Source organism: Janthinobacterium sp. ROICE36 (assembly GCF_002869965.1).
In the GTDB taxonomy this organism is placed as follows: domain Bacteria; phylum Pseudomonadota; class Gammaproteobacteria; order Burkholderiales; family Burkholderiaceae_D; genus Janthinobacterium.
Map to the genome: position 1 here is coordinate 1 of NZ_PEBS01000038.1, position 55063 is coordinate 55063.

The 55063-nt window shown below is 63.5% G+C and carries 50 protein-coding genes, 1 tRNA gene and 1 pseudogene; 19 read left to right on the forward strand and 33 right to left on the reverse strand.

The annotated features are described in order from the left end of the window. Positions 1 to 118: 118 nt before the first annotated feature. The 8 genes and pseudogenes from ccoS to CSZ94_RS16165 form a co-directional block, all read right to left on the reverse strand. Positions 119 to 265, reverse strand: a pseudogene (gene ccoS, locus CSZ94_RS16130) (cbb3-type cytochrome oxidase assembly protein CcoS); the annotation flags it as partial. Positions 266 to 267: 2 nt separating this feature from the next. After that, positions 268 to 2709: a heavy metal translocating P-type ATPase gene (locus CSZ94_RS16135; protein ID WP_102122439.1), complete on the reverse strand. Its 2442-nt coding sequence runs from the start codon at positions 2707 to 2709 to the stop codon at positions 268 to 270. A gap of 10 nt (positions 2710 to 2719) precedes the next feature. Next, complete coding sequence (locus tag CSZ94_RS16140; RefSeq protein WP_102122440.1) at positions 2720 to 3490, reverse strand: sulfite exporter TauE/SafE family protein; 771 nt, start codon at positions 3488 to 3490, stop codon at positions 2720 to 2722. A gap of 9 nt (positions 3491 to 3499) precedes the next feature. Next, the gene (gene hemN / locus CSZ94_RS16145; protein ID WP_102122441.1) at positions 3500 to 4948 is read right to left on the reverse strand and encodes an oxygen-independent coproporphyrinogen III oxidase; all 1449 of its coding nucleotides are present in this window, start codon (positions 4946 to 4948) and stop codon (positions 3500 to 3502) included. A 24-nt stretch (positions 4949 to 4972) separates the two neighbouring features. Then, positions 4973 to 6634, reverse strand: coding sequence for a methyl-accepting chemotaxis protein (locus CSZ94_RS16150; protein ID WP_102122442.1), 1662 nt, complete (start codon positions 6632 to 6634; stop codon positions 4973 to 4975). A gap of 195 nt (positions 6635 to 6829) precedes the next feature. Next, positions 6830 to 8938, reverse strand: coding sequence for an EAL domain-containing protein (locus CSZ94_RS16155; RefSeq protein ID WP_102122443.1), 2109 nt, complete (start codon positions 8936 to 8938; stop codon positions 6830 to 6832). A gap of 45 nt (positions 8939 to 8983) precedes the next feature. Further along, positions 8984 to 9415, reverse strand: a complete 432-nt coding sequence (gene yiaA, locus CSZ94_RS16160) for an inner membrane protein YiaA (protein ID WP_102122444.1) — start codon at positions 9413 to 9415, stop codon at positions 8984 to 8986. An 85-nt stretch (positions 9416 to 9500) separates the two neighbouring features. Next, complete coding sequence (locus CSZ94_RS16165) at positions 9501 to 10448, reverse strand: DUF808 domain-containing protein (protein WP_102122445.1); 948 nt, start codon at positions 10446 to 10448, stop codon at positions 9501 to 9503. 202 nt (positions 10449 to 10650) lie between these two features. On the opposite strand from CSZ94_RS16165, the gene CSZ94_RS16170 reads away from it, so the two are divergent. From CSZ94_RS16170 to CSZ94_RS16185, 4 genes are all read left to right on the forward strand, one after another. After that, positions 10651 to 11292: a LysE family transporter gene (locus CSZ94_RS16170; RefSeq protein ID WP_102122446.1), complete on the forward strand. Its 642-nt coding sequence runs from the start codon at positions 10651 to 10653 to the stop codon at positions 11290 to 11292. Positions 11293 to 11395: 103 nt separating this feature from the next. Beyond that, a complete protein-coding gene (locus CSZ94_RS16175; protein WP_146009814.1) occupies positions 11396 to 12670 on the forward strand; it encodes a FecR domain-containing protein in 1275 nt (424 codons plus the stop codon). Next, the gene (locus CSZ94_RS16180; RefSeq protein WP_146009815.1) at positions 12667 to 12882 is read left to right on the forward strand and encodes a hypothetical protein; all 216 of its coding nucleotides are present in this window, start codon (positions 12667 to 12669) and stop codon (positions 12880 to 12882) included. Before CSZ94_RS16175 ends, CSZ94_RS16180 begins: the two co-directional genes overlap by 4 nt. 324 nt (positions 12883 to 13206) lie before the next feature. Further along, positions 13207 to 13503, forward strand: a complete 297-nt coding sequence (locus tag CSZ94_RS16185; protein WP_102122449.1) for a DUF493 family protein — start codon at positions 13207 to 13209, stop codon at positions 13501 to 13503. Here CSZ94_RS16185 and CSZ94_RS16190 read toward each other — a convergent pair. Beyond that, positions 13496 to 14695, reverse strand: a complete 1200-nt coding sequence (locus CSZ94_RS16190) for a multidrug effflux MFS transporter (protein ID WP_102122450.1) — start codon at positions 14693 to 14695, stop codon at positions 13496 to 13498. The two genes, CSZ94_RS16185 and CSZ94_RS16190, sit on opposite strands and share 8 nt — an antisense overlap. A gap of 137 nt (positions 14696 to 14832) precedes the next feature. Here CSZ94_RS16190 and pdxR point away from each other — a divergent pair, with 137 nt between their 5' ends. Genes pdxR through lipA form a run of 3 tightly spaced genes read left to right on the forward strand, consistent with a single transcriptional unit; the run spans position 14833 to position 18108 of the window. Then, complete coding sequence (gene pdxR / locus CSZ94_RS16195) at positions 14833 to 16305, forward strand: MocR-like pyridoxine biosynthesis transcription factor PdxR (protein ID WP_102122451.1); 1473 nt, start codon at positions 14833 to 14835, stop codon at positions 16303 to 16305. Positions 16306 to 16358: 53 nt separating this feature from the next. Then, complete coding sequence (gene lipB, locus CSZ94_RS16200) at positions 16359 to 17063, forward strand: lipoyl(octanoyl) transferase LipB (RefSeq protein WP_102122452.1); 705 nt, start codon at positions 16359 to 16361, stop codon at positions 17061 to 17063. A gap of 37 nt (positions 17064 to 17100) precedes the next feature. Further along, positions 17101 to 18108, forward strand: a complete 1008-nt coding sequence (lipA, locus tag CSZ94_RS16205; RefSeq protein ID WP_102122453.1) for a lipoyl synthase — start codon at positions 17101 to 17103, stop codon at positions 18106 to 18108. A gap of 152 nt (positions 18109 to 18260) precedes the next feature. On the opposite strand, the gene CSZ94_RS16210 is transcribed toward lipA, so the two are convergent. From CSZ94_RS16210 to CSZ94_RS29190, 3 genes are all read right to left on the reverse strand, one after another. Beyond that, positions 18261 to 20420 carry a TonB-dependent receptor gene (locus CSZ94_RS16210; protein WP_102122454.1) on the reverse strand — a complete coding sequence of 720 codons (2160 nt, stop codon included), beginning with the start codon at positions 20418 to 20420 and terminating at the stop codon, positions 18261 to 18263. Between the two features lie 91 nt (positions 20421 to 20511). After that, on the reverse strand, positions 20512 to 20856 hold the full coding sequence (locus CSZ94_RS16215) for a hypothetical protein (protein WP_102122455.1): 345 nt from the start codon (positions 20854 to 20856) through the stop codon (positions 20512 to 20514). Positions 20857 to 20923: 67 nt separating this feature from the next. Beyond that, entirely contained in the window at positions 20924 to 21739 is an 816-nt protein-coding gene (locus tag CSZ94_RS29190) for a YbhB/YbcL family Raf kinase inhibitor-like protein (RefSeq protein WP_102122456.1), read from the reverse strand. 196 nt (positions 21740 to 21935) lie between these two features. Here CSZ94_RS29190 and CSZ94_RS16225 point away from each other — a divergent pair, with 196 nt between their 5' ends. Together CSZ94_RS16225 and CSZ94_RS16230 are read left to right on the forward strand one after the other, a co-directional pair. Continuing rightward, positions 21936 to 23093 (forward strand): PepSY-associated TM helix domain-containing protein, encoded by a 1158-nt coding sequence (locus tag CSZ94_RS16225; RefSeq protein ID WP_102122457.1) that lies wholly within the window; start codon positions 21936 to 21938, stop codon positions 23091 to 23093. 90 nt (positions 23094 to 23183) lie between these two features. After that, positions 23184 to 23606, forward strand: a complete 423-nt coding sequence (locus tag CSZ94_RS16230; RefSeq protein ID WP_102122458.1) for a PaaI family thioesterase — start codon at positions 23184 to 23186, stop codon at positions 23604 to 23606. A gap of 2 nt (positions 23607 to 23608) precedes the next feature. Here the strand turns inward: CSZ94_RS16230 and CSZ94_RS16235 are convergent, their stop codons facing one another. The 7 genes from CSZ94_RS16235 to CSZ94_RS16265 all read right to left on the reverse strand — a co-directional run bounded on the left by CSZ94_RS16235 (position 23609) and on the right by CSZ94_RS16265 (position 28576). Continuing rightward, a complete protein-coding gene (locus CSZ94_RS16235; RefSeq protein WP_102122459.1) occupies positions 23609 to 24304 on the reverse strand; it encodes an anti-sigma factor in 696 nt (231 codons plus the stop codon). After that, positions 24301 to 24891, reverse strand: coding sequence for a sigma-70 family RNA polymerase sigma factor (locus CSZ94_RS16240; RefSeq protein ID WP_102122460.1), 591 nt, complete (start codon positions 24889 to 24891; stop codon positions 24301 to 24303). The genes CSZ94_RS16235 and CSZ94_RS16240 overlap by 4 nt, the downstream gene beginning before the upstream one ends. Before the next feature lie 98 nt (positions 24892 to 24989). Beyond that, a complete protein-coding gene (locus CSZ94_RS16245) occupies positions 24990 to 25505 on the reverse strand; it encodes a TlpA disulfide reductase family protein (RefSeq protein WP_102122461.1) in 516 nt (171 codons plus the stop codon). 70 nt (positions 25506 to 25575) lie between these two features. Next, the gene (locus tag CSZ94_RS16250; protein WP_102122462.1) at positions 25576 to 26250 is read right to left on the reverse strand and encodes a BON domain-containing protein; all 675 of its coding nucleotides are present in this window, start codon (positions 26248 to 26250) and stop codon (positions 25576 to 25578) included. Next, the gene (locus CSZ94_RS16255; RefSeq protein ID WP_102122463.1) at positions 26243 to 26839 is read right to left on the reverse strand and encodes a phosphoheptose isomerase; all 597 of its coding nucleotides are present in this window, start codon (positions 26837 to 26839) and stop codon (positions 26243 to 26245) included. The genes CSZ94_RS16250 and CSZ94_RS16255 overlap by 8 nt, the downstream gene beginning before the upstream one ends. A 57-nt stretch (positions 26840 to 26896) precedes the next feature. Beyond that, complete coding sequence (locus CSZ94_RS16260; RefSeq protein ID WP_102122464.1) at positions 26897 to 27256, reverse strand: YraN family protein; 360 nt, start codon at positions 27254 to 27256, stop codon at positions 26897 to 26899. 9 nt (positions 27257 to 27265) lie between these two features. Then, complete coding sequence (locus CSZ94_RS16265) at positions 27266 to 28576, reverse strand: penicillin-binding protein activator (RefSeq protein WP_258001028.1); 1311 nt, start codon at positions 28574 to 28576, stop codon at positions 27266 to 27268. 60 nt (positions 28577 to 28636) lie between these two features. On the opposite strand from CSZ94_RS16265, the gene rsmI reads away from it, so the two are divergent. Beyond that, positions 28637 to 29545: a 16S rRNA (cytidine(1402)-2'-O)-methyltransferase gene (rsmI, locus tag CSZ94_RS16270; protein WP_102122466.1), complete on the forward strand. Its 909-nt coding sequence runs from the start codon at positions 28637 to 28639 to the stop codon at positions 29543 to 29545. A 39-nt stretch (positions 29546 to 29584) separates the two neighbouring features. Here rsmI and CSZ94_RS16275 read toward each other — a convergent pair whose 3' ends face one another. Next, positions 29585 to 30226, reverse strand: coding sequence for a hypothetical protein (locus CSZ94_RS16275; RefSeq protein ID WP_102122467.1), 642 nt, complete (start codon positions 30224 to 30226; stop codon positions 29585 to 29587). A 165-nt stretch (positions 30227 to 30391) separates the two neighbouring features. Here CSZ94_RS16275 and CSZ94_RS16280 point away from each other — a divergent pair. Further along, positions 30392 to 30468, forward strand: a tRNA-Pro gene (locus CSZ94_RS16280). Positions 30469 to 30576: 108 nt separating this feature from the next. Here the strand turns inward: CSZ94_RS16280 and CSZ94_RS16285 are convergent. The 12 genes from CSZ94_RS16285 to CSZ94_RS16340 all read right to left on the reverse strand — a co-directional run bounded on the left by CSZ94_RS16285 (position 30577) and on the right by CSZ94_RS16340 (position 44674). Then, positions 30577 to 31497: a hydroxymethylglutaryl-CoA lyase gene (locus CSZ94_RS16285; protein WP_102122468.1), complete on the reverse strand. Its 921-nt coding sequence runs from the start codon at positions 31495 to 31497 to the stop codon at positions 30577 to 30579. A gap of 1 nt (position 31498) precedes the next feature. Further along, positions 31499 to 32431, reverse strand: a complete 933-nt coding sequence (locus tag CSZ94_RS16290) for a 2-hydroxyacid dehydrogenase (RefSeq protein WP_102122469.1) — start codon at positions 32429 to 32431, stop codon at positions 31499 to 31501. A gap of 11 nt (positions 32432 to 32442) precedes the next feature. Continuing rightward, complete coding sequence (locus CSZ94_RS29295; RefSeq protein ID WP_102122470.1) at positions 32443 to 34470, reverse strand: acetyl/propionyl/methylcrotonyl-CoA carboxylase subunit alpha; 2028 nt, start codon at positions 34468 to 34470, stop codon at positions 32443 to 32445. A gap of 94 nt (positions 34471 to 34564) precedes the next feature. After that, positions 34565 to 35611, reverse strand: a complete 1047-nt coding sequence (gene bioB, locus CSZ94_RS16300) for a biotin synthase BioB (protein WP_102122471.1) — start codon at positions 35609 to 35611, stop codon at positions 34565 to 34567. Between the two features lie 44 nt (positions 35612 to 35655). Then, positions 35656 to 36441 carry a dethiobiotin synthase gene (gene bioD, locus CSZ94_RS16305; RefSeq protein ID WP_102122472.1) on the reverse strand — a complete coding sequence of 262 codons (786 nt, stop codon included), beginning with the start codon at positions 36439 to 36441 and terminating at the stop codon, positions 35656 to 35658. Continuing rightward, a complete protein-coding gene (gene bioF, locus CSZ94_RS16310) occupies positions 36431 to 37627 on the reverse strand; it encodes an 8-amino-7-oxononanoate synthase (protein ID WP_102122473.1) in 1197 nt (398 codons plus the stop codon). Before bioF ends, bioD begins: the two co-directional genes overlap by 11 nt. Before the next feature lies 1 nt (position 37628). After that, on the reverse strand, positions 37629 to 38969 hold the full coding sequence (gene bioA, locus CSZ94_RS16315; RefSeq protein WP_102122474.1) for an adenosylmethionine--8-amino-7-oxononanoate transaminase: 1341 nt from the start codon (positions 38967 to 38969) through the stop codon (positions 37629 to 37631). A 19-nt stretch (positions 38970 to 38988) separates the two neighbouring features. Further along, the gene (locus CSZ94_RS16320; RefSeq protein ID WP_102122475.1) at positions 38989 to 39777 is read right to left on the reverse strand and encodes an enoyl-CoA hydratase/isomerase family protein; all 789 of its coding nucleotides are present in this window, start codon (positions 39775 to 39777) and stop codon (positions 38989 to 38991) included. A 21-nt stretch (positions 39778 to 39798) separates the two neighbouring features. After that, positions 39799 to 41421, reverse strand: coding sequence for a carboxyl transferase domain-containing protein (locus CSZ94_RS16325; RefSeq protein ID WP_102122476.1), 1623 nt, complete (start codon positions 41419 to 41421; stop codon positions 39799 to 39801). A gap of 40 nt (positions 41422 to 41461) precedes the next feature. Next, positions 41462 to 41911, reverse strand: a complete 450-nt coding sequence (locus tag CSZ94_RS16330; RefSeq protein ID WP_102122477.1) for a YchJ family protein — start codon at positions 41909 to 41911, stop codon at positions 41462 to 41464. Between the two features lie 77 nt (positions 41912 to 41988). Further along, complete coding sequence (locus CSZ94_RS16335) at positions 41989 to 43275, reverse strand: D-amino acid dehydrogenase (RefSeq protein WP_102122478.1); 1287 nt, start codon at positions 43273 to 43275, stop codon at positions 41989 to 41991. 91 nt (positions 43276 to 43366) lie between these two features. Next, positions 43367 to 44674, reverse strand: a complete 1308-nt coding sequence (locus CSZ94_RS16340) for a serine hydrolase domain-containing protein (protein ID WP_102122486.1) — start codon at positions 44672 to 44674, stop codon at positions 43367 to 43369. A 238-nt stretch (positions 44675 to 44912) separates the two neighbouring features. Here CSZ94_RS16340 and CSZ94_RS16345 point away from each other — a divergent pair, with 238 nt between their 5' ends. The 8 genes from CSZ94_RS16345 to CSZ94_RS16380 all read left to right on the forward strand — a co-directional run bounded on the left by CSZ94_RS16345 (position 44913) and on the right by CSZ94_RS16380 (position 53219). Next, a complete protein-coding gene (locus tag CSZ94_RS16345) occupies positions 44913 to 45662 on the forward strand; it encodes a GntR family transcriptional regulator (RefSeq protein ID WP_071080135.1) in 750 nt (249 codons plus the stop codon). Between the two features lie 99 nt (positions 45663 to 45761). Then, a complete protein-coding gene (locus CSZ94_RS16350) occupies positions 45762 to 46643 on the forward strand; it encodes an N-acetylmuramic acid 6-phosphate etherase (RefSeq protein ID WP_102122479.1) in 882 nt (293 codons plus the stop codon). Positions 46644 to 46688: 45 nt separating this feature from the next. Next, positions 46689 to 47987, forward strand: coding sequence for an MFS transporter (locus tag CSZ94_RS16355; RefSeq protein ID WP_102122480.1), 1299 nt, complete (start codon positions 46689 to 46691; stop codon positions 47985 to 47987). 91 nt (positions 47988 to 48078) lie between these two features. Next, on the forward strand, positions 48079 to 49731 hold the full coding sequence (locus CSZ94_RS16360; protein WP_102122481.1) for a glycoside hydrolase family 10 protein: 1653 nt from the start codon (positions 48079 to 48081) through the stop codon (positions 49729 to 49731). 94 nt (positions 49732 to 49825) lie between these two features. Continuing rightward, positions 49826 to 50773, forward strand: coding sequence for a BadF/BadG/BcrA/BcrD ATPase family protein (locus CSZ94_RS16365; protein WP_258001029.1), 948 nt, complete (start codon positions 49826 to 49828; stop codon positions 50771 to 50773). A 30-nt stretch (positions 50774 to 50803) separates the two neighbouring features. Continuing rightward, positions 50804 to 51619, forward strand: a complete 816-nt coding sequence (locus CSZ94_RS16370; protein ID WP_102122483.1) for an N-acetylmuramoyl-L-alanine amidase — start codon at positions 50804 to 50806, stop codon at positions 51617 to 51619. An 83-nt stretch (positions 51620 to 51702) separates the two neighbouring features. After that, a complete protein-coding gene (locus tag CSZ94_RS16375; protein ID WP_099408255.1) occupies positions 51703 to 52605 on the forward strand; it encodes a LysR family transcriptional regulator in 903 nt (300 codons plus the stop codon). Further along, positions 52605 to 53219: a M15 family metallopeptidase gene (locus CSZ94_RS16380; RefSeq protein ID WP_102122484.1), complete on the forward strand. Its 615-nt coding sequence runs from the start codon at positions 52605 to 52607 to the stop codon at positions 53217 to 53219. Before CSZ94_RS16375 ends, CSZ94_RS16380 begins: the two co-directional genes overlap by 1 nt. Here CSZ94_RS16380 and CSZ94_RS16385 read toward each other — a convergent pair whose 3' ends face one another. Further along, positions 53220 to 54599, reverse strand: a complete 1380-nt coding sequence (locus CSZ94_RS16385) for a sodium-dependent transporter (protein ID WP_102122485.1) — start codon at positions 54597 to 54599, stop codon at positions 53220 to 53222. Positions 54600 to 55063 lie beyond the last annotated feature (464 nt).

Below are 55063 nucleotides of genomic sequence, written 5' to 3' on the forward strand. Positions count from 1 at the left end.
CCGCCGGCGGCGGCGTGGGTGTGTGCGCGGGGGGGTGGGGGGGCGGTGGGGGGGCGGGTGGGGCGTCGAGGAGCTGTCGAGGTTGGGGGGGGGGGGGGGGGGGGGGGGGCGCTTCGGGCGGCGGCGTATCGTCGTCCTGCAGCACGCGCAGGCCCGGTCCGACGAGGTCGTCGAACTGGCCGCTGTCGGAGGCGGTGAAATACACCCACAGCGCGATGAAGACGACCACCACGCTTAAGGGGATGAGGAGGTAGAGTGCTTCCATGTTCAGGCTTTCCGCAGGCGCAGGGCGTTGGCGATGACGACCGCCGAGCTGGCAGCCATGCCGACGCCGGACAGCCAGGGGTTTAAAAAGCCCAGCGCGGCGGCCGGGATGGCCGTCAGATTGTACAGGGTGGCCCAGCCCAGGTTTTCGCGGATGATGCGCATGCTGCGCGCGGCCGTTTGCGCCGTATCGAGCACGGAGCGCAGCTGCGACGACAATAGCACCGTGTCCGCATGCGCCTGCGCCAGTGCTGCGCCGGAACCCATGGCGAACGAGACGTCGGCCGCGCTCAGCACGGCGGCGTCGTTGATGCCGTCGCCGACCATCGCCACCACGGCACCCGTCGCCTGCAATTGCTGCACGAAATCGAGCTTTTCATCGGGCAGGCATTCGCCGCAGGCCGTATTGATGCCCAGCTGCGCCGCCACGCTTTGCGTCAGCGCTTCCTGGTCGCCGCTCAGCAGCACGACTTGCTTGCCGCGCCGGTGGAAATAGTCGACCACTTCGCGCGCTTCCGGGCGCAGCGCATCGCTGAGCAAAAAGCGCGTGAGCCAGTGCCCCTGCGTGCCCAGGTACAGCGGCGTCATGCCTTGCATGCCGACGGCCGTGTCACCCAGCGGTGGCCCGGCGATGGCGGCGACAAAGGCCGCGTTGCCCAGGCGGTAGCGCACGCCATTGACCACGCCTTCGAGTCCCTGGCCCTGCACTTCCTGCAATTGTTCCGCATGCGCGCGCGCCTGCTGTCCTGGCACCCCTTCGGCGGCAGCCAGGATCGCCTGCGCCAGCGGATGGGCGCTGCCCGCTTCCAGCGCGGCCGCCAGTTGCAAACAAGCGTCTTCCGTCAGGTTGCCCAGGCCCTCGATTTGCTGCAGCACAGGCCGGCCCAGGGTCAAGGTCCCCGTCTTGTCGAAGACGATATGGGTGGCGCGGTGCAGCGTTTCCAGCACATGCGGCTGGACGATCAGCACGCCGCGCCGCAGCAGGCTGTCGGTGGCGGCCGCCAGCGCCGTCGGCGTGGCCAGGGATAATGCGCACGGGCACGACACGACCAGCACGGCGATGGCCACGGGCCAGGCCCGCGACGCATCGTGCCAGCTCCAGAAGGCGAACACGGCGACGGCAAACAGCAGCAGGCCCAGCACGAACCAGGCGGCCACTTTATCGGCCCACTGCGCGATCTGCGGCTTGCCGCTGCCGGCCCGTTCGATGAGTTTTAACAGGTCCGACAGGGTGCTTTCACGTGCCGGTTTCAGTACGCGCAATGTCAGGACGGCACTCGCGTTGATGGCCCCGCCTGGCACCTGCTCCCCGGTTTTGCGCCGCTGCGCCGCGCTCTCGCCCGTCAGCAGAGATAAATCGAGCGCGCTGGTGCCTTCGATGATGACGCTGTCGGCAGCGATTGCCTCGCCCGGTTTCACGAGGATGATGTCGCCCACATCCAGCGTGCCGGCCGGCACCAGGGTGGTAGCGCGGTTGTCGGGAAAGCCCGCCATCAGCGCGGCCGAGGCGGGCAAGGCGTGCTGCAGCCGTTCCAGCGCCGAGGCTGCCTTGCGGCGCGCCTGCAACTCGTAATAGCGGCTGCACAGCAGCAGGAAGATGAACATTGTGGCCGAGTCGTAATACACCTCGCCGCGGCCCGTAAAGGTCGCCACCACGCTGCCGAAGAAGGCCGCCAGAATGCCCAGCGCCACGGGCACGTCCATGCCCAAGGTGCGTGCGCGCAGGCTGGCCCAGGCACCCTGGAAGAAGGGCATGGCCGAATAGCAGATGGCCGGCAAGGTCAGCAGCAGGCTGGCCCAGCGCATCAGGCTGGCCATACTATCGTCCAGGGTGCCGTCCTCGGCGGCCAGGTAGGCGGGCGCCACATACATCATCACCTGCATCATCGACAGGCCCGCCACGAACAGCTGGCGGCCCAGAGTCTTGCTGGCCTTTTGCAGGCGCTCGCCATGGCGCACGGCGTCATACGGATAAGCCGTGTAGCCGACTTGCCGCACGGCTTGCAGGATGTCGCCCGGCTCGCACTGCGCGCGGTTCCAGCGCACGTACAGGCGCTCCGTGGCGACGTTCAGGCTGGCTGCCTGCACGCCGGGCAGGCGTGTCAGCTGGCGTTCGATCAGCCAGACGCAGGCGGCGCAACGGATGCCTTCGACGGACAGGGTCGCTTCGCAGCTGCTGGCGTCGCGCGCGAATTGCGCGTCGTCATTGCTGTACAGGCGCAGTTCGGGCGGCATCAGGGTGGCATCAAACGCGTTGACAGCATATTCGTCGCGGTCGCGGTAGTACGCGCTCTGGCCGATGTCGACGATGGTTTGCGCCACCGCTTCGCAGCCGGGGCAGCACATGGCGCGCGGCACGTCGTCGATGCTGACGTTCCAGCTGGAACCGCTGGGGACGGGCAAGCCGCAATGGAAGCAGGCGGAGGGTTTTAACACAGCATTCATACGATTCTTTTCATGGATGGCCCGTGACGCACAGGGCGTCGAGCCAGCCCAGCGACACGCCATTCGCGGCGCGCAGCAAGCCCAGCAAGCCAAAGCCCAGCACCAGCAAGCCGCTGGCGATGCGCACGGGACGGCGTTGCATCTGCGTGCGCAGGCGCGTGCCCAGCAAACCCATGCCCAGCAGCATGGGCAGGGTGCCCAGGCCGAAGGCGGCCATGCTGGCCGCGCCGTTCAGGGCCGAACCTTGCAGCATGGCCGTCAGCAGGGCGCTGTAGACCATGCCGCACGGCACCCAGCCCCACAGGCCGCCCACGGCCAGCGCCTTGAATGGCGTATCCATCGGCATCAACGGTTTCAGCAGGGGGCGCACGCGGCGCCAGACGACATTGCCGGCCGCTTCCAGGTGGGCCAGGCCGCGCCAGGCATCCATCAGGTACAGGCCCAGGGCGACGAGCATCAGGTTGGCCAGCCAGTAGCCGGCCACCTGCAGTGACGCCATGTGCAGCATGCCCGCGCCGGCCAGGCTGCCGGCCAGGGCGCCGGCCAGCATGTAGCTGACTATGCGCCCGCCGTTGTAGGCCAGCACGCGCAGCACGTTCGTTTGCAAGCTTGTCTGCAATGCTGGGCGCGCCACGGCGATGGCGATGACCGGGCGGGCAGGCACCGCCGGCGCACCGCCGCTGATCGACAGCGCGCCGACGATGCCGCCGCACATGCCGATGCAGTGCACGCTGCCGGCCAGGCCGAGCATGAACATGGGCACGAGGCTGAGGGCGTTCATCGGGCGGTATTACACCGTTTTCGAGTAGCGCAATGGCTGCACCGCGTCCGGCGCCGCATTGGCGCGGGCCTGCGTCAGGTAGCGGTCGAAGACCATGCAGATATTGCGGATCAGCAAGCGCCCTTTCGGCGTCACCGTCAGCCAGTCTTCCTCGATGACGAGCAAGCCGTCACGCGCCAGTTCGCGCAGCTTTTCCAGCTCGGCGGCGAAATAGCTGCGGAACTTCACGGGGTGGGCTTGCTCGATGGTGGCGATCGACAATTCGAAGTTGCACATCAGCATCTGGATGATGATACGGCGCAATAAATCATCGGTATCGAGCTTGATGCCGCGCGCGATCGGCAACACGCCTTCGTCGAGTTTTTCGTAATACGCATCGAGCGTCTTTTCATTCTGGCTGTAGACGGCGCCGACGGAACTGATGGCCGACACGCCGCAGGCGATCAGGTCCGCTTCCGCGCGCGTGGAGTAGCCCTGGAAGTTGCGGTGCAAGCGGCCCTGGCGCTGGGCCACGGCCAGGTCGTCCGTCGGCTTGGCGAAATGGTCCATGCCGATGTACACATAGCCGGCGGCCGTCAGGCGCGCGATGCACAGGCCCAGCATGGCCAGCTTGGTGGTGCTGTCGGGCATGTCGGCGTCGAGGATGCGGCGCTGCGGCTTGAACAAATGCGGCATGTGCGCGTAGTGGTACAGGGCGATGCGGTCGGGGCTGGCGGAAATGACCTTGCGCAGGGTTTCCGTCATCGTTTCCAGGTTTTGCTTGGGCAAACCGTAGATCAGGTCGATGCTGATCGAGCGGAAACCGGCATCGCGCGCCGCCTGCATGATGGCCACCGTTTCCGCTTCCGGCTGGATGCGGTTGACGGCCTTCTGCACGTCGGCGTCGAAATCCTGCACGCCCAGGCTGATGCGGTTGAAACCTTGCGCGCGCAGCGAAAACACGCGTTCGCGCGACACGGTGCGCGGGTCGATTTCGATCGAATACTCGCCGTCTTCATCGGAAGCGAACTCGAAATGCTGACGCAAATGCAGCATCAGCTCTTCCATCTGCTTTTCGCTCAGGTAAGTGGGCGTGCCGCCGCCGAAATGCAGCTGCTCGATCTGGTTCATGCCGGCAAACAGCTTGCCCTGCATGGCGATTTCCTGTTTCAAATAGCTGAGATAGGTGGCGGCCTTGCTGCGGTCTTTGGTGATGATCTTGTTGCAGGCGCAGTAGTAGCACAGGGTGTCGCAGAACGGCACGTGCACGTACAACGACAGCGGACGGCGGCCGCCGCGCATGCGCAGCGCGGCCAGCGCTTCGAGGAAATTGCCATAGCCGAAGTCGGCATGGAAACGGTCGGCGGTCGGATAGGACGTGTAGCGGGGGCCGGACTGGCTCATCTTGCCGATGATGATCGGGTCGAATTCGACGACGGCGTCCAGGTCGGCGGAAGCACTGCTGAGTAAGGTAGGCATGGTGTGTGTAAGGTCTTAAAAGGTTTAGGCGGCCAGGCGTTTCAGCGCGGCGGGTTTGCCGGTGTTCGCGGCGCCGCCCTTGCCGCCGGGCATGGCGACGCGGCGCGGTGGCGGCATCTTGCCGAAATTGAACAGGCTCACGGCTTGCGACAGGCTGGCCGCTTCTACCGCCAGGCGGGTGGCGGCGGCGGCGGCTTCTTCCACCAGGGCCGCGTTTTGCTGCGTCACCTGGTCCATGTGGGCGATGGCCTGGTTGACCTGGTCGACGCCGATGCTCTGTTCGCGCGAGGCGATGGAAATTTCCTGCATGATGACGGTTACCTGCTTGACGGAGCTGACCACCTGTTCCATGGTGGCGCCGGCACGGTTCACCTGCAGCATGCCGGCGCCCACCTTGCCGACGGAAATTTCAATCAGTTGTTTGATGTCTTTGGCCGCCACGGACGAGCGCTGCGCCAGGTTGCGCACTTCGCCCGCCACCACGGCGAAACCCCTGCCTTGCTCGCCGGCGCGGGCCGCTTCCACGGCCGCGTTCAGGGCCAGGATATTCGTCTGGAAAGCGATGCCTTCGATCAGGGCGATGATGTCGACGATTTTCTTCGATGAAGTGTTGATCTCGTCCATGGTGGTGATCACTTCGGCAACGATCTCGCCGCCCTGCACGGCCACTTTCGAGGCGGCCACGGCCAGCTCGTTCGCCTGCACCGAGTTGTCCGCGTTCTGTTTCACCGTCGACGAGAATTCCTCGATGCTCGAGGCTGTTTCTTCCAGGCTGGCCGCCTGCGATTCCGTGCGGCCCGAGAGGTCCATATTGCCGGCGGCGATTTGCTTGGTGGCCACGGCCATGGTTTCCACGTTGATGCGCACGTCGCGGATGGTGGCGATCAGGTTGCTGTTCATCTGTTGCAGCGCGCGCAGCAATTGCCCCACTTCATCCGTGCTGTCCGTTTCAAAACTGCCCGACAGGTCGCCGGCGGCAATTGCCCGCGCGCCGTTCAGGGCCTTGCCCAGCGGCTTGAGCACGGACGTGCGCAGGGTGTACCAGAGGAAAACGTTGATCAGGAAGCCGAACAGGGTGGCGCCGAAGATGGCGTAATTGGTGATCTTGCCGCCGCTGGCGAACAGGCTGATGACGCATACCAGTAACTGCAGGCAGTTGACGATGGAGGTGGCGGCCCAGATGCGCAGGTTGAGCGACATGTGCGTCAGCTTGTGCAGCAGGTGCGCCAGGCCCGGGCGCACGATTTGCCCGTTCTTGATGACAATATTGCCGCCTTCCTTGTTGCGGATGGCCGCGTAGGCTTCCTCGGTCGCCTTGACCTGATCCTTGTTGGCCTTCACGCGCACCGACATGTAGCCGATGGTCTTGCCCGCTTCGCGGATGGGCGTGACGTTGGCGCGCACCCAGTAAAAGTCGCCGTTCTTGCAACGGTTCTTGACCAGGCCCGTCCATGGCGTGCCGGCCTGGACCGAAGCCCACAGGTCGGCAAACGCTTCGGCCGGCATGTCCGGGTGGCGCACGATGTTTTGCGGCGAACCGATCAGCTCTGCTTCGCTGAAGCCGCTGACCTGGCTGAAGTACGGATTCACATACACGATATTGCCGTTCATATCCGTTTTCGACACGATGGCCTGATCGTCCAAGACGAGGACTTCACGGTTAGTCACTGGCAAATTTTGGCGCATGGTCGCGGCTTCCTGATCAGTTAAAGAGCTAATTGGTGAGTAAGACTTGCACGATTGCAAGAATGGAGATCAGTGTAAGGAGTCGGTTGCGCAAATTTATTGATGTAGATCAAAATCCTCCAGATTGGTCGTGCTCGCACGCATTTAGCGATAGCAATGCGGCATTGTTTTAAAGTTACTGCTTGCCGGCGGTGGCTAATCGACGCCTGCCGTCAGCGGTCGCGGGCTGCCCACGGCGTAGCCTTGCGCGTAGTCGATGCCCAGCTCGCGGATGATGGCCAGGGTTACCGCGTTTTCCACGTATTCGGCCACCGTTTTCAAGCCCATCACGTGGCCCACTTCATTGATGGCCTTGACCATGGCGCGGTTGATGGCATTGGTGGCGATGCCGCGCACGAAGACGCCGTCGATTTTCAGGTAGTCGACGGGCAGCGCTTTCAGGTAGCCGAACGAGGAAAAGCCACTGCCGAAGTCGTCGAGCGAGAAGCGGCAACCCAAGGCCTTGAGCTGGCGCATGAACACTTGCGCTTTTGGTAAGTTGGCGATCACGGCCGTTTCCGTGATTTCAAAGCAGATTTGTTCAGGCGCAATGGCGTAGTGCACGAATTGTCCGGTGATGTAGTCTTGCAGGCCCGTGTCGGCCAGCGACATGCCCGACAGGTTGACGGAATACAGGGCCGGTGCGCGGCGCCGGCTTTCCGCCAGGGCGGCCAAAGGCGACAGGCTGTCGCGCACGCTCTGGATATGCTGGCAGACGGCGCGGATGACCCAGCGGTCGATGGACAGCATCATGTCGTAGCGTTCGGCGGCGGGAATGAAGGCGCCGGGCAGTATCAGGTCGCCCTGGCTGTTGCGGATGCGGATCAGCACTTCGTCATGTTGTTCCGGGCTGTCGCGCAGGTGCACGATGGGCATGGCGTACAGGCGGAAATAATCGTGTGCGAACGCTTCGTTCAGGCGTGAAATCCACAGCATTTCACCATGCCGCTGCGCCAGCATGACGTCGGACTCCTGGTACACGTGCAGGCGGTTGCGGCCCTGCTCCTTGGCCAGGTAGCAAGCCTGGTCGGCGGCGCTCAGCAGCTCGCTCATGGACTTGCTGTCCTGGTTGATTTCCGCGATGCCGATGCTCACGCCCAGTTCGAAGCTGTGTTCGTCCCAGGCGAAGGGGAATTCGCGCACGGACTGACGCAGCTGTTCGCCGATCAGGCGCGCATGTTCGAGCGGACAGTGGGGCAGCAGCACGCCCAGTTCGTCGCCACCGAGGCGCGCCAGGATGTCGCTGTCGCGCATCTGTCCCTGCAGCATCTTGGCCAGCAACTGCAGCAGCACGTCGCCGGCGCCATGGCCGCAAGTGTCGTTAATGATCTTGAACTGGTCCAGGTCCAGGTACAGCAGCGCATGCGCGTGGCCGCTTTCTTTGGCCGTATGCAGGGCGCCCGCCACCAGGTGTTCGAATTCGCGCCGGTTGATCAAGCCCGTCAGGGCGTCGTGCGTGGCTTGCCACGACAATTGCTGGCTCAGCTTGCGTTCGTGGCTGACGTCGCGAAACACGACGACGGCGCCGAGGATATCACCATCGCGCGACCAGATGGGCGCGGCGGACTCTTCGATGGCGATGCGCCGGCCTTCGCGCGTGATCAGTTGCGAGCGGGGGGAAATACCGATGGCTTGGCGCTGTTGCAGGCAGCGCCTGGCCACGTGCTCGCGTGCCTCGCCTGTGCGTTCATCGGCCAGCGGCAAGGTCAGTCCGATGTCCAGGCCCTGTGCCATGTCGTTGGTCCAGCCCGTCAATTGCTCGGCCACGCGGTTCAGGTAGCGCGTCTTGCCCTGCGGATCGGTGGTGATGACGCCGTCGCCGATGGAGCTGAGCGTCACTTCGGCCAAATCCTTGCGCTCGGCGATCATGAGTTCGCGCAGTATGTGCTCGGTGACATCCCAGATGACGCCCAGGGTGCGCTCGGGATGGCCGCCGCCATCCATGAAGACCTGCGCCTTGGCCGCCAGCCAGTGTTCGCTGCCATCGGGCCAGACGACGCGGTATTGCAGGGCGTAGCCGCCGCGCCGCCGCACGCCGTCCTGCAGCACGCCGACCACCTTGTCGCGGTCCTCGGCATGCACGCAGTCGAGGAAAGCGGGGAAGGAATGGGTCAGGGCGCGCTCCTCCAGGCCCAGCAGGGCCGCCCCCCTGGCCGACCAGATGACCGTGCCGTCGATGACCTGGCCAGCGACGATGCGCGAATCCCAGATCGCCATGTGCGCCGCCTCCAGCGCCATTTGTAAACGTTTCTGCTGGTCGCTCATCGTCCTCTCCCGTTATGGATATAGAAATAGACGCGCCGCTGCTGCTTAAGTTCCCGGCGCGTCGGCTGGCATGACGGCCGGGGCGCGCGCCACGTCGCGCACATTCTTTTGCACGGCCACGGCGGCAAACAAGCTGAGCAGGAATGCCATGGCATAAAAGCCCTTTTCGCTGTTTTGCAGGCTGGCATTCCACAGGCCGACGGTGAGCAGCAGCAAGGCCAGCAGCACGGAAATCCAGCACAGGCCGAAATACATGCCCGTCACGGCGACGCCCTCGCTACGGTCGCGCACGGACTTTTGCAGCGAGATGGCGGCGAACAGCCCATACATGAGGAGCGTAAAGTAATAGCCCTTCTCGTTGAGGGCCATCGTGGCGTTCCACAGGCCGGACACATAGGTAATGGCGCCGATCAGCAGGGCCGCCCAGGAGGCGCCGATGAAGGCGTTGCTGGGGCGTTGGATGGGGGAAGGCTGCATAAGGTCTCCATGGGCAGGCAGGCGCCGCCGGCATGGCCGGGGCGGCAGGCACGGATGTGCCTGCCGCCCCATCAGACCAGAAAGCTTATTTGTTTGATTTGAGCATGCGCAACAAAGCCGACACGGCGGTGACGCCGGCCAGCACCAGGCCACCGGCGATGACGCCGGCCACGGCGTTGATCAGGCTGGGCGTGACGGCTGCCAGCACGGGGCCGATGCCGGCCACGCTGCCGACGGCTTCTTCCGCGTGGTGCAGCATGGCGCTGGCCCACGGCCAGCCGTGCATCAAAATGCCGCCGCCCACCATGAACATGGCCAGCGTGCCCACCACGGCGAGAAATTTCATCAGTTTCGGCGCCGCCGACACGAGCATGCGGCCAAAGCCGCGCACGCCATTCATCAGCGCGCCCGCGCCCTTGCGCGCCGCCAGATAAAAGCCCGCGTCATCGAGCTTGACGATGCAGGCCACCAGGCCATACACGCCCGCCGTCATGATGATGGCGATACCGACGACGACGGCCACCTGCTCGGCGAAGGTGGCCGCAGCCACCGTGCCCAGGGCGATGACGATGATTTCCGCCGACAAAATGAAGTCGGTGCGGATGGCGCCCTTGATCTTGTCTTTTTCCAGCGCCACCAGGTCCACCTGCGGGTCGCGCAGCGCCTGTGCCAGCTCGGCCTTGTGGCTGTCGTCCGGGTGCAGGTATTTGTGGGCGATCTTTTCGAAACCCTCGAAGCACAGGTAGGCGCCGCCCACCATCAAGAGCGGCGTGATGGCCCACGGCGCAAACGCGCTGATGGCCAGCGCGGCCGGCACGAGGATGGCCTTGTTCTTCAGCGAACCGACGGCGACGGCCCAGACGACGGGCAGTTCCCGCTCGGCGCGCACGCCGGCCACCTGCTGCGCGTTCAGGGCCAGGTCGTCACCGAGCACGCCGGCCGTCTTCTTGGCGGCCACCTTGGTCATCAGGGAAACGTCGTCGAGGATGCTGGCGATGTCGTCGAGCAGGGCCAGCAAGCTGGAGCCGGCCATCTCAGCGCGCTCCCGCAGTGGTGGCAGGAAATCGTGGAGCGAGGGAAGTGTTGTTTTTCATGATGTTATTCTTGGTTGTACGGCAAGGGAAGGCGTAGCGAAGGTGTAGATAAGGCATGCCTACGATCTTACCTCAGGCACGGCCGGCAGGGCCGCACTGGCCGGGTTAAAATTGCTCCTCGTCAGCATTTTTGGATACCGCATGCACTTTGCCACTTGGATCACTTTTGTCATCGCCGCCTCCATCATCGCCGTCTCGCCCGGCTCGGGCGCCGTGCTGTCGATGTCGCATGGCCTGTCGTACGGGGTGAAAAAGGCCAGCGCCACCATTCTCGGCTTGCAGCCGGGGCTGTTGGTGGTGCTGGGCATCGCCGGCGCCGGCGTGGGCTCTTTGCTGCTGGCCTCCGAAGTGGCTTTTAATATCGTCAAGACGGTGGGCGCGCTGTACCTGATCTACCTGGGCCTGTCGCAGTGGCGCGCCAGGGTGGCGGTCACGGGCGACTTGCATGCGGCGGCCGTGCTGCCGACGGGCCGCCGGCGCGTGCTGACGGGTTTTCTGACCAATGTGACGAATCCGAAAGGCATCATCTTCATGGTGGCGATATTGCCGCAATTTATCAGCTCCACGGCGCCGCTGCTGCCGCAACTGCTGATCCTGGCCGTCACCATGTGCACGATCGACCTGATCGTCATGCACAGCTACGCTTTCCTGGCCTCGTCGATGCAGCGTTTTTTCCGCGACGCGCGCGCCGTGAAAAAGCAGAACCGCTTCTTTGGCGGCCTGTTGATGGCCGTCGGCGCCGCCTTGTTCTTCGTCAAGCGGGGCAGCCAGGCGGCATCCTGAACCAGATCAAGATGCAAACATTTGTAAGCCCGCTTGCGATGCCCGCGCTATGCGGATGTAATCGATAGCAATCGTCCTTGTAAGTCCTGCCTGGAGCGCTATCATGCGTCCTATCCTGTCTCTCCCCCTCTTGAAAACCGTGTGCGCCGTGTTGTTGTCGTCGGCGTGCACCTTCGCCTTGGCGCAGGATCCGCCCGCCCGCGTGGGCCGCATTTCCACCGTCGAAGGGCAGGTGCTGGTGCGCGCCGGCGATGGCGAGGCGCAAAACGCCCTGCTGAACTGGCCCGTCACGACGGATAACCGGCTCAGCACCATGCGCGGCGCGCTGGCGGAATTGCGCGTGGGCGCGGCCGCCGTGCGCCTCGATGGCGATTCCGAGCTGGAAGTAAGCGCGCTCGATGACGACCATTTCACACTGCACCTCCGCTATGGCACAGTCAGCGTGCGCGTGCGCAATCCCGATGCGCTGCGCGGCTTCGAACTGACCACCGCCCAGGCGCGCGTGACTCTCACCCAGCCGGGTTGGGTACGCATCGATGCGGGGCGCCAGCCCGGCACCAGCGTCGTCAGCGTGCTCGAAGGGGCGGCCGACGTGGATGGCGCGACGGGCAGCGTGACCTTGCGTGCCGGCAAGCGCGCCGAGCTGACGGACGAGCAATTGCGCACGGGCGCCTTGCAGAGGATCGCCTTCGACCACTGGCCCGAAACCTTGCCCGCCGCCGCGCAGGCCTTGCGCTATGTCACGGACGATACCACCGGCTATGAAGAGCTGGACCGCTACGGCGCCTGGCAGGACGATGCGCAATATGGCCCCTTGTGGCTGCCCAGCACGGTGCCGGTCGGCTGGGCGCCTTACAGCGACGGGCGCTGGACGTGGATCGCGCCGTGGGGCTGGACCTGGGTCGACAAGGCGCCGTGGGGCTATGCGCCCTCGCATTACGGCCGCTGGGTGCTGCTGGGCCACCGCTGGGGCTGGGCGCCGGGGCGCGAGCGCGGCCGCGTGCCTTGGGCGCCGGCCCTGGTGGGCTGGGGGGGGGGGGCCACGGGCCGCAGCAGGGCCCGCGTCCTGGCGCGGGCTGGTTTCCCCTGTCGCCGCATGACCGCTACGTGCCCGGCTACCGCGCCAGCGCAGACTATGAACGCCGCATCAACCGCGCCGCCGAGGGGCGCCGTTCCGTGGCGGGCCAGCGCTTTGGCGCGCAGCGCACGCTCGACGCGCCGCGCGGCGACAGCGGTTTCCGGCGCGACGGGGTCAACCGCCCTGGCCGCTTGCAGACGGATGATGGCCAGACGCACATGGCGCCGCGTCCCATGCAGCCGGACCGGCCGCCCGTGCCGGCCCAGCCGCAACAGCCGCCGACACCGGCCCAGCCCGTGATGCCGGCGATGCCGGGCTTGCCACCCGTGCAAGACCATGTGGGCCGCCCAGGGTGGCGTGGCGAGCAGCAGCCCCGCGCCGAGCGGCCGCAGCCGCGCCCGGACGGCAACCGCGGCGAACGCAACGGGCCGCCACGTGAACGCAGCAATGACAGGGGCAATGAGCGCGGCGGTCCCGGCCGCAATGGCCGGATGCAGGAAGCGGAGCGTTGACCGAGCTTGCCACCGCCTGTCGCGCCGTATCGACGTTCAAGCCGCAAAATGCGCAGTTCGTCACATGCCCGAGGTAAAGCCGTCGTGGTTCGTCTACAGTACGACCACTGCTTATCCTCCAAGTGACAGCACCGACTTTTCCGGCTATTTTGTCCAAACGAAATAGTTTTCGCCAGCTGACAAAGCTGGCTTTTTTTTTCCGCCACGCCGGCGCCATGGCAACGGGCGCATGCGCCCCGAAAGTTGGCTACAATACGTCTTTACGCAGTCGCCGCGCGATATATGCTGCGCCGCCTGTTCTGACCGGCACTGATAGGATTTCCCATGCAAACCACCCCACCCACCGAAGTCACGATTCCCCCCAGCGAATCGCTGATCGAATATCCGAGCGATTTCCCCATCAAGATCATGGGCCCGACGCATGTGGACTTTGCGCCGACCATGCTGGAATTGGTCATCAGTCACGATCCGACCTTCCACGTGGGCCGCATGGAAGAGCGCCCATCGCCCAAAGGTAATTACACGGGCCTGACCGTCACCGTGCGCGCCATCAGCCGCGAGCAGCTCGACGCCCTGTACATGGCGCTGTCGGGCCACCCGATGGTGAAGATCGTCATGTAAGACATGCTGCTGCCCGGGCCGGCTGGCGTTTCGTCAGCCGCCACACCAGGGCAAAGGCCGTGCTGGCCGCCGCCGTCACCCACAGCAGGGGCTTTTCGCTGCCGTCGGTGATGGCGGCGATCACGGCGCCGCAGGCGGCCGTGATGAGCATCTGGATGAAGAAGAACAGGCCCGAGGCGCTGCCCGCCTGGGCCCCATACGGCTGCAGCACGGCCAGCTGGCAGGCCGGGATGGCCATGCCCACCGAGACCATCACCAGCAGCATGGGCGCGATCAGCGATGCCAGGTGTTGCGGCGCCAGGCTGCCTGCCAGCAACAAGCTGGCCGCACCCGCCACATTGATCAGCACCGCCACGCCCAGCAGGTAATCGGCGCCCAGGCGCGGTCCCAGGGCGCGAAACAGGCTCGACCCCGCCACATAGCCGCTGACCGTCAGCGCGAACACCAGCGCATACGCGTGCGGCGACAGATGCATCCCCCTTTGCAACAACACGGACGATTCCGCGATGAAGGGGAAATACGTGCAATACACACAAGCGATGGCCAGCGCATAGCGCAGGAAATATCTGTCGCCCAGCAGGCGGCGGTACAGCGCCAGGGTATTGCCCCGTGGTACGGCATCGGCCGGCTTGGTTTCCGGCACGTAGGCGGCGATCAGCCACAGCGATAGCGCGCCCAGCAGGCACAGCACGCCAAACACGGCGCGCCAGCCGAACGCTGCATCGAGCACGCTGCCAGCCAGCGGCGCCACGATGGGCGACAAGCCCATCACCATCGATATTCTCCCCAGCATGCGCGCCTGCGTGGCGGGGTCGAAGCGGTCGCGCACCATGACACGCCCGATGATGGTGCCGCTACAGCCGCCGAAAGCCTGCAGCACGCGCGCGGCGATCAGCACGTGCACATCGGAGGTCACGCTGCAGACGATGCTGGCGAGCACATAAATGCCCATGCCTGTCAGCAGCACGGGACGGCGTCCGTAACGGTCGGCCAGCGGCCCGCAGGCCAGCATCGACGCGGCCGAGCCGGCCATGAACAGGCTCAGGGTCAATTGCAGCTGGGCATCGCTGGCATGCAGGGCATCGGCCATGGCCGGCAGCGAAGGTAAATAGATGTCGATGCTGATGCGCGACAGGCAGACCAGCAGCAGCACGATGCCGCCCAAGGCCCATACAGCGAGTTGTTTCTGCATAGTTTTACACGATCCTCTCATGTGTCCGTTCATGCGTGCGCCCCGCTGGCGCACCAGAACGGTGAGAGTAGAATGTTTGTGGTGTAATGCGAAGTGCCAGTCATCAGAAAATTCATTGGACCACTTGGACGACTATTATGCCGCGAGGAAAATCACCGCACGCCCTGGACTTGCCTCGTCCCACCAGCTGGCTAGCCAAGGCGGGCGTCAACAAGCAGGATGGCGCGTATGAAGCACTGCGCTCGGCCATCCTGACGAAGATGCTGCCGGCGGGCAGCCGTTTGCCGTCCAGCCGCACCTTGGCCGAACGGTGGGAGTTGTCGCGCGGCACCATCGAAACCGTGTTCGACCGCCTGCACGCGGAAGCCTACGTGACGCGCGTGCCCGGTTCCGGCACGCGCGTGTGCGCCGTGGTGCCGGAACGTTTTTTGATGGCAGGTTTAGGCGATGCCGCCCCGGCCGCACCGGCCGCCGCGCCCGCGCCCGCTTCGGACACGGGCGTGCGCGACGGCTTGCCCTTCGTGGCGCGGCGCGCCGACGCCAGCCTGTTTCCCATGGCCGCCTGGTCCAAGTGCGCCACGCGGGCGCTGGCGGCCGCCACGCCGGAGCAGTTGTGCAGCGCCGATCCGGCCGGCTTGCCCCAGCTGCGCCAGCAGATCGCCGACTTCCTCGCCAAGTACCGGGGCATCCGCTGCGATCCGCAAGACATCGTTGTTACCACCGGCATCCGCCACGCGATCGACTTGCTGGCGCGCGGCATCGTGCGCGATGGCGACAAGGTTTGCCTGGAAGAGCCCGGTTATCCGGCCGCGCGCGCCCTGTTCGCCCTGGCGGGCGCCGTGTCCGTGGATATTGCCGTCGACGCCGAGGGCATCGATTGCGCCGCACTGGCCGCGCACGCCGATGCCTGCCTCGCGTATGTGACGCCGGCGCACCAGTCGCCGCTGGGCGTGACCATGTCCGTCACGCGCCGCCTGGCCTTGCTGGAGTGGGCGAATGACAGCGGCGCCTGGGTGGTGGAAGACGATTACGACAGCGAATTCAATTACCACAGCGCGCCGCTGGCGGCCCTGAAGGCGCTGGACCAGTACCAGCGCGTGATCTACTGTGGCAGTTTTAACAAGATCCTGTTTGCCGGCCTGCGCGTGGGCTTCATGGTGCTGCCGCCTGCCTTGCGCCCGCAACTGCTGCGCATCGTGCAGTTGACGGGCCGCTCCGTGGGCGTGACGGAGCAGCTGGCGCTGGCCGCCTGGATGGAGGAAGGCGCTTTTGTGCGCCATTTGCGCCAGGCGCGCCTGGCCTACAAGGAGCGGCGCGACTTGCTGCTGGCCTGCCTCGAACAGATCGCTCCTGGTCGTTACACGATTTCCGGCCAGCAGGCGGGCTTTCATTGCGTGCTGTGGCTGCCACCGGATGGCGACGAACGGGCGTTTTGCGCGCGCGCCGCGCAGGAGGGGCTGGCGCTGCAGCCGCTCGGTGATTTTTGCCGTAGCGCCAGGCTGGCGCCGGCCGTGTTGCTGGGCTACACGGCGCTGAGCCTGGCCCAGGTGCGCCACGCTGCGCAAAAATTGGGCAGCTTGCTGCTGTTGCCGGCGCCCGGGGCTGAATGAAATGGCGGCCTGGCTTATAATCACGGCTTCGCCGCTTGAGCACTGAATCTGTCATGACCACCACCCGAACCGAAGCGGCGCTGATCCGCGAGCTGGGCCGCGTCGATTACGAGCCGACCTTTGCCGCCATGCGCGCCTTTACCGACGCGCGCACGACGGACACGCGCGACGAACTGTGGATCGTCGAGCATCCGCCCGTGTTCACCCTGGGCCTGGCGGCCGACCGCGGCCATTTACTGGCGGGCGCAGAGAATGTGCCCGTGGTGCAGACCGACCGTGGCGGCGAAGTGACGTTCCACGGCCCCGGCCAGGTGGTGATTTACCTGCTGATGGACTTGCGCCGCAACAAGCCGGGCGGCAAGTTGTATGCGCGCCAGTTCGTGCATAAAATCGAGCAAGCCATCATCAACGTGCTGGCGGCGTATAATCTTGCAGGCGAGCGCATCGATGGCGCGCCTGGCATCTATATCGCCGGCGGGCCGGACAAGGGTGCGAAGATCGCCGCGCTGGGCTTGAAAGTGCGCGGCAACGGCTGCACCTACCATGGCGTATCGCTCAACGTGGCGATGGACCTGACGCCGTTTTCCTGGATTAACCCTTGCGGTTATTCCGGCCTGAAGACGGTGGACATGCGCAGCATGGGCGTCGTGGCGCCGCTGGCCGAGGTGCAGCGGGCCCTGGCCCATGCATTGACCGTATTACTCGATGTAAGCGAAGTAAACAGCGCCGCAGGCGCGCCTCAGGCAGCAGATGCCTGAGCAAACAAACCAACTCGCCCGACAAGGGCTTGCAGCCATGACTTCTGAGACCATTTCCAGCACCGCCCCCGCCGCTCCCGCCTACAACCCGAGCGAAAAGCAAAAAGGCGCCAGCAAGACGTCGCGCATCCCGATCAAGATCATTCCGATCGAGCAAGTCGAGCGCCTGAAAAAGCCGGACTGGATCCGCGTCAAGGCCGCCTCGGCATCGACACGCTTCTATGAAATCAAGGACATCCTGCGCGAAAACAAGCTCGTGACGGTGTGCGAGGAAGCCAGCTGCCCGAACATCGGCGAATGCTTCGGCAAGGGTACGGCCACCTTCATGATCATGGGCGACAAGTGCACGCGCCGCTGCCCGTTCTGCGACGTCGGCCATGGCCGTCCTGATCCGCTGGACAAGGAAGAGCCTGCCAACCTGTCGAAAACCATCGCCAAGCTGCGTTTGAACTACGTCGTCATCACTTCCGTCGACCGCGATGACTTGCGCGACGGCGGTGCGGGCCATTTCGTCGAGTGCATCCAGCAAACGCGCGCCCTGTCGCCGAATACCCGCATCGAAGTGCTGGTGCCGGACTTCCGTGGCCGCCTGGAAAAAGCCTTGAACCTGTTCAAGGATGGCTTGCCTGACGTCATGAACCACAACCTGGAAACGGCGCCGCGCCTGTACAAGGAAGCGCGTCCCGGCTCCGACTACATGCACTCGTTGAAACTGCTGAAAGATTTCAAGGCCATGTACCCGGACGTGAAAACCAAGTCCGGCATCATGGTGGGCCTGGGCGAGACGGACGAGGAAATCCTGCAAGTCATGCGCGACATGCGCCAGCACGACATCGACATGCTGACCATCGGCCAGTATCTGGCGCCATCGAACAGCCACTTGCCCGTGCGCCGCTACGTGCACCCGGACGTGTTCAAAATGTTCGAAGAAGAAGCTTATAAAATGGGCTTCACGCACGCCGCGGTGGGCGCCATGGTGCGCAGTTCGTACCATGCGGATGAACAGGCGCACAGCGCCGGCGTGGAATCGGCGCTGAATTTTTAAGCTACTTGCAGCAGATCGAAGCCGCCCGCTGCAGAGCCGGGCGGCTTTTTTTTGCTTCATCGCGCCTAGCGGGACGATAGCTGATAGCTGATGTCTGACGGCAACCGACAGCGGCAGGCGTTGCACCCTGCCGCTGTCTTCGCGCGTAACTTTTAAAAGCTTGTGGACAGACTTGCGTACAGGCCGCGGCGGGCGCCGTACTGCGGCGCCCCCACGCCCACGCCGGAGCCGTCGCGCAGCAGATAGGACTTATCGAACAGGTTGATCAGGGCCAACCGTCCTTCCACCTTGCCGACGGGCGTGTTTTTCCACGTGTGCGTGAGCGCCGTGTTGACGGTGAAGTAACTGGGCAGATGGCCGGAATTCGGTGCCCCGCCGTCCGGCGTCATGCGCAGGCCGCTGCCGTACAGGAAGTCAGCGCTCACTTGGGAATCGCCGAAGTGATAATGAGCGCCGCCCGACAGCGTGTATTTCTGGTCATGATCGAGGTAGACATAATGCTTGCTGATGGTGCTCAACTCATCAGCACCAAACAGGGCCTGTCCCGAATTGATGTTGCGCCCCTGCGCCTTTTGCGTGCTCGCATTGAAGAACAGGCCCCAGTTTTTCTCGCTGTAGATGGCCGACAATTCCAGGCCCTTGGCGTAGCCGTCCGCATAGTTGAATGGCGTCAGGATCAGCGCCTGGCCGAACTGGCCTTCGTCCAGCAGGTTGCTGATCTTTTTATAGTACACATCGGCCGTCACGGTCAGTTTCGAACTCAGCTGGTGGCTGATGCCCACGTCGTAGTAATGCGTGCGCTCGGCCTTGACGTTGTCCGACTGGCCGATTTCCGGCGCATTCGTCGTGTTCGCGTACAGGTCGATGCTGCCCTGGGCCGCCAGTTCCTGCGGCGGCGGCGTGAAGTAGCGCGAATAGCCGGCGTGCAGGGCCGTGCCCGGTGCGATCTGATACGCCAGGTTGACGCGCGGGCTCCATTGCTGCTCGCTCGTGTAGGCCGAGACCTTGTCGAAGCGGGCGCCATAGTTCAGGGTCAGGGGCTTGCTGATATGCCATTCATCCTGCAGGTAAAAGCTGGCCAGTGTGCCTGTCTTGCCGCTGTTGTCGAGAATGCTGATCGGCGTGCTGGAGGTTTGCGCGCCGTCAATACTCGGGAAGACGGCTACCGTGTTGTCGCTGCTCGTCTTCTGGCGCGTGTAGGCCAGGCCCGCGCGCACGGTATGGTCCGGGTGCAATTTGTAGCTGATGTCGAACTGGGCACCGGAGGCGCTGTTCGCGCGGCGCGCATCCGAGGCCACGCCGTTGTAGATCAGGTCGCCAATGGCATCGGGCGTGAAGTGCAATTCCGAATACTGGTGGAAGGCGGACACCTGGTAATTGACGTCGCCCAGGCTCTTTTGCAGCGAGAGCACGAGGAAGCGGTTCACCTCGCGCTGATTTTCATTCAATTGCGATGACGGCAAGGTCGATGTGCCCGTCTGCGCATCGCTGTGGCCATCGAGCGAGAAGGCGGGCGCCTGGTTGGGGTTGTTCGGAATCTGGAAGCGGCCGTTATACGTGTCGAACATGGCGCCCAGGCGCGTATTGTCATCAAGGAAATACGACAGGCTGCCGAACGATTTGTTCTGGCGCGTCTTGTCGTGCAGGGCGCTGCGCGTGTCTTGCGGGTTTTCCACGGCCAGGGAATTGCCCAGGTAGCTGCCGGACAGGTAGTAATTGAACTTGCCCACGCTGCCGAAAAATTCGGCACTCGGCTCCACATGGTCGTGGCTGCCGACCATGATGCCGATGCGCCCGCCAGGCGTCATGCCGCCCTCCTTCGTTTCAATATCGACGATGCCCGCCGTGCGCAGGCCGAACTGGGCCGGCAAGGCGCCCGTCATGAAATCCGTCTTGTCGATCAATCGCGTGTCGATCGACTGGCCAAAGCCGCTGATGCTTTCCGGTAATTGCACGCCATTGATGCGGTATTGCACGTTGGCATGGTCGTCGCGCACGTGCAGGGCGCCGGAGCCTTTCGAATCCTGCGCTACGCCCGGCAGGCGCAGCAGCACTTCATTGAACGGCGTGTTGTCGCCCTGGCCCAGCATGTCGACCATGTGGCTGTCGATGCTGTAAATGGTGGTGCCGACTTTCGGCGACAGCTCGATGCGCGCGCTTTTCAAGTGGGCGGACGTCACTTCGACTTTTTGCATGTCTTGTGGGGCAGCATCGGTGGCGGTGGCAGTGGTGGCTTCGGCGGCGTGGGCGGAAACAGTAAACAGGCTGGCAAGGGCGAGCGACAGCGCGCTCAGGCGGGGAGTATGTTGCATGGTAAACCTCAAAAATAGTCAACGCCAGGCGGCCCGGCGCGCATGCAAGCGCGACAAGGGGCAACCTGAAAAAGGAAAAACAGCGTGGGAACTACAGTGAGGCGGCAGGCGGGCCGCGCACGGGCGGCAGGACCAGGACGGCGACGGGCGCCAGGGTGGCGGGCAAGAGGGCCAGCAAGCGGTAGGGCAGTAACTGGGCGGGCGGCTCGGTGATGGCCGGCGGCACGGCGATATCGGCCACCTTGTCGATGACCGTGGCGCACAGCGCGCACTCTTCCGCGTCGAGCGTCGTCTTGTGCAGGTGCGAAGCGGCCGTCGACAGCAGGAGTACGAGGGCCAGCGCACTGAACAGCGCCACGCACAGGCGCCACGGCGTGCGCGCGAGGGCGGCGGCACCGTGATGAGCAAGCTTGCGGTTGGCATGGCGGGAAGACATGGGCGCATAGTAGCAAGAAAATCGCCTTGCTGTCAGCGCTTGTTGCGTCATATGCGCTAGAGCGCGCTTACAGGGTGGCGCGCAAGTCGCGCGGCGACAGGCCGTAGTGCTGGCGGAAGCGGGCCGCGAAGCGCGATGGCGAGGCGTAGCCGCAGGCGGCCGCGATGTCGGTGATGCTTAAGATGCCAGATTGCAATTCCTGCAAGGCCAGTCCCAGGCGCACGTCTTCCAGGATGGCACGGAAATGGCGCTGTTCCAGGGCCAGCTGGCGGCGCAGGGTGGAAGCGCCCACATGCAGTTTCGATGCCACCTTGGCCACGCTCCAGTCGGCGCCCGGGTCCAGCAGCAGTACTTGCTGCACGCGCGCGGCCAGCGGATCGCGGCGGTCCAGCAGCAGCAAGCCTTCCGCCTGCCGGTCCAGCGGCAGCTTGTCCACGCTCAAGGCCCACACCGTGAGCTGGTAGTGGTGGACCTTGTCGCCAGGGGGCGGACAGGCGCCACCGTAAGCGCTGTCGCCGTAATCGTTGCGTCCTTGCACGGCGCCCGCTGGCAGGGTAGCCGCCGTTGTTCCCGCAGGCAAGGAGCTGGTCGTGGCGGGCAGATTGAACACGCTCCAGTGCCACCAGCCGCTGCCCGTGGGCGCATCCGGGTCGTACAGGGTGATGGCGTAGCTTTTGGTGCCGGCCGGCGCGCCGTGCCACGACAATTGCGGCGCCAGGTTGCCACCCGTGCAGCCGAAGCCCTGGAACACTTGCGCGGGCGCCAGGGTCTGGCCAGGGGCGATGTCGGTGCTGCTTACCGTGAAATCGGCGGCGTGGGCGCCCAGGTGCAGCAGCGGGCTAAGCAGGCCCAGCGTGACGGCGAGGAAGCGGGTAGGGGTCATGGTTTTCCTTTCGATAAGTATAGGGGAAAGTGTATGCCATGCAACATGACCCCGCGATGCTGATGCGCTCGACTATGGTGCCGAAACGCTCGTTTCTACCCTATTCCGACGTCATCGTGAGCGTGTTATTTGCTGTGAGGCCGATTGTGCCTGTCTTTCATGCTATCGTTCCGCAGCCCTGTTTCCCAGAGTTTCCATGTCGCAACGCCCCAGCAAATGGTTGATCAGCAAACTGCACCTGTACGCGGGGCTGTGGTTTGGCGCCCTGTTCGTCCTGCTGGGCCTGACGGGTTCCGCCATCGCCTGGATGCCGGAGCTCGATGCCTGGCTCAATCCCACTCTGTTGCAGGCGAGCACGCCCGCGCCTGGCCAGGTATTCCAGGTGACGCCGCGCACCTTGCAGGCGGTGGTGGACACTCTCGCGGCCGATCCCGCTTACGGCAAGCCGGCCCAGCTCAATCCGCCCGCCGATGCGCGCGACGTGTACGTGGCCTCGTACCGCCAGCCAGGCAAGCCGTCCACCTTCAGCCAGGCCATCGTGCGCCAGGTGATGGTCGACCCCTACACCTTGCAAGTCAAAGGCGAGCGCGACTGGGGCCGTTTCGGCCTCACGCGCCCGTTGCTGATGTCGGGCATGTTTCATTTGCACCGCTATTTATTGTCGGGCGACGTGGGCAAGACCATCACGGGGATCTCTGGCGTAGCCTTGCTGCTGATGGCCTTGAGCGGCATCTACCTGTGGTGGCCGCGCCTGCAGTGGTCGGCCATCCGGCGCGCGCTGACGGTGTCGCATGGCGGCTCCTGGCCGCGCTTCCACTATACGTTTCACAAGGCGGCTGGCTTCTTTGCCGCGCCCGTGCTGGTCGTGATCGCCTTTTCCGGCATGTATTTCAATTTGCCGCAACTGGTGGTGCCGCTGGTGGACCTGGTGTCGACGGTGCCGGACACGGCAAAACTGAAAAATGTGGCACAGGATGGCGCCCTGCTCGATGCGGGCCAGGCCATGGCCGCCGCGCAGCTGCTGTATCCGCAGGCGCGCGTGTCGCGCCTTGTGCTGCCGGCGAAACAGGACCAGCCGTACGAGATCCGCGTGCGCCAGCCTGGTGAAATCGCCCACGGCGACGGCGCCACGCGCCTGACGCTGGACGCGCGCAGCGGCTTGCCCCTGCGCATACGCGATCCGTTCACGGCCCCGTATGGCGAGCGTTTCCTGGGCTGGCAATTCCCCCTGCATTCGGGCCAGGCGTTTGGCGTGGCCGGGCGCACCTTCATTACCGTCTTTGGCTTGATGCCCTTGCTGTTCCTGCTGACGGGCACCCTGGTATGGTGGAAACGGCGGCGTCGCGGGAAATAAGCGCTTGCCAAACCGATGCGGGGAAAGTTGCTATCATCATAGTATTTTCCGGCAGATCTGCTGTCCGGACTCACCCGCACAAGGACCAGCATGAGCAATCCCGAGATCACCGTAGCACTGTTGAATGAACGCGGCACAGGCCGCCTGCCCGGTCACCTGGGCATCGTCATCACGGCCGTGGGCGACGGCCAGCTGACGGCGGAATTGCCCGTGCTGCCACATCTGCTGGCGCCGAATGGCTATCTGCACGCGGGCAGCGTGGTGACCCTGGCCGATACGGCGTCCGGCTACGGCTGCATCGTCAACCTGCCCGAGGGCGCGAACAATTTCACCACCATCGAGTTGAAATCGAACCACTTGGGCACGGTCCGCGAAGGCACGCTCACCTGCACGGCGAAAGTCGAGCACAAGGGCCGCAACACGCAAGTGTGGGATGCCGTGGTGAAAAACAAGGAAACGGGCAAGACGATTGCCCTGTTCCGCTGCACGCAGATGATCCTGTATCCCAAATAGGCTTACATTTTTACCCAGTTACCTTTATACAAAACCGGTCCCGTCGGTCCGTTCGGATTGGGCGAACCGCCTTTTGGTTCCAGGGTGACGGCCAGCAAGGCCACGTCGTTGCCGATGGCGCGCTGCGACAGGGCCAGTTTCACGTTGCCCTTGTCGGCCAGCAAGCCCAAGGAGCGGGGGTTGCCGCTCTTCGGCACGGCCCACAGTTCCAGGTCGCGATCAGCAGGCACGGGCGCGTTGCCCACCATGCGCACCTCAAGCGCGCCGTGGCGGTTGTCGGCCGTCAGCAACAGGGCCGTTTGCGCTTTCTCGTCCGTCAGGCTGGCCACATAGCTGATTTGCGGTGCGTCCATCACGCGCGTGGCCACGACGATCACCAGCAGTGCGGCGATGGCGCTCGAAGCCATGCCCAGAGCACGCCAGAACGACAGCGCATCGCGGAACACAGACCAGCCGCCCTGCGGCGCCAGGTGCAAGCGCTGCTCGATCTGTTGCCAGACGCGCTTGGGCGGCGCCACGGGCGTGGCGAATTCCGCCATCGGTTCCAAACGCTGGCGCCATTCGGCCGTGATATTGCGCAAGTCGGCGTCGTTGTGCAGCCAGCCTTCGAAACGCCGCCGCGCGCCCCCTTGCAGGGTGCCCAGCACGTATTCGGATGCCAGTTTCTGGCGCAGCACGTCATTGCCGCGGATATTCATGATGCCTCCCGTTTTGCCAGGCACGTGCGCAGCCGTTCCAGGCTGCGACGTATCCAGGTCTTCACGGTGCCGATCGGCAGCGACATCTGCTGCGCCACTTCGCTGTGCGACAAGTCATGATAGAACGCCAGGGCGACCACCTGCCGGTGCAGCCCTTCCAGGGCGGACATGCAAAACGCCAGCGCCTTGGCGTCACTGCTCAGTTGCAGTGATTCGATGGGCGTGGCCTGGGGGTCTCGGAGTGCATTCATGACTTCGCTATCAAACTGTTCGGCATCGATTTCCACGGTATCGTCGCTGCGCCGCAGCACATCGAACGCCTTGTTGCGCACGATGGTGGCCATCCACGTCATCGGCGCCGCCAGATGGCTCTGGTAGGTGGCGGCGTTGTTCCAGATGGCGACGAAACCCTCTTGCAAGGCTTCTTCAGCAAGCTCTTGCTTATGCAATATACGCAGCGCGAAGCCAAACAGTTTCGATGAGGTGGAGATATATAGCTGGCGGAACGCGGTGGCGTCCTTGTTGCCGGCGGCGAGCAGCCAGGCTTTGAGCTGTTGCGGGTCGAGCGATTGAGCGGCTAGGGGCACGGCTGGCCTTCACAAGGGGAATGGGATCACGCAAGGGAAGGTTATAACAGATTGGCAACACCTGGCAACAAGGTTTTATACCGTGTTTATGTGCTGTCTTAGCCGGCGATGGCTGTTTCCAGCAACTTGTGCAATTCGGCAAATTCCGGCTTGCCCACGTAGCGCTTGAGGATCTTGCCCTGCTTGTCGAGCACGAAGGTGGTGGGCGTGAGGGCCACGTCGCCGTAGGCCTTGGCCGCTTCGCCCGTCACGTCGAGCGCTACCTTGAACGGCAGCTGGCGCGTTTCGGCGAAGTTCAGCACGTAGTTGGCCGGATCGTATTTCATGGCCACGGCCACGAATTCCAGGCCCTGCCCCTTGTACTTGTTGTAGGTGTCGACCATGTCCGGCATTTCCGCCACGCACGTGGTGCACGAGGTAGCCCAGAAATTGACCATCACGACCTTGCCGCGCAGGCTGGCCGAGGTGATTTTCTCGCCATGGATACCGTGGAAGGTCACGTCCGGCGCGCTTTGCTTGTCATTCAGCGACAGATAGGCTGCCGCCGCCACGCCCGCCACGAAGACGGCGATCAGGGCTGGCTTGATCCGGGATTTGGCAGTCGATGTTGACATAGTTTTCACATCAGATAACGTAACGATGGGGCCATTATAGCCCCATCGTTCTGTGCGCGGCCCAGGGGTTTTACTGTCCGCCGGCGTTGTTGACGCGGGCCGGTGCCGGGTCCGGCTGCAATTGCTTCAGTTCCGCTTCCGAAATGTAGTCGAACAGCTTGACCACTTTCTGCACGCCGCCCACGCCGCGCGCCACGTCGGCCGCGACCGTGCCTTCGCGCTGAGTGACTCGGCCCATCAGGAAGACGGTGGCGTTTTCCGTGACGACCTTGAACGAGGCCGCCGAGATGGTTTTCATGTCCACCAGGCTGGCCTTGACCTTGGTGGTGATCAGCGCGTCGTTCGAGCGCGAGGTGTAGCTGGCCGGGCCGGCGACGATCAGTTCATTGGCCACCGATTCCACGCCTTCGATATTGCGCACTTCGCGCTCGACGGCATTTTTCATCGCATCATCGCGCACTTCGCCCGTCAGCAGGACGCGGCGGTTGAAGCTGGTGACGTTCACATGGCCCGCATCGCCGACGATGGAAGGGATGCGCGACTCGCCTTTGAGGGCGATCGACTTGTCTTCGGTCTGGGCGCCCAGGGTGCGGCGGTCTGCTGCGGCGACGCCGCCCATCACTGCGCCGCCGACCATCAGTTCGATGCAGCCGGTGAGCGAGGTGAGCATGGCGCCGCACAAGAGTGCGGTGGCCAGTGGGCGTTGTACGCGTTTCCAGCCTGGGCCAGTACCGAATTTAGTCATTCACGTCTCCTCCGAATAGCGCGACGTCGATGCCGTCGCAGATGCAATGTATGGTGGTCAGGTGGACTTCCTGGATGCGCGCCGTGCGCTCGGCCGGCACGCAGATATGCACGTCGGCGTCCGTCAGCATCTTGCCGATGGCGCCGCCGTCCTTGCCCGTCAGCGCCACGACGCGCATTTCGCGCTCGAGCGCCGCTTCCACGGCGGCCATCACGTTGGCTGAATTGCCCGACGTGGAGATGGCCAGCAGGATGTCACCGGCCTGGCCGAACGCTTGCACCTGCTTCGAGAAAATCTCGCGGTAGCTGTAGTCGTTGGCCACGGCCGTCAGGATCGAGGTATCCGTCGTCAGCGCCAGGGCCGGCAGCGGAAAGCGCTCGCGTTCGAAGCGTCCCACCAGCTCGGCTGCGAAATGCTGGCAGTCGGCGGCGGAACCGCCGTTGCCGCACGCCAGAATCTTGTTGCCGTTGGACAATGCATAAAACATCAGGTCGATCGCCTGCGCAATGGGATGCGCCAGTACGGTAGCGGCCTGAATCTTGAGTTCGGCACTTTCGTGGAAGTGCGAGAGGATGCGTTGATTATTCATAGTCTGCCGATTATAGTGCAGGCGCGCGGCGTGGCGGACAAGCACTGTTAAAAATGCTTACATATCGAGGATGTTCTTCAGCCAGCTGATGCGCCCGCCATCGATGGCGAGTGCGTCGAAGCGGCAGGGCGGCACGGTTTTTTGTGCCAGCAGCCAGGTTTGCGCGGCGACCGCCATGCGCCGCTGTTTGGCGGGCGTGATGCTGGCCAGGGCGCCGCCGAAGGCTGCACCGCTGCGTAGCCGCACTTCGACGAAGACGACTGACGCGCCATCGCGCATGATCAGGTCCAGCTCGCCACCCTTGCACAGATAGTTGCGTTGCAACAGCACCAAGCCTTGCAGCAACAGATACGCGAGCGCATCGTCTTCCCCCTGCCGCCCCCGTGCCTGCTTATTCTGGAACGGCAGGGGCGGCATGGCGTGTCCTTATTGGGCGGGTGGCAAGGCGACAGGCGTGGGCGCGGCCGGTGGCCAGGTGCCCAGCACGCCCTGCTGGTAGCTGGCGGCCTGTTCCGTGCGTTCGAATACGCTTTGATCATGCTCAAACCGTACGGCCAGGCGGCCCGTCACGCCATCGAGCGTGAACGGCGCGTTCGGGCGCAGCGCCACTTCGCGCGCCACGCGGAAGGCATCGATGCCCAGCGCGTACAGGCGTTCCATATCCGCCGTCAGGCGGGCGTCGCCTGGCTGCGGCGGCTGGGGATACACCATCACTTGCGGATGCTCGCGCTGCACTTGCCAAGGCAGGTCCAGCAGGCGCACGCCGTCGAGCTCAGGGCCGCTGGCACCGCGCCCGGCGCCGGGATTCAATGACGAGGTGCCATACAGGGGCAAGTCGCTGCCGATGGCCACGCGCAGCTGGCGCGCCTGGTCGGCGTCGAGCGCGGCAAACAGCAGGCCCGGCGGTGTCGCGGCCAGGCGCGCGCGCAGCTGCACCAGCTCGGCATCGTTCAGGTAGCCATTCGTGGCCGTCAAGTCCATCGTCTCGATCTTGCCACCCTGGCGCAGCCATTCCTGCTTGAAGGCGGCGCTGATGCGGCGCTGCGAGGGCGAACCGGCCGACAGGATCAGCGCGCTGGCGCCAGGCTGTTCGCTGGCGGCCCAGGCGGCGACCTGGCGTGCTTCGGCCTCGATCGACAGTCCCATCACCAGCAACTTGGCCGGCAAGCGCGCCTCGCCGCGGTTGTCCGGGTGGTTCAGGGCGATCGTCGGCTTGCGCACCAGATCGCTGTTTGCCACGGCTGTCACGGCCGAGCGCGACAAAGGCCCCACGACGACGTCCTGTTCCTCTTGCGCTTGCGCAAACTTGTTCAGCACGTCGCTGCTGCCATCGCCCGTGTCGATCACCGTCACTTCAAAGCCGCTACGGTCGCGCTCATACGCGGCCATGAAGCCGACGCGCAGCAATTCGGCGGCCGGGCCCAGGGAAGCCGAGCGCAACGGCAGCAGCAGGCCGATGTGGTGGACCTTGCCATCGGCGGGCGCCGGCGCCGTGGCCGCCGGCATGTCGAGTGGCGTGCCGGTTGCCGGCTTGGTGGTGATGGGCGCCAGCGGGGCACCGTTCCCGTCATACGCGGTAATATCGGGCACGGCCACGGCAAACGTCACCGGTTCCGGCGGTTGCGGCTTGGGCGGCACGGGCAGCGGCGTCGGTGGCGGCAGCGCCCTTGTGTTAGATTCAATAGGCGCGCACAATTGCCCGGGCGCGTCGCAAGGCGTGCTGCAAGCGCTCAGCATGCCGGTCGCGGCACAAACAAGCAGTAACTTCACACTATTAGCAAGCATTTAACCTCCAAAATGACCGTACAAGAAATCAGTTCCATCGCCAGCCTGCCCATCATGACAGAGGCGGCGCACCAGGTCTATCCTATCGCAACATTGTATATAGTGGCCACGCCGATCGGCAATGTGACCGATATCAGCCTGCGCGCGCTGCATTTGCTGAGCCTTGCCGACGCTGTCGCCTGTGAAGATACGCGCAACACGGCGCACTTGCTGACGCGCTTTGGCCTGAACAAGCCATTGATTGCGGCGCATCAACATAATGAGCGCGAAGTGGCGCAAACCCTGATTGCCCGCCTGCACGCCGGCGAGCGCATCGCCCTCGTCTCGGATGCGGGCACGCCGGCCGTCTCCGACCCGGGCGCGCGCATCGTCGACGCCGTGCGCGCGGCCGGCTTGCGCGTGCTGCCCTTGCCCGGCCCCTCGGCGGCGATCACGGCCATTTCCGCCAGCGGGCTATTGAATGACCAGTTTTACTTTATCGGCTTCCTGCCGGCCAAGGCCAAGCAGCGCGAAAACATCTTGCACAGCCTGCGCGGCGTGACGGCGACGATGGTATTTTATGAAGCGCCGCACCGCATCCTCGATTGCGCCACGGCCCTGGTGGAAGCGTTCGAGCCCACGCGCCAGGTGGTGTTTGCGCGCGAACTGACGAAAATGTTCGAGGAAATCCACCGCTGCCCCCTGTCTGAGGCGGAAAGCTGGATACGCGCCGACGCGCACCGCGAAAAGGGAGAATTTGTCGTCCTGCTCGAAGGTGCCACCGAAGCGCAGGACGCGGAAGACGTGGAAGCGGAGCGCATCCTGAACATTTTATTGGCCGAGTGCAGCGTCAAGCAGGCGGCCAACCTGACGGCGCAAATCACGGGCCGCAAGAAAAATGCCCTGTATGAGCGGGCGTTGCAGTTGAAGGGGCAGGAATAACTTCTCCGGCACGCCCAAAATAGGCGCATTGTTAAATCATTACCACTTGCAGCCGCTATTCTTTTTGTCGAGCAACATCAGCACGGGCGCCAGCAAGCCCGCACCTGCATAGGCGCTGCGGCAATCGCCGCGCTTGCCTTGCGCGATATCGCGCGCAAGCTGGGTTTCCGTTTGCAGCGGCTTGTCGGGGATTTGCCCCACGGCCGTGCCCACCTTGGCCGGATCGCGCTCGCCGGCCATCTTGCGCGCCGTCTTCCTGGCCGCTTCCATGTCGAACTTTGGCGTCTCTTGCGTGAAGGTATCCGGGCTGGCTGCCGGCGTGGCCGGTGCGGCGGGCGTCAGCGTGATGGCTTGCGGCCCGGATGCTGGCGGCGTGGCGGCCGCCGGCGTTTCCCGGGGCGTGGCGAGTTTCGGCTTGCTGATGGGCTTGGGTTCGCGCTTCGGCTTGACGACTTCGACTGGCGGCGGCGGAGGCTTGGCGGCCAGCGGACGTATCCACACGGCAATCGACTCCACGCGCGGCGCCGTATCCTGTGGGACAGGCGGCTGCACATGGCGCCACAGAGAGATCAAGGCGCCATGCAGCAGCAAGGACACGGCTATGCCCAGCACAATGCTGCGGCGGTTCGGCAAGGACTGGCCAGCGCCGCTTCCGCCGTTTCTTTCGATACTGAAATCCATTGCCGTCGTCGCCCTCATGTCTGATCGGGAAAACTTGCGTAGTGAGTGTCGCATATTTCATGCATGCTGAAAATACAGGGGTTCCAGTGCCGCGCGTAAATAATTTACACAGAGTTTCACCTGACCCTTGACCGAAGTCGATACGGCCTGTATTATCTTGGTCTTCGGAGTGTGGCGCAGCCCGGTAGCGCACCTGGTTTGGGACCAGGGGGTCCAAGGTTCGAATCCTTGTACTCCGACCAAATTTGTAGAAAAAAACCCAAGAGTTTAGGCTCTTGGGTTTTTTTTCGTCTATGCTGCGGAGCACTGCATTCACACCGCAGGGGCCGCGACGCCCCTGCCCTGCCTATTCAGCCTGCGCGTTTCGCCGCGATGGCATTGCCGGCGCGGCTAGATCCCTTGCGTCCCAGCTGCTGCGAAATGAATTGCCCCGCGTCCACCACCAGGTCCAGGTCGATGCCGGTGGCAATGTCCAGTCCCTGCATCATGTACAGCACGTCCTCGGTGGCCACATTGCCGGTGGCGCCCTTGGCGTAAGGGCAGCCGCCCAGGCCGGAGACGGACGAGTGATAAATCGCAATGCCGACCTCCAGGCTGGCGTAGATATTTGCCAGCGCCTGGCCATAGGTATCGTGAAAGTGGCCGGACAGGCCGCCCACGTGGAAGGCCGCGATGGCGCGCTGCATCACCGCCTGCGTTTTGCGCGGCGTGGCCACGCCGATGGTGTCGGCGATGTCGATTTCGTCGCAGCCCAGGTCGCGCATGCGCCCCACCACGTCGGCCACGGCGTCCAGCGACACGTCGCCCTGGTAGGGGCAGCCGAAGGCACAGCTGATGCTGCCGCGCAGGCGCAGTCCGTGTTCCTTGGCCGCCTTGGCCACGCCTTCGAAGCGGGCGATCGATTCGGCGATCGAGCAGTTGATATTCTTTTGCGAGAACGCCTCGGAGGCGGAACCGAAAATCACCACTTCATCGGCCTGCGCCGCCAGCGCGGCATCGAAACCCTGCATGTTCGGCGTCAGCGCCGAATACAGGGTGCCAGCGCGGCGCGCGATCTTTTCCATCACTTCTGCGCTGGTGGCCATTTGCGGCACCCATTTCGGCGAGACGAAGGACGCCGCCTCGATATTGACGAAGCCCGCCTGCGTCAATCGGTCGACCAGTTCGATCTTGACGGCGGCGCTGATGGTGTCCTTTTCGTTTTGCAGGCCGTCGCGCGGACCCACTTCGACGATCTTCACTTGCTTGGGCAAACTGGCTTGAGCGTTCATTTCAATATCCTTGCAAACGGTTGACGATGCCGGCGACAGAGTCTCCGGCGTGCAGGCGGCGCATCTTGGCGGCGATTTGCGCCACGCTTTCGCGGCGCAGGGTGGCGGCCGAAATATGCGGCGTGATGGTGATGCGCGGTTCTTGCCAGAACGGGTGCTGCTGCGGTAGCGGCTCGTTGCGGAACACATCGAGTGTCGCCCCGGCGATATGCCCTGATCGGATCAGGGTCAGCAAATCCGGTTCGGCGAGATGCGCGCCGCGCGCCACGTTGATGACATAGGCGCCCGGCAGCAGCATCGACAGGCGCGTGCGGTCGAGCAGGTTGTGCGTCTCTGGCGTGAGCGGCAGCATGCACACCAGCACGCGCGTGTTGCGCAAAAATTCTTCGAGTCCCTCTTCGCCTGCGTAGCACTGCACGCCATCGAGCTGTTTCTGGCTGCGGCTCCAGCCGCGCAGGGGAAACTCGAACTGCGCCAGCGCTTGCAGCACGCGCGTGCTCAGCACACCCATGCCCAGTACGCCGACGGGGAAATCCGCCTTGTCGAACGCGGGCAGCGGCTGCCAGATGCCGGCGCGGCCTTGCGCCTCGTAGTCGTCGAGCCGGCGGAAGTGGCGTAGCACGGCGTGGCTCACGTATTCGGCCATCTGCACGCCCATGCCCGCGTCGTCCAGGCGCACCAGCGGCACGTGGGCGGACAGCGCCTCGCCAAATTTCAGGAGCGCGTCCACGCCGGCACCCGTGTTGAAGATGGCTTTGACTTCGCGCAATGCCGGCAGCATGGCTGCGGGCGGCTGCCACACGACGGCGTAGTCGCATGGCGCGAACGTGGCGCTTTCGCGCCAGAAGACAATTTCCGCTTCGGGCAGCAAATCCTTGAAATCGGCGATCCACGCCGCTTCCTTGGCGTCCGAACGTTGTAAAAGGATGCGCATCGTGGCCGCCTCTATGCGGCGGCCTTGAAGGCCAGCAGCGGCGCGCCGTCGGCCACCTGGTCACCGACGGCGTACAGCACGTCTTCCACCAGGCCATCGTGCGGCGCGGCGATGGTGTGCTCCATCTTCATCGCTTCCATGATGACCAAAGGCTCGCCCTTTTTGACATCCTGGCCCTTGTTTACCAGCACGGCGACGACCTTGCCCGGCATCGGTGCCGTCAGGCGCCCGCCTTCCGCTTCCACTTCGCCCGCGTGCGCCATCGGATCGCTGTAATGCAAGGTGGTGTGCAAGCCGTGGGTGAACACGTGGAACTGTTCCCCGTCGCGCAGCACCGTGCCGTGCACGGCACGCTCACCGAGCTTGATGTGCAGCTCGTTGCCTTTGCGCGCCGTCAACGTCAGGGGCTGGCCGTTGAACAGCCAGCCATCCGTCTGGTAGGCGATGCGTGTTATGTAAGCCTTGCGGTCGCTGGCCAGCGCGAATTCATCGGCAAACGCCAGGCTGCGTCCCAGGGTGCTGTTCAAACGCCAGCCCAGGGCATTGCCCCACGGGTCGGCGCGGTGGGTCGATTGCGTTTCCGCCGCCGCTTTTTCTTCCAGCAGCAGGGCCACGGACGCCAGCGCCAGGGCCGTGTCGGGCGCCGCCTGCAGGGCGGGGAACAGCGTGTCTTGATTGCGCTCGATCAAACCCGTATCGAGATCGGCGCTGGCAAATGCCTGGCCTTCGACCAGGCGTTTCAAAAAGGCGATATTGCTGGCCAGGCCGACGATCTGGTATTCGGCCAGCGCCTGCGCCATGCGCGACAGCGCTACGCGGCGGTCCGCGCCCCAGACGATCAGCTTGGCGATCATCGGGTCGTAGAACGGTGAAATGGCGTCACCCTCGCGCACGCCCGAATCGATGCGCACGGCGGCCGGAACCAGCGTGCCACCCAGCTCGAACGTCACGGCGGAAGGCGACTGCATGTGGCGCAGGGTGCCTATCGATGGCAAAAAGCCCTTCTCCGGGTTTTCCGCATAGATGCGTGCCTCGATGGCGTGGCCGTGGATCGTCAGTTCGCTCTGTTTTTTCGGCAGCGGCTCGCCAAAGGCGACGCGCAACTGCCACTCCACCAGATCGGTGCCGGTGATCATTTCCGTCACCGGATGCTCGACCTGCAAGCGCGTGTTCATCTCCATGAAGTAGAACGAGCCATCCTGGTTGGCGATGAATTCCACCGTGCCCGCGCCCACATAGCCGACAGCTTTGGCGGCGGCGACGGCCGCCTCGCCCATGGCGGCGCGGCGCTCAAACGGCATGCCCGGCGCCGGCGCTTCTTCCAGCACTTTTTGATGACGGCGCTGCACCGAGCAATCGCGCTCGAACAAATAGATGCAGTTGCCGAGCGTGTCGGCAAACACTTGGATTTCGATATGCCGCGGACGCGACAGGTATTTTTCGGCCAGCACCTTGTCGTCGCCGAAAGAGCTGATCGCTTCGCGCTTGCACGAGGCCAGCGCAGCCTTGAAGTCGGCGGAGTGCTCGATGACGCGCATGCCCTTGCCGCCGCCGCCAGCGGAGGCCTTCAGCAGGACCGGGTAGCCGATCTTGTCGGCTTGTCCGTGCAGGAAGTCGGCATCCTGTTCTTCGCCGTGGTAGCCGGGCACCAGCGGTACATTCGCCTTTTCCATCAGCGACTTGGCGGCCGATTTGGAACCCATGGCGCGCATGGCGGACGCTGGCGGGCCGATGAAGACCAGACCTGCAGCCTGGCAGGCGTCGGCGAAATCGGCATTTTCGGACAGGAAGCCATAGCCGGGGTGGATCGCCTGCGCACCTGTCGCCAGCGCCACCGCGATGATCTTGTCGCCGCACAGATAGCTTTCCTTGGCCGGCGCGGGGCCGATCAAGACGGCTTCGTCGCACACGGCGACGTGCTTGGCGTTGGCGTCCGCTTCCGAATACACGGCGACGGTCTGGATGCCCATGCGGCGCGCGGTAGCGGCGACACGGCAAGCGATTTCGCCGCGGTTGGCGATCAGGATTTTAGTGAACATGGTCTCTCTCTTTGCAGCTCGTGGCTGGAAGTTTTTTATCTGAGGTGTCGCTGGGAGGGGATGCGCCCTGGCGGGGCGCATCCCGGGGGCTGGATCAGCAGCCGCACTTCTCTTTCTGTACCGAGTCGAGCATGGCGCCACGCGTCTGCAAGCCCAGTTTACCCAGCAGGGTGCGGTCGTCTTCCGCTTCCGGGTTGTCGGTGGTGAGCAGCTTGTCGCCGTAGAAGATGGAATTGGCGCCAGCCAGGAAGCACATGGCTTGCACGGCTTCGCCCATCTGGCGCCGGCCCGCGGACAAACGCACGCGCGCTTTCGGCATGGTGATGCGGGCCACGGCAATGGTGCGCACGAATTCGAACGGGTCGAGCGCTTCCAGGCCATATAAAGGCGTGCCTTCCACCTGCACCAGGTGGTTGACGGGCACCGATTCCGGGTACGGATTCAAATTGGCCAGCTGGGCGATCAGGCCGGCGCGCTGCAGACGCGTTTCACCCATGCCGACGATGCCGCCGCAGCACACTTTCAAGCCGGCTTCGCGCAAGCGGCCCAAAGTGTCCAGGCGGTCCTGGTATTCGCGCGTGGAGATGACGTTGTCGTAGAACTCGGGCGCCGTGTCCAGGTTATGGTTGTAGAAGTCGAGGCCCGCGTTTTTCAGGCGGTCCGCTTGTCCCTCTTCCAGCATGCCCAAAGTAGCGCATGTTTCCAGGCCCAGCGCCTTGACCTTGGTCACCATCTCTTCGACTTTTTCCATGTCGCGCTCTTTCGGGCTGCGCCAGGCGGCGCCCATGCAGAAGCGCGTGGCGCCGTTGGCTTTCGCCTGGCGGGCCGCGTCGAGCACCGTGTCGATGTCGAGGATTTTCTTCGCTTCCACGCCCGTGTCGTAGCGGGCCGCCTGCGGGCAGTAGCCGCAGTCTTCCTCGCAGCCGCCCGTCTTGATCGACAACAAGGTGGCCAGTTCCACGTCGCCGTCGGGGAAGTTGATGCGGTGGGTTTGCTGGGCCTTGAACATCAGGTCATTGAAAGGCAGGTCGAACAGGGCCAACACATCGGCAACGGGCCAGGTGGCCGCTTCCGGCACGGTGATGCGCGCCGCAGGGCGGTGCAGTTCGACGGTTTTTGCTGCTTCTTGGACGTGAGACATGTGATTCCTTCGTTTCTATTTTTGAATACGTTTAATTGTTCGGTTTAATTGTGCGGATGTTGCGCCGGCCAGTTGGGCAAGCCGGTGAAATCGAGATACGCCGCCGCCGCTTCTGCACCGGGCTGCGTCAGGCGCGGCACCTTGCCCAGCAGCGGCGCCGGGATGCGCTCGATCAATGCATCGATATTTTCGTCGAGGAAGCGCATTTCCTCTTCCAGGGTGTTGGCGACCCAGCCGATCACCGTCAGGCCACGCGCTTCGATGGCTTCCACCGTCAGCAAGGCCTGGCTGATGCAACCGAGGCGCATGCCGACTACCAGGATCACGGGCAAATCGAGCTGCTGCGCCAGGTCGGCCGAGTCGAAACCGGCCGACAGCGGCACGCGGAAACCGCCCACGCCTTCGACCACGACGGCGTCCGAGGCGGCGGCGATTTCCAGATAGGCGGCAAGAATTGGCACCGATTCGATACACACGCCTTCGAGAGCGGCGGCGATGTGCGGCGCGGCCGGTTCCTTCAGCATGTAGGGCGTGGTCAGGCTGCGCAGCATGGTGACGTTGCCGGCGGCGATCAGGCTGTCGGCGTCTTCATTATGCAGCTCGCCGTCGCGCATCTCGGCGCCGGCGGCCACGGGCTTCATGCCGCAGGCGCGCACGCCGCGCGCGACCAGCGCGTGCAGCAGGGCCGACGACGTCAGGGTCTTGCCGATTTCCGTGTCGGTACCGGTGACGAAACAGGCAAAGCGAGATGGCAGGCCGGTGGCAGCGGGTGCCGGCCGCACGGCCGGTACAGCTGTCACTTCTGCCAGGACAGGATCATCAAGGCTCATGGCGAGTCCTTTCCAAGGTGTTGACTGCATTGATCAATTGCGCCACTTCCTGCGCCGTGTGGCCGGCCGACAGGGTCACGCGCAGGCGCGCCGATCCCGCTGGCACGGTGGGCGGGCGGATCGCACCGACCCACAGCCCCTGCTGGTAGAGTTGGGCGGCGATGCCCATCATTTCCGCGTTTTCGCCGATGATGACGGGCTGGATGGCGGAGAGCGACGGCAAGGCTTGCCAGCGTTGCAGCTGCAGGCCCTCGTTCCATTGCGCCACCAGCGCCGCCAGGTGCACCCGGCGTTGTTTTCCTTCGTCACCGGCGATGATGTCCAGGCTGGCCAAGAGCGCATGCGCCAGCGCCGGCGCCGCCGCCGTGGTGAAGATGTACGGACGCGCCTTCTGGATCAGCGTTTCGATCACGGCTTCATGCGCGCAAACAAAGGCGCCGCCCACGCCAGCCGATTTGCCCAAGGTGCCCACGTACACCAAGTACGGCGACTGCAGGTCGAAGTGTTCGAGCGCGCCACGGCCGTTCTGGCCCAGGGCGCCGAAGCCGTGCGCGTCGTCGACCACCAGCCAAGCGCCGTGCTGCTCGCACAGGGCCAGCAGCGCGGGCAGCGGCGCCAGGTCGCCATCCATGCTGAAGATGCTGTCCGTGACGACGATCTTGGTCATCGCCGTGCTGGCCGCCAGCAGGGCCGCCAGCGCGTCCAGGTCCGCATGCGGATACACGCGCGTCTTGACGCGGGCCAGGCGCGTGCCGTCAATCAGCGAGGCGTGGTTCAGCGCTTCCGAGAAGATTTCGGCGTCGGCATCACCGGCGGCCAGGGCCGTCAGCACAGCTAAATTAGCCATGTAGCCGGTGCAGAAATACAGGGCGCGCGCCTGTTCCAGGTTGGCGCCGACGAAATCGGCCAGGCGTTCTTCAAGCTGCGCGTGGGCGCGGCTATGGCCACTGATCAGGTGCGAAGCGCCGCTGCCGGCGCCATACAGGTCGGCGCCCTCTTTCAGCGCGTCCACGATGCGCGGATGCGACGCCAGGCCCAGGTAGTCATTGCTGCAAAAGGCCAGCATGTCGCGTCCGTCCACCGTCAGGCGCGGCGCGCACGGCGTGTCGACGGTGCGGCGGCGGCGGATCAGGCTGCGCTCCTCCAGCCCTTGCAGTTGCTGTTGTAATCGCGCGATCAGTTCCACCTCAGGCTCCGATGACTGTGTTGAAGACGGCCAGCGTCTGCTGGCCCAGGCCTGCGATTTCTGCGTCGTCGAGGATGTATGGCGGCATCAGGTAGACGGTGGAACCGATGGGGCGCATCAGGAGTTCATGTTCCAGCGCCGTGCTGAAGAAGCGGCGCGAAAAATCGGGCGCCGCATCGATGGCGTCAAAGGCCCAGATCATGCCGTGCTGGCGGAAGTGTTTTACTTTTTCATGCTGCGCCAGCGGCGCCAGGGCGCGCGTGATCTTGGCGGCGCGTTCCCGGTTGGCCACCAGCACATCGTCTTCCGCGAAAATCGACAGGGTCGCCAGCGCCGCGCGGCAGGCCAGCGGGTTGCCCGTGTACGAGTGCGAATGCAAAAAGCCGCGCCGCACGTCGGTACTGTAGAACGCCTGGTAGATGTCTTCGCGCGTCATCACCAGCGATAAAGGCAGGTAGCCGCCGCTGATGCCCTTCGACAGGCAGACGAAGTCGGGCCAGATGCCGGCCTGTTCGCAGGCGAAGAAGGTGCCCGTGCGGCCGCAGCCGACGGCGATTTCATCGAGGATCAAGTGGACTTGATAGCGGTCGCACAGGGCGCGCACCAGCGACAGGTACAAGGGGTCGTGCATGGCCATGCCGGTGGCGCACTGCACCAGCGGCTCGATGATGATGGCGGCGATTTTGTCGGCCTTCTGCTGGAAAAGCCGTTCCACTTCAAAGGCGGCGCGGCGCGCCACGTCTTGCGCCGATTCGCCTTCGACTGCCTGGCGGAAGTCGGGCGACATCACCGTCTGCGAGGCGCGCAGCAAGGGGCCATAGGCATCCTTGAACAGGGCGACATCGGTCACGGCCAGCGCGCCGATGGTTTCGCCGTGGTAGCTGCCTTTCAGGCAGACGAATTCCTGCTTTTCACTTTTGCCACTGTTGCGCCAGGCGTGAAAGCTCATTTTCAGGGCGATTTCCACGGCCGATGCCCCGTCGGAGGCGTAAAAGCTGTGACCGAGCACGCCGTTGGTGAGCGCGGAGAGCTTTTCCGACAGTTCGACCACCGGTTCATGCGTGAACCCGGCCAGCATGGCGTGTTCCAGGCGGTCCAGTTGGTCCTTCAGTTCCGCATTGATGCGCGGATTGGCATGGCCGAACAGGTTCACCCACCAGGAGCTGATGGCGTCCAGGTAGCGTCGGCCTTCGTGGTCGTACAGCCAGGCGCCGCGGCCGTGGCTGACGGGGATGAGCGGAACGCTGTTGTTGCCATGCGCGTGATGCTGCATTTGCGTGCAAGGGTGCCACACGCTGCGCAGACTGCGTTCGACCCAGCCCGATTGTTTTTCTGCTTTCAAAACTGCTCCAATGATATTGCTAGCCCATGAGCCAACTCGGCTTGCGCTTGTCGAGGAAGGATTGCACGCCTTCGCGTCCCTGCTCCGAGGCGCGGATCTGCGCGATGCGCTCGGCGGTATCGGCCAGCAGCGCGTCGTCGACCGGCTGGCCGGCGATCTCGCGCACCAGCGTTTTCGCTTGCGCCACGGCGTGCGGGCTGTTGCCCGTCAGCGCTTTCAGCACGTCAAAAGTTTTCGCGTCCAGTGCGTTTGCTGCGACTACCTCGTGGGCAAAGCCGATGCGCAGCGCTTCGTGGGCGGAGAATCGCTCGGCGGTCAGGCAATAGCGGCGTGCCGCGTTTTCGCCCATGGCCTTGATGACATACGGTGAAATAGTGGCCGGGATCAGTCCCAGCCGCACTTCGCTCAGGCAGAAATGCACGTCTTCCGCAACCAGAATGATATCGCATGCGGCGACCAGGCCCATGCCACCCGCATAGCAGTCGCCCTGGATCTTTGCCACCACGGGCTTGGGACACAGGTAAATCGTGCGCAGCATCTGCGCCAGTTGCAGCGCGTCGGCCTGGTTTTCGGCATGCGTGTAGCCGGCCATCTTCTTCATCCAGTGCAAGTCCGCGCCGGCGCAAAAGGCCGCGCCGTTCGCCGCCAGCACGATGGCGCGCACCATCTCGCTGCGTCCCAGGCCCTCGAAGGCGCGCGCCAGTTCGGCGATCGTCGTCTCGTTGAAGGCATTGCGCACATCCGGGCGGTTCAGGGTCACGGTGGCGACATTGCCCTCGATGACCAGCTTTAAGGTTTCAAATTCCATTCTTTTCTCCCTGAATGCCGCTTACATACGAAACACGCCGAACTTCGTGTCCGGGATTTCCGCGTTCAAGGCGGCCGACAGGCCCAGGCCCAGCACCATGCGGGTGTCGGCCGGGTCGATCACGCCATCGTCCCACAGGCGCGCGGTGGCGTAGTACGGGTGGCCCTGGTGTTCGTATTGATCCTTGATCGGCTGCTTGAAGGCGGCTTCTTCTTCCGCGCTCCACTCGCCGCCCTTGCCCTCGATGCCGTCGCGCTTGACCGTGGCCAGCACGGACGCCGCCTGGTCGCCGCCCATGACGGAAATGCGCGCATTCGGCCACATCCACATGAAGCGGGGAGAAAACGCGCGGCCGCACATGCCGTAGTTGCCGGCGCCGAAGCTGCCGCCGATGATCACCGTGAATTTTGGCACGGCCGCCGTGGCCACGGCCGTCACCATCTTGGCGCCATTGCGGGCGATGCCCTCGTTTTCGTACTTGCGGCCGACCATGAATCCGGTGATGTTTTGCAGGAAGACCAAGGGGATCTTGCGCTGGCAGCACAGTTCAATGAAATGCGTGCCTTTCAGCGCCGATTCGGAGAACAAGATGCCGTTATTGGCGATGATGCCCACTTTGACGCCATAGATATGCGCAAAGCCGCAGATCAGGGTGGTGCCGTAGCGGGCCTTGAATTCGTCGAAATCGCTGCCGTCGACGATGCGCGCGATGACTTCCCTCACATCGAAGGGTTTGCGCGTATCGACGGGGATCACGCCATACAGTTCCTGCGTCGGGTATGCCGGCTCGACGGACTCGCGCAGCGCCATCTGCTGCGGCTTGCTGCGGTTCAGGTTAGAAACGATGGTGCGCGCCAGCGACAGCGCGTGCAAGTCGTTCTGCGCCAGGTGGTCGACTACGCCGGACAAGCGCGTATGCACGTCGCCGCCGCCCAGGTCTTCGGCCGTCACCACTTCGCCCGTGGCCGCTTTCACCAGTGGCGGGCCGCCAAGGAAAATCGTGCCCTGCTCCTTGACGATGATCGATTCGTCGCTCATGGCCGGTACATACGCGCCGCCCGCCGTGCAAGAACCCATCACCACGGCGATTTGCGGGATGCCCTTGGCCGACAGGTTCGCCTGGTTGTAGAAGATACGGCCGAAATGGTCGCGATCGGGGAAGACGTCGTCCTGGTTCGGCAGGTTGGCACCGCCCGAATCGACCAGGTAAATGCAGGGCAAGTTGTTCTGGTCGGCGATTTCCTGGGCGCGCAAATGCTTTTTCACCGTCATCGGGTAATAGGTGCCGCCCTTGACGGTGGCGTCGTTACACACGATGACGCATTCCTGGCCCGAGACGCGGCCGATGCCGGTGATGATGCCGGCGGAAGGCGCCGCATCGACGCCCTTGGCGTCCTGGTACATGGCGTAGGCCGCCATCTGGGAAAATTCGAGGAAGGGCGTGCCGGGATCGAGCAGCATCTGCACGCGGTCGCGCGGCAGCAGTTTTCCGCGCGCCAGGTGCTTGGCGGCGGCCGCTTCGCCGCCGCCGGCCGCGATTTTCTCGACCTTGTCGCGCAAATCGTCGACGATGGCTTGCATGGCCGCGGCATTGGCCTTGAAATCTTCACTGCGCGGATTGAGTTTGCTTTCGATGTGCGGCATTGTGCTTCCTTTTTATGATCGCCCGGTCTCTCGGGTCGCGCTATTCGGGAAAACTGCCGTCGAGATAAAACCAGCGCAGGGCGCCACCGCCCTCTTGCGCCTCGCGCACGAAGCGGCTCACTTCATGCAGGCGGTGCGCGCGGCCGTTGACCTTGTAGCGGGCCACGAATTCCACGCTGTCGCGGTGTATCTCTTCGGCTTGATAGTCTGATTCTGCTTTACGTTGACGTAAACGTAAAGCAGATTTTACCTCAAGTCCCAGCCAGTGGACTTTTTCTTCTTCCGCAAATAAAGCGTCGGTGGGACGGGTGCTGGCGTGCCAGGTGGCGCGCAGATAGGCTTCATCGCGCAAGGTAAACGCCGTGTAGCGCGAGCGCATCAGGGCTTCGGCCGTGGGCGGCAAGGCATCGCCCGCGATATACGGGCCGCAGCAACTGGCGTAGGAGGCGCCGCCACAGGGGCAGGCGGCAGATGTCGAGGGTGTGGGCATGCGCTGGCAAACAGGGAACAGGAAAGTCCCGCAATTATCCGCCATAACGGCGGCGCCGGTCGCCGCCGCTGGTCCGCCTATTTTCTGGGATGGAGGAAGTCCAGCGCAAACGGCGGCGCCTTGCCGGCCATGAGGTCGGCGAGGATGCGCGCCGTGCCGGCGGCGAAGGTAAAACCCAGCGGGCCATGGCCCACGTTGAGCCACAGATTGGCGTACTTGCTGGCGCCCACCAGCGGCGCGCTGTTCGGCGTGGCGGGGCGCAGGCCGGCCCAGGCCGTGGCCTGCTCGTAATCGGCGCCGTGCGGCATGGCTTCGCGCGCCAGCCGCGTCAGGCCGGCGATGCGGTTCCAATCGATGCTGTTGTCGGCGCCCACCATGTCGACCATGGCGGCCACGCGCAAGTCGCCACCGATGCGCGCATACAGCACCTTGCGTTCGAAATCCGTGATGCTGATCTCGGGCGCGCGGTCTTGCGCGCGGATGGGCGCCGTCAGGCTGTAGCCTTTCAAGGGATACAGGGGCAGGTAGATGGCCGCCGTGGCGGCCAGGTCGCGGCTCTGGATGCCGGCTGCCAGCACGTAGTGGTCCGCTTCCAGCAAGCCCAGGCTGGTGTCGACGCCCGCGATCTTGCCATTGCGCGTGACGAGGCGGCGCGCCTCGCCTTTTAACAGGAGTGAACAATTCGGGTGCTGCAGCAGGCGCGCTTCCAGCGCCAGGCAAAAGGCGTGGCAATCGGCCACCGCTTCGCCCTCGGTAAAGATGCCGCCCGCCAGGGAACCCTGCAGGGCGGCCAGCGCCGGTTCGCGCTGCACCGCTTCTGCGGGAGACAAGACCATGCGCGCCTCTTCCGACTCGGGCCGGGCCACGGCCCGCTGAAAGATGGCCGGCGAACGATAGACGATGAGCTTGCCCGCATCGCGCCAGGCATACGCTTCGGGCGGCACGGTCAGTTCCAGCTGCGCCATGCCGGCGCGGCTCCATTCGCCCAGTTGCAGCAGCTTGGCCGTCGTGCGGGCATTGCTGGCGCTGTTGCAATTGCGCAGGAAACTGGCCATCCAGCGCCATTGGCGCCAGTCCGCTTCGGGACGGAAGCGCAGCGGGCCATCTTTCTGCAGCAGCCATTGCAGGGCTTTGAAGGGCACGCCCGCGTCCGCCAGCGGCGCCACATAGCGATAACTGAGCTGGCCGCCATTGCGGTAGCTGGCGGCAACCGCCACCTGTTCATTGCGTTCCAGTACCGTGACCTTGTAGCCGGCCTCGGCCAGCCACCAGGCCGATGTCAGACCGACGACGCCGCCGCCGATGATGATGACTTGTTGCTGCATGTTGCCTCGCTGCGTTGCGCTCCCATGGTGCGGGAGCATTCGGTGAGTGCTTAGAGGCTGGTCGTTCAGGGAGCCAATGAAACATCATGGTGCAGCCATAACTTTCAGGAATGCACTATTTCAGTGCAAATTATTCATGCTTGTCAATCGCACCACGGTATAAGGTGGTGAGTATCAATTCCTCGCTGCGCCCCATGGCGGAATACCTGCCCGGATAGCGCGCGGGATCGCTGCCCGTGCCGCCCACCAGCATCACCATGCCATTCCTGTGCTTGAAATCGAGCACGAAGGCGGAGACGAGGCCATACGCGTCGCCCAGGTGGCCCACGGCCGTGAAGCTGGCGCCCTCGACCAGGCCGTTGCCCTGCCCCGCCACCGCATCGAACTGCTGGTTGCCCAGGCCCCAGGCGCGGTACAGGCCCTGTTCGCTGTTGCCATTGCCTCCAGCGGGCGCCAGCTGCCATTGCCGGGCAAACATCAAGGCGATGCTGGCTGGCTGCAATAGCTGCTTGCCCTGATGGCGGCCACCATCGAGCAGCATCTGCATGACGGTGCCCAGTCCTGCGGCGGAGATGCGCAAGCCGCCCGTGGGACTGAAGACGGTGGCGTTGCTGCCAATCACATAGTTGGCCAGGCCGGCAGGCGGGTGCTGGTAATCATCATCGGCCTGGGCGATCCACGGCCCTTGCGGTTGCCAGATTTCCGTCTCCAGCGTGCGCTTGCGGTACAAGGTGGCCGTATTCGCCAGCTCTTCCTGAGAGAAGGCCGCCCGATGGTAGCCGCCGCGCACATCGAGGGGATCGAGCAGCAAACGCCGCATCAGCAAGTCGAAGCGCTCGCCCGTGACCTTTTCCATCACGGTGCCGATCACGCCCCAGTTGAGGTTGGAATATGTGAAGTAACTGCCGGGCGCCGCAGCTGCATCCCACATGAGGTCGCCGCCGGCCGTAAACACGTCGCGCAAGCTGCGTTCGGGGCCCCAGGCATAGCCGCCCGCGTCGCGCAGCGAGGAAGTATGGCTGAGCAGGCTGCGCAGGGTCAGCGCTTGTTGGGGGAAATGCGGGTTGCGCAGGGAAAAGCCCAGATAGATGCCCACGTCCTGATCCAGGCTCAGCTTGCCCTGCTCGACCAGCCGCATCAGGCCCAGGGTGGTCATCATCTTCGATACCGAGGCGATGCGAAACAGGGTGGCCGGCGTCACTGGCAAGTGCTGCGCCGGCGTGGCGCCGATGTGCCGGTAGCCAAATTGCTGTTGATACGACACCTTGCCCTGACGAATGGCCAGCACGGACAGGCTGGCCAGCGGGTGAGCCGTATCCTCGACGATGGCCGACAGCGCCGCATCGAGCGGGCGCTGCTGGTCCTTGCCGCTACCGAGCGGAGCGGCAAGCACGCTCCAGGTCGTGCCCAGCAGCAGCAAGCCCAGTAAGCCCGTCATTTTATTCTGCATATTCCCTGTTTCTCGGTGTGGTGGAGGCATCGCCAGCATAGGGCGGGATGGTTTACTACGCCAATGAAAATTGCTTATTTATCTATAATGCAAAGCTATACCTACGGTAAAACATTGTTTTTTTAAGTGTATAACCGTTATTTATGGTCATTTTCCATTTATTCATGGGTGGACGGGCTACGCGCAAGCGCCATCGCTATTACACTAGGAGGACAAGGAGAACTGTATGAGCCAGACCAGCGTAGAACTCAAGGTCGATTTAAATGACAATTCGCCTTTATATATGCAGATCGCCCGCAAGCTGAGCGATGACGTACGCAACGGCCGCTACCAGGTAGACCAGGCCCTGCCCTCTGAACGTACCCTGTCCGAACTGCTCGACGTATCGCGCGTGACTGCCCGCAAGGCCATCGACCAGCTCGTCGAGCAAGGCCTCGTCGTGCGCCGCCGTGGTTCGGGCAACTATATTGCCCCGCGCATCGAGCAGCCGCTGTCGAACCTGTCGAGCTTTTCCGAGCAGCTGCAGCAGCGCGGCTACCGCCCCGGCTCGCGCTGGCTCAAGCGCGAAGTCGTCATCGCCAGCAGCGATGAACAGCTGAGCCTGGGCCTGGCGCAGAACACGAAAGTGGCGCGCCTGGAGCGCCTGCGCCTGGCCGACGACGTGGTGATGGCGTATGAAGTGAGCGTGCTGCCCTTCAGCGTAGTGCCGGACCCGGCCGCCATGGGCGATTCGCTGTATGAATACTTGAGCAGCATCAAGAAGGCTCCCGTGCGCGCCTTGCAGCACATCCGCGCCATGAATGCGACGGACGTGCTGGCCAAGCAACTGGGCATCCCCGATGGCCAGGCCGTGCTGTTCATCACGCGCATCGCCTATCTGGAGTCGGGCGAAGCGGTGGAACTCACGCATTCGTATTGCCGCAGCGATCATTACGATTTTGTTGCAGAGATGCGCCGCGCGCCAAGTCAACTGTAAATACCCATAAGCTTCCGTTATGCCTGCACGCCAAGCTTTCATGGCTGATCTTGCACATCGGTATTAAACTGGTTTCACCTTCAACCATGTTCGAGAATCATGTTGAAAACTGAAACCCCGAGCCGGCGGCATCCGGATCTGGATCTGTACCCGGTGGAGCAATTGGTGGCGGCGCTGGTCGATGACCAGTTTTGGGCCGTCGAAGCCGTGCGGCTGGCGTCGCCGCAGATCGCGGCCGCCATCGCGGCTGCCCTGCCCCGTATCGCCGCTGGCGGACGCCTGTTGTATGTGGGCGCCGGCACGTCGGGTCGCCTTGGCGTACTCGACAGCGTTGAACTCAATCCCACGTTTTCCTGGCCGCCCGAGCGTGCTGTCGCCATCCTGGCCGGCGGCACGGGCGCCATGTTTGTGGCCGTCGAGGGGGCGGAAGATGATTTATCGCAAGGCGAGCAGGATTTGCTGGCCCTGCAGCCGCAAGAAAATGATGTCGTGATTCTGCTGGCCGCGTCCGGCGCCACGCCCTATGTGCTGGGCGCGTTGCTGGCGGCGCGCAAGGCGGGCGCCCTGACCATCGGCATCGCCAACAATGTGGGCGCCCCCGTGACACACGAGGCGCAATGCGGCATCGTGCTCGATACGGGCACGGAAGTCATTTCCGGCAGCACGCGCCTGAAGGCGGGCACGGCGCAAAAAATCACCCTGAACACGATTTCCAGCGCCCTGATGGTGGGTTTGCATAAAACTTACGGAAACTTGATGGTAGACTTGAAGCCGACCAACGCCAAGCTGATCTGGCGGGCGGTGCGTCTGACCATGCATGCCACCGGCGCCAGCGAGGCGCAGGCCAGGACCGTGCTCGAGCAGTGCCACTATCACGTCAACGTGGCGATTGTTGCCTTGATAAAAAAAATCAATACAAACCAGGCACAGGCATTGTTGGCCGGCGCGGACGGCAGTGTGCGGGCGGCACTGGCGGCGTGATCCGATGGCGCGGCATTCTTCTGTCTGGGAGACAAAGAAGGATGTATGGAGCTAGTGAAACAAACCGCCCCGGCGCGCGCAAACAAGCCGTGGCTGTGGATCCCTTCCCTGTATTTCGGCCAGGGCATTCCCTATGTCGTGGTCATGACCTTGTCCGTGATCATGTACAAGAACTATGGTTTCAGCAATACGGATATCGCGCTGTATACCAGCTGGCTATACTTGCCCTGGGTCATCAAGCCCCTGTGGTCGCCCTTCATCGATATGTACCGCACCAAGCGCTTCTGGATCATCGGCCTGCAGTTGGTGATCGGCGCCGCGCTGGCGCTGGTGGCCCTGACGACGTCCTTGCCGCATTTTTTTCAGATCAGCCTGGCCATCTTCTGGCTGATGGCCTTCAGTTCCGCCACGCATGATATTGCCGCCGACGGCTTTTATATGCTGGGCCTGGAAGAGCACCAGCAAGCGGCCTTTGTCGGCGTGCGCAGCACGTTTTACCGCCTGGCGATGATCGCCGGCCAGGGCGGCCTGGTGTTTCTGGCTGGCTATCTGACGCATGCGACGGGCAATGTGCAGCTGGCCTGGTCCGTCGTGTTTGCGATTTTGGCGGGCCTGTTCATCGCCCTCTTCCTGTATCACTATTTTGTCTTGCCGACACCGAAGGATGACCGGCCCAGCATCCAGGGCGCCGGTATTTCTCCGCTGCAAGAGTTCGTCGCCACCTTTGCCGCGTTTTTCAAGAAGAAGGATATTCTCGTCATCCTGGGCTTTTTGCTGCTGTTCCGTCTCGGCGAAGCGCAGCTGTTGAAGCTGGCCGCGCCCTTCCTGCTCGACCCCGTCGCCAAGGGCGGCCTGGGTCTCAGCACGGAACAGGTGGGCCTGGTCTACGGCACCATCGGCGTGATCGCCCTGACCCTCGGTGGCTTGCTGGGCGGATTCATCATTTCCCGCTTCGGTTTGAAACGCTGTTTGTGGATCATGGTGCTGTCCGTCCACTTGCCCGACCTGGTTTTCGTTTACCTGGCCAGCGCTTTGCCTAGCAGCATCTATGTGATTGCCGGCGGCATTGCGCTGGAGCAATTCGGCTATGGCTTCGGTTTCGCTTCCTACATGCTGTACATGATCATGGTCTCCGATGGCGCGCATAAAACGGCCCATTACGCCATTTGCACGGGTTTCATGGCCCTGGGCATGATGTTGCCGGGCATGGCCAGCGGCTGGATCCAGCAAATGCTTGGCTACCAGCATTTCTTCATCTGGGTCTGCATCGCCACCATTCCTGCTTTCATCCTGGCCGCGCTGGTCAAGATCGATCCCGAATTCGGCAAGAAGGCCGAGGCCTGATTCTTTTGAACTGTGCGCCCGCAAGGATGGCGGGCGCACAGTAAAATGCCCGCACCGATACACCTGCGCTCCACCATTGCAAGGAATTGTTTTGTTGTCTACTTTCAAAAAATGCCTGGGCGGCACGGCTGGCGTGCTGGCCGCGCTGGCCGCCGCCACATTGCTCAGCAGCTGTACCAGCACCAAAATGCCCTCCGCAGTGACGCCGGGCGACACGGGTTTGCCGCCCGTGCAGCACATCACGGGCGAAGTGCCGCCGCCGGCGCCGCGCGAGTTCCGCGCCGCCTGGGTCTCGACGGTCGCCAATATCGACTGGCCCAGCCGCAGCAATTTGCCGGTCGCCAAGCAGCAAGCCGAGGCGATCGCCATCCTCGACCGCGCCAAGTCCTTGAATCTGAACGCGATTGTGCTGCAGGTGCGGCCCAGCGCCGATACGATTTACCCGTCGCAACTGGAGCCATGGTCGGAATACCTGACCGGCAAGCAAGGCCAGCCGCCATTGCCGATGTATGACCCGCTGGCCTTCTGGGTGGCGCAGGCGCATGCGCGCGGCCTGGAATTGCACGCCTGGTTCAACCCGTACCGGGCCCGTCACGCGACGGCCAAGTCGCCGCTGGCGCGCGACAGTTTCGCCTCCACCAACCCGGCGTCCGTCAAGCAATACGGCCGCTACCTGTGGATGGATCCGGGTGATGCCGCCGCCTCGAAGCACACGACGGACGTGGTACTGGACGTGGTGCGCCGCTACGATATCGATGGCGTGCACATCGACGATTACTTTTATCCGTATCCGATCGACGCGCCCGGCGCCGGTGCGGGAGCCGAGACGGCCGCGCTGGACGCGGGCAATGGCGGCGCCAAGCGCGAACTGCCGTTTCCCGATGAGCCTTCCTGGCAGCAATATCTGCTGGCCGGTGGCCAGCTGGACCGCCCTTCCTGGCGCCGCCAGAACGTCAACCGGCTGATCGAATCCTTGTATACCGGCATCCACCGCGAAAAGAGCTGGGTGCGCTTCGGTATCAGCCCGTTCGGTATCGGCCGTCCCGACCGCCGCCCTGCCGGCATCGTCGGCTTCAGCCAGTACGATAAATTGTATGCGGATGCGGAACTGTGGCTGGCCAAGGGCTGGCTCGACTATCTGTCGCCGCAGCTGTACTGGCCCGTGGCGCAGGCGCCGCAAGCGTTCGGCGTGCTGCTCGACTACTGGCTGGCGCATAACCCGTATGGCCGCCATGTGTGGCCGGGCCTGTACACGAGCCGGATCGACAATTCCGCCAAGTCCTTCACGCCGCAAGAGATCATCAAGCAGATCGACGTGACGCGCACGCGCCCCGGCGCGAATGGACATGTGCATTTCAGCATGGTGCCGCTGATGCAGAACCGCAAGGGTGTCAGCGAGCAACTCAAGGCAACCGTGTATCAAAGCCCTGCCCTGATTCCCGCCACGCCGTGGCTGGGCAAGGAAGCACCGGGTACACCCGTGCTGGCCCTGCGCCGCGATGCCGCCAGACTGAACGTCAAATTGACGGCGGGTGGCGGCAAAGCAGTGGCGCAGTATGCCGTCTGGGCCCGCTACGGCGAAGACTGGCGTTTTAGCGTGGTCACGGGCCTGCAAGGCGAGCTGACCCTGGTCGATGATGCCACCGGTAAAGTCAACGCAGTGGTGGTCAGCGCCGTGGACCGTCTCGGCAATGAAAGTCCCCGCGTTACCGTGCGCGCACCGTTTGCGGCCCCCGCCAAGTAATTGTTGCCGGATCTCCGGTAGTCCATAACCTGCAGGCATGAAACATGCGCAAGCTTTCATGCCTGCAAGCTCCGCTTGGCTTTACACTCATGCCATGATTTCCATCTCTACAGCCCATCATGCGGTGCCCGTGCTGGGCCTGGGCATCGACGCGGGCGGCACGCAGACGCGCTGGGCATTGGCCACCGTTGACGGCGCCATCGTGGCCGACGGCGCCGTGGAAGGCTTGTCTGCCTTGCAAATGAGCAGCGATGCGGGTCGCGCGGCCGTGCATGCCACGTTTACCCGGCTGTGCCAGGCCGTGCTGGCTGTCGGCCAGCCGTGTGCCGTGGTGGCGGGCTTGACGGGCTTTGGTGGCGACGATGTTGCGCTGGCGCAAACGCTGGCCACCTTGCTGGCGCTGGACGCCGCCCACGTCAGCGTGGGCAACGATATCGACATTGCCTATCGTGACAGTTTTGAACCGGGCGAAGGGTATCTGGTCTACGCTGGCACGGGCTCGATTGCCGCCTGGATCGATGTGAATGGCGGCTTTCACCGCGCGGGCGGGCGCGGCGTGCTGCTCGACGATGGCGGCGGCGGCTACTGGATTGCGCGTGAAGCCTTGCGCCACATCTGGCGCCGCGAAGACGAGGCGCCCGGCAGCTGGCAAAGCTCGCCCATGGCCGGGGCCGTGTTTGCGCAACTGGGCGGTAGCGACTGGTCGCTGTCGCGTGCCTTCATGTATGGCCAGGACCGGGGGGCCATTGGCCGGCTGGCGCTGGCCGTGGCCGCCAGTGCAGACGCCGACCCGCTGGCGCTGGACATCTTGCAGCGCGCGGGGCAGGAACTGGCAAGATTGGCGCTGGCACTGACGGCCCGCCACGGCCCGCGTCCCGTGGTGCTGGCGGGCCGCGCGGCGCAGTTGCACCCGGCCATCGCGGCAGCCATGCGCGCCGCTTTGCCTGTATCGTTGATGATGGAGCAAAAAGTTGCCCGTTCGCATGAGGCTGCGGCCAAGCTGGCAGCCAGGACGGCCAGCTTGTGTGCCGGTAAAGACTGACTATTTTATTCACCCGAACATGGATCTTTCATGAAAAAAATCGCCCTCGCCCTGCTGGTGGCCCTGCTCTCCGCCTGTACCACGCCCGCGCCGCACCTCGACCACAGCTTGACGGCGCGCAGCCAGAGCCCGCGCGTGAAATTCATCGTCATCCATTACACGGTCAGCGACTTGCCCCGCTCGATCAAGATCCTGACGGAACAAGTGGTCAGCAGCCATTATTTGCTGACCGACACAGACAAGCCGAAGTTTTACGTGCTGGTCGACGAATCACGCCAGGCCAATCACGCGGGTGTGAGTAACTGGAAGACTTATACACAGTTAAATGTCAGTTCGATCGGCATCGAGATCGTCAATCCCGGCTACAAGGACACGCCGGAAGGCCGCCTCTGGTATCCCTTCCCGCAGGCGCAGATCGATGAGCTGATTCCGCTGTTGAAAGATATCCAGGCCCGTTACAACATCGCGCCGGAAAATATCCTCGGCCACAACGAAATCGCGCCGCAGCGCAAGCAAGACCCGGGCCCGCTGTTCCCTTGGCGCCAGCTGGCCGCTGCGGGCTTGATCGCCTGGCCGGACGCCAATCGTGTCGCCGGACAGCGCCTTATTTTTGAGCAACAAGTGCCGGACGCCGTCTGGTTCCAGAAAAAGCTGGCCCAGCACGGCTATGCGACGCCGAACACGGGCATCTTCGATGAAGCGACGCGTAATGTGCTGATCGCCTTCCAGATGAAATACCGCAACACATTGTTTGACGGCATGCCCGATGGCGAAACGGCGGCCCTGCTGGAAGTGCTGACGACGCCGGCCCCAGCGGTTGCAACACCTGCTGTTGTAGCAAAGTAGCATGGACGTTCCAGCCCATGACTTTTTCTTATATGCTGAACGTTGACGGCCCAGGTGGCCAAAGCAAGGTAAAGGAATAGCTCATGCGGCTGCGTCATATCGAAGTGTTTCATGCCATCATGCAAGTTGGCACCATCAGCGGTGCGGCCCAGGTGCTGCATATCTCGCAGCCGGCCGTGACCAAGGTCTTGCAGCATTGTGAGTTGCAACTGGGTATGCCGCTGTTCGAGCGCGTGCGAGGCAAGCTGTACCCGAAACCCGAGGCGCACCGTTTGTTTGTCGAGACGGAAAAGCTCAACCGCGATTTATTGGGCATCCGCCGCCTGGCGGCCAGCCTGAAGGGTCATGCGGTGGAAACCATCCGTTTGGTGTCCACGCCGACGCTCGCCATCAGCGTCTTGCCGTTTGCCATGACGGAATGGCGGCGTGACTTTCCCCACACGCGTTGCCAGCTGGCCACCCACCACACGGGTGAGATCGTCAATACCCTGCGCCTGGGTGAAGCGGACCTGGCCGTATCGCTGCAAGACCCGCGCCATCCGGGCATCGTGGCCGAACCCATCGCGCAGGGCGTCATGACGGTGATCGCGCCAGCCGGCACCTGGCATGCGGCCGATTGCGGCACGCCCTTGACGGCGCATGGCCTGAATGGCGAGCTGATCGGCCATGCGGACAACGATCCGTTGGGTGAACTGGTGGTGGCCGCCTGCGAGGCGCAGGATATCCACCCTGTCTTCAGTACCGTGGTGCAAACCTATCAAATTGCCCGTTCGCTGGTGGAAGCGGGCGCCGGCATGGCCGTGGTCGACCCGTTTACGGCCGCCTCCGGTTCGCCCGAGCGGCTGCAGCGCCGGCCTTGGGCGCCTACCATCCCCATCCAACTGTATTTATTGACGGCCAGTCACTCGCCGCTGTCGCATGGCGCGCGGCGCCTGGCCGACAGCATCGGCGTGGCGGCGCGCAACTGCCTGGAAAGAGGCGTCTGATGTCTGTTGCAAGTTTGCAATTGGAAGCGGTTGGCGACGATCCGCAATTTCGTCACTTGAGCAGCATCGCCGGCATCGCCGTCGACTTGCGCTACGCCACGCCCGACAATTTCGTCGGACGCGACTTATATAGCCCCATCGATTGCGCCTGGCTGCACCGCGATGCGGCCGCCGCACTGGAAAAGGCCGTGGCCTGGCTGGCCGCGCAGCGCCCCGATCATCATTTATTGGTGCTCGATGCCCTGCGCCCGCAACGGGTGCAGCAGCAATTGTGGGATGCGCTGCAGGGAACGGAGTTGTTGGGCTACATCGCGGAACCGTCGCGCGGCTCCATCCACTCGTTCGGCATGGCCCTCGACCTCACCATCGTCGGCCGGGACGGGAAGGAACTGGACATGGGCACGGGCTTTGATGATTTAAGTGAGCGCTCACATCCGGCTCTGGAGCTGGTTTTTCTGGAAAGCGGGGAGATTACGCAAGAGCACGTGGCGCATCGCCGCTTGTTGCGCGACGCCATGTTCCATGCGGGTTTCTTTGGCATCAACAGCGAATGGTGGCATTTCGATTGCGGTGACCGGGTGCTGGTGCGCCAGACCTACACCCGGGTACTCTGACTAGAAGACTTGTAAACCCTTCAGCATCACGATCAGGATCAGCACGGGCGAGACAAAGCGCAGCAGGAACAGCAGCACATGCGCCAAGGTCTTGTTTTGCAACTGGCCATGATTGCTGATTGCCTCGATGAAATGCTGCTTGCCCCAGGCCCAGCCTGTAAACAAGGCAATCGCGATGCCGCCCACGGGCAGGAAGATATTCGACGAGACGAAGTCGAACAGATCAAACATATTCAAGTTAAACAGCTTGAAGTCGGCCAGGGTGCTGTTACTCAGGGCGCACACGGAACCGAGCACGGCCAGCAGCAGCATGGTCACCACGGTGGCCTTGGTGCGCGTCCAGCCGAAGCGTTCATGGAAAATCACCACGGGCACTTCCATCAGCGACAGCATCGCGCCCGTTGCGGCGACGGCAGCAAGGATGAAGAACACCAGCATCAGGACTTGCCCCATGGGAATTTGCGAGAAAACTGCCGGAATCGTGATGAACACCAGCGACGGTCCCGCGCTGGGGGCGAAGCCAAACGTGAACACGGCGGGGAAGATGGCGATGCCGGCCAGCATCGATACGCCGAGGTCGGCCGCCATGACGCGTAAAGTGGTGACAGGGATATTCTGGTCGTCGCGGAAATAGCTGCCGTAGGTCATCATCGTACCCATGCCGACGGACAATTTGAAGAAGGCCAGGCCCATGGCCGTCAGCACGACGGAAGCCGTCAGCTTGGAAAAATCAGGACGAAACAAGAAGGCCAGGCCTAGACCCGCTTTATCGAGCGACAGGCTGACCGCGCAGAGCAGGAGCAGCAACAGGAACAGCCGCGGCATCAGTTTCTTGGCAATCGCCTCGATACCCTTGGTCACACCCAGCATCAATATGCCGCCGATAAACAGCAGCACGCCCCATTGCCAGAACAGCGATTGCAGGGGATTGCTGATCAGCGAGGCAAAGGCCGCTTCCGTCACCAGCTTGTCGCTGCTGAGGATGGAGCCATCGATGGACTTGGCGATATACGCAAACACCCAGCCCACCACCTCCGAGTAAAACGCGACGATCAGGAAGGCGGCGATCATGCCGATCACGCCGACCAGCCACCAGGGTTTGCCCTTCGGTGCCAGCTGTTCCATGGTGGAGATGGGATTGACCTTCGCGCGGCGCCCCAGGGTGATTTCCGCGATCATCACGGGCAGGCCTACTAATAAGGTGGCGAGTAAATAGATGAGCAGGAAGCCAGCGCCGCCATTGGCGCCCGTCAGGTAGGGGAACTTCCAGATATTGCCGAGGCCGACTGCGGAACCGAGGGTGGCGGCGAGCACGCCGAAACCAGTGCTAAAGCCAGCTCGTTTCAGGGTCAGGCCTGATCCTTGAGCTTGTTGTTTCATGGTGAATCTTCTATGTATGGAGGCGGATTTGCGCTGAGGGGGCGAAATTGTAGCAGTTGAATGCAAAAGCCTTGCTACTACCGGGACGCTTTGCTATAGTTCGCCCCCTCGCTGAACGATGCATGCAAATGCAGAGTAAAGCGGGTAAAAAAGAAGGTTGACGACATGCTGAAAAAGCTTCATACTCTTCCTTCTTCGCAGCTGACAAACACAACGCTTTGTCGATAGCGCGAGAGCAGTAAATAAGCAGCACCGAATACCGTTCTTTAACAATTAACAGTCGATAAGTGTGGGCATTTGATGTAAGTGCAGCAGCGATCTTCGGATTGCTGTAAAGCTTAAAATATCAAATGTTCACAAGAAATAATGAAATAGGATACTTCTTCGGAAGTAGCCTGTCAGTTTTTTGAGTGAGCAAATCTTTTGCAATGCAAAAGATTTGGATGGTAGTGATACTGTCCGAC

Excerpts from the sequence above, each read along its gene's own strand:
- CSZ94_RS16135 (WP_102122439.1), bottom strand. The coding sequence starts at position 2,709 with ATGAATGCTGTGTTAAAACCCTCCGCCTGCTTCCATTGCGGCTTGCCC.
- CSZ94_RS16140 (WP_102122440.1), bottom strand. The coding sequence starts at position 3,490 with ATGAACGCCCTCAGCCTCGTGCCCATGTTCATGCTCGGCCTGGCCGGC.
- hemN (WP_102122441.1), bottom strand. The coding sequence starts at position 4,948 with ATGCCTACCTTACTCAGCAGTGCTTCCGCCGACCTGGACGCCGTCGTC.
- CSZ94_RS16150 (WP_102122442.1), bottom strand. The coding sequence starts at position 6,634 with ATGCGCCAAAATTTGCCAGTGACTAACCGTGAAGTCCTCGTCTTGGAC.
- CSZ94_RS16155 (WP_102122443.1), bottom strand. The coding sequence starts at position 8,938 with ATGAGCGACCAGCAGAAACGTTTACAAATGGCGCTGGAGGCGGCGCAC.
- yiaA (WP_102122444.1), bottom strand. The coding sequence starts at position 9,415 with ATGCAGCCTTCCCCCATCCAACGCCCCAGCAACGCCTTCATCGGCGCC.
- CSZ94_RS16165 (WP_102122445.1), bottom strand. The coding sequence starts at position 10,448 with ATGGCCGGCTCCAGCTTGCTGGCCCTGCTCGACGACATCGCCAGCATC.
- CSZ94_RS16170 (WP_102122446.1), top strand. The coding sequence starts at position 10,651 with ATGCACTTTGCCACTTGGATCACTTTTGTCATCGCCGCCTCCATCATC.
- CSZ94_RS16175 (WP_146009814.1), top strand. The coding sequence starts at position 11,396 with ATGCGTCCTATCCTGTCTCTCCCCCTCTTGAAAACCGTGTGCGCCGTG.
- CSZ94_RS16185 (WP_102122449.1), top strand. The coding sequence starts at position 13,207 with ATGCAAACCACCCCACCCACCGAAGTCACGATTCCCCCCAGCGAATCG.
- CSZ94_RS16190 (WP_102122450.1), bottom strand. The coding sequence starts at position 14,695 with ATGCAGAAACAACTCGCTGTATGGGCCTTGGGCGGCATCGTGCTGCTG.
- pdxR (WP_102122451.1), top strand. The coding sequence starts at position 14,833 with ATGCCGCGAGGAAAATCACCGCACGCCCTGGACTTGCCTCGTCCCACC.
- lipB (WP_102122452.1), top strand. The coding sequence starts at position 16,359 with ATGACCACCACCCGAACCGAAGCGGCGCTGATCCGCGAGCTGGGCCGC.
- lipA (WP_102122453.1), top strand. The coding sequence starts at position 17,101 with ATGACTTCTGAGACCATTTCCAGCACCGCCCCCGCCGCTCCCGCCTAC.
- CSZ94_RS16210 (WP_102122454.1), bottom strand. The coding sequence starts at position 20,420 with ATGCAACATACTCCCCGCCTGAGCGCGCTGTCGCTCGCCCTTGCCAGC.
- CSZ94_RS16215 (WP_102122455.1), bottom strand. The coding sequence starts at position 20,856 with ATGTCTTCCCGCCATGCCAACCGCAAGCTTGCTCATCACGGTGCCGCC.
- CSZ94_RS29190 (WP_102122456.1), bottom strand. The coding sequence starts at position 21,739 with ATGACCCCTACCCGCTTCCTCGCCGTCACGCTGGGCCTGCTTAGCCCG.
- CSZ94_RS16225 (WP_102122457.1), top strand. The coding sequence starts at position 21,936 with ATGTCGCAACGCCCCAGCAAATGGTTGATCAGCAAACTGCACCTGTAC.
- CSZ94_RS16230 (WP_102122458.1), top strand. The coding sequence starts at position 23,184 with ATGAGCAATCCCGAGATCACCGTAGCACTGTTGAATGAACGCGGCACA.
- CSZ94_RS16235 (WP_102122459.1), bottom strand. The coding sequence starts at position 24,304 with ATGAATATCCGCGGCAATGACGTGCTGCGCCAGAAACTGGCATCCGAA.
- CSZ94_RS16245 (WP_102122461.1), bottom strand. The coding sequence starts at position 25,505 with ATGTCAACATCGACTGCCAAATCCCGGATCAAGCCAGCCCTGATCGCC.
- CSZ94_RS16250 (WP_102122462.1), bottom strand. The coding sequence starts at position 26,250 with ATGACTAAATTCGGTACTGGCCCAGGCTGGAAACGCGTACAACGCCCA.
- CSZ94_RS16255 (WP_102122463.1), bottom strand. The coding sequence starts at position 26,839 with ATGAATAATCAACGCATCCTCTCGCACTTCCACGAAAGTGCCGAACTC.
- CSZ94_RS16260 (WP_102122464.1), bottom strand. The coding sequence starts at position 27,256 with ATGCCGCCCCTGCCGTTCCAGAATAAGCAGGCACGGGGGCGGCAGGGG.
- CSZ94_RS16265 (WP_258001028.1), bottom strand. The coding sequence starts at position 28,576 with ATGCTGAGCGCTTGCAGCACGCCTTGCGACGCGCCCGGGCAATTGTGC.
- rsmI (WP_102122466.1), top strand. The coding sequence starts at position 28,637 with ATGACCGTACAAGAAATCAGTTCCATCGCCAGCCTGCCCATCATGACA.
- CSZ94_RS16275 (WP_102122467.1), bottom strand. The coding sequence starts at position 30,226 with ATGGATTTCAGTATCGAAAGAAACGGCGGAAGCGGCGCTGGCCAGTCC.
- CSZ94_RS16285 (WP_102122468.1), bottom strand. The coding sequence starts at position 31,497 with ATGAACGCTCAAGCCAGTTTGCCCAAGCAAGTGAAGATCGTCGAAGTG.
- CSZ94_RS16290 (WP_102122469.1), bottom strand. The coding sequence starts at position 32,431 with ATGCGCATCCTTTTACAACGTTCGGACGCCAAGGAAGCGGCGTGGATC.
- CSZ94_RS29295 (WP_102122470.1), bottom strand. The coding sequence starts at position 34,470 with ATGTTCACTAAAATCCTGATCGCCAACCGCGGCGAAATCGCTTGCCGT.
- bioB (WP_102122471.1), bottom strand. The coding sequence starts at position 35,611 with ATGTCTCACGTCCAAGAAGCAGCAAAAACCGTCGAACTGCACCGCCCT.
- bioD (WP_102122472.1), bottom strand. The coding sequence starts at position 36,441 with ATGAGCCTTGATGATCCTGTCCTGGCAGAAGTGACAGCTGTACCGGCC.
- CSZ94_RS16320 (WP_102122475.1), bottom strand. The coding sequence starts at position 39,777 with ATGGAATTTGAAACCTTAAAGCTGGTCATCGAGGGCAATGTCGCCACC.
- CSZ94_RS16325 (WP_102122476.1), bottom strand. The coding sequence starts at position 41,421 with ATGCCGCACATCGAAAGCAAACTCAATCCGCGCAGTGAAGATTTCAAG.
- CSZ94_RS16330 (WP_102122477.1), bottom strand. The coding sequence starts at position 41,911 with ATGCCCACACCCTCGACATCTGCCGCCTGCCCCTGTGGCGGCGCCTCC.
- CSZ94_RS16335 (WP_102122478.1), bottom strand. The coding sequence starts at position 43,275 with ATGCTCCCGCACCATGGGAGCGCAACGCAGCGAGGCAACATGCAGCAA.
- CSZ94_RS16340 (WP_102122486.1), bottom strand. The coding sequence starts at position 44,674 with ATGACGGGCTTACTGGGCTTGCTGCTGCTGGGCACGACCTGGAGCGTG.
- CSZ94_RS16345 (WP_071080135.1), top strand. The coding sequence starts at position 44,913 with ATGAGCCAGACCAGCGTAGAACTCAAGGTCGATTTAAATGACAATTCG.
- CSZ94_RS16350 (WP_102122479.1), top strand. The coding sequence starts at position 45,762 with ATGTTGAAAACTGAAACCCCGAGCCGGCGGCATCCGGATCTGGATCTG.
- CSZ94_RS16355 (WP_102122480.1), top strand. The coding sequence starts at position 46,689 with ATGGAGCTAGTGAAACAAACCGCCCCGGCGCGCGCAAACAAGCCGTGG.
- CSZ94_RS16365 (WP_258001029.1), top strand. The coding sequence starts at position 49,826 with ATGATTTCCATCTCTACAGCCCATCATGCGGTGCCCGTGCTGGGCCTG.
- CSZ94_RS16370 (WP_102122483.1), top strand. The coding sequence starts at position 50,804 with ATGAAAAAAATCGCCCTCGCCCTGCTGGTGGCCCTGCTCTCCGCCTGT.
- CSZ94_RS16375 (WP_099408255.1), top strand. The coding sequence starts at position 51,703 with ATGCGGCTGCGTCATATCGAAGTGTTTCATGCCATCATGCAAGTTGGC.
- CSZ94_RS16380 (WP_102122484.1), top strand. The coding sequence starts at position 52,605 with ATGTCTGTTGCAAGTTTGCAATTGGAAGCGGTTGGCGACGATCCGCAA.
- CSZ94_RS16385 (WP_102122485.1), bottom strand. The coding sequence starts at position 54,599 with ATGAAACAACAAGCTCAAGGATCAGGCCTGACCCTGAAACGAGCTGGC.